Raw genomic sequence first — 55858 nt, forward strand, 5'->3', positions numbered from 1 at the left:
CGCGTCGTGGGCCCTCGGCCGCGGGCTCGGGCGCCGCGGTCTCGGCGCCTGCCGGGGCGGCCGGGGGCTGGGCTGGCACGCAGCCGACCACCAGCAGCGCGAGAAGGAGAAAGAGACTCAACAGGGGGACGATTTTGTGGGTCTTCATAGCTCCTCACTCTCCAGATGGGTTTGGGTGACATACGTCAGGACACGGGTGGCCGTCTCCTGCCCCTGGCGGACGCAATCCGGGATCCCTACGCCCCGGTAGGCGCTGCCGGTGAGGTACATCCCCGGCGGGCATTGGGCTTCCAATTGGGCCACCCGCTCCAAATGGCCGACGTCGTACTGTGGGTTCGCCTGATGCCATCGATAGATGCGCGTGAGCACGGGACGTGCCGTGACGTGCATGATGTCCCGTAGCTCCTCTCGCACGAGATCCAACAGCGCGTCGTCGGGCAGGTCGACCACCTCGGGGTGGCGGGAGCCGCCGACGAAGACGCGCAGCAACACGTGGTCGTCCGGCGCCCGATGGCGGAACTTGGTGGAGGTCCAGGTGCAGGCATTGATGCGCCGGTTCTCGCTCTTGGGGATCACGAAGCCGAAGCCGTCCAGTGGGTGGGAAAATTCCCCTCGGCGATAGGCCAGGGAGATGGTCCCCGTGGACACGTATCGGATGGCCCGGAGCCCTGCCGCCAGCTTCGGAGCCAGCGGTTCAACCAGCGACGCTGCAACGTAGGCCGGTGTGGTCAGCACCACCGCATCGGCCGCCAGCACCTCGCCGCCTGACAGGAGGACACGGTAGGGGGGCGAGGCGTCGGGGTGGTATTCGATCCCCTCCACGGATCGTCCGGTCAGGAGGGTGCCCCCGTCCAGTGTCCGTTCCAGCGCGCCGACCAGTTCGCCTATGCCGTCGCGCAGCGTCAGGAAGGCGCTAGAGGGGCGACTCCCGTTGGCGGAAGGGCTGGGGCGCTGGCGTCGTGCGGCCAGCATCCCCCGGATCAGGCTCCCGTACTTCTCCTCGATGGCCCGAAAGCGAGGGAACGTGGCCAGGATGCTCTGTCGCTCCGATTCGGCGTTGTGAATGCCGGACATCAGCGGCTCGGCGATCTTGTCCAGCGCCTCGGCGCCCAGCCGTCGCCGGATGAAGTCGGCCAGGGTCTCATCCTCTCCATCGCGCTTGGGGGGGATGAACAGGTCCATCGCCATGCGGAGTTTGCCCAGCGGTGAGATGAGTGGGGACAGGGCGAAGGGCATGAATCGGGTCGGCACGATCAGCATCACGCCGTCCGGGAGGGGGACCAGGCGCCCTTTGTGTAGCACGAAGACTTTGCGCTGGTCGTCGTTGGTGCCGATCAGCCGATCGCCCAGCCCGATCTCCCGTGCGAGCTGGGTCGCCCATGGCTTCTGGGCGAGGAAGCTGTCCGGCCCGCCCTCGATCACGAAGCCGTCCACGTGCTCCGTTCGGATCTTGCCGCCGAGGCGGCCTTCTCGCTCTATCAGCGTGTAGGACACGGGGCGGCCGGCGTTCGCCGCCTCTTTTTGGAGATAGTAGGCGGTGCTTAATCCGGTGATGCCACCGCCGATGATCACGATGTGGGGGATATCGGACATCGTTCCATTTCCTCTAATCGTTGGGATGATTCAGCGCCTTCTGGACCAGGTCGGATAGGGCGGCGATGAGCGGAGGGCGACTGTTCAGCATCGGAGTGCGCTTCAGCAGCGCCCCGTGGCTCCGGGCGATCTCCTGGGCCTTGATGTCGATGTCGTATAGGATCTCGACGTGCTCTGAGACGAAGCCGATGGGGGCGACCACCAGGTATCGCCTGCCCGCCTCCGCCAGCTCAACGATGACATCCTCCATCTGGGGACCCAGCCACGAGTTGTGGGTCTTAGGGGCGCTCTGGTAACAGAGCCGCCATCGTTCCTCGGGAAGCGCCAGCCGTTCGGCCAGGAGTTGCGCCGTCTCCCGCAGTTGTGCGTCGTAGGGATCTCCCCGGTTCAGGACGGCGGCCGGCACGCTGTGGGCCGTGAAGATCACCACGGCGTATTCCCGGCCGTGCGTTCCCAGGCTATCCAGGGTTTGGCGCGTGGTTTCGACGAGGCCGTCCAGGTAGTGGCGATGTGTGTGCCAGTGGGGGACGAAGCGCAGGTCCACATCTCCCCCGACAGCGGCGATGGCTTCCTCCAGATGGCGTCGGTAGGCGCCGACGCTTACCGTGCTGTAGTGTGGGGCCAGGCAGATCCCGACGATGCGCCGGATGCCCCGCTCCGTCACCATGTGTTGGACCACGTCCCGGATGAAGGGATGCCAGTGGTGCATGCCGATGAAGACCGGCAGGCCAGTGGCCTCCTGGAGCCGGTGGGCGGTCTGTTCCGTGATCTCTTGCAGGGGGGAGCGGCCCCCGATCCGACGATAGCGCTCCCGCACCTCTTCGACCAGTTCCGGAGGCGTGTGTCGGCCGCCGCGCACCTGGTGCAGGTAGGCCTCGATATCTTCCAAAGAGTCTGGGCTGCCGTACGCCATCAACAGCACGGCGGTGTGAGTATCGTCCGATCGGTTCACGATGACTCCTGATGATTAGGATTCCTGAGCCGTCGTGGATGTGGCGGCTCGCCTGGGCACGTACGTGCAGAAAGGCTCCTCGCCCAGGTGGTCCCCGATCATGCCGTAAGCGCGGGCCCGGCATCCGCTGCAGATCGTCTTGAACTCGCAGATGCCACATTTCCCGCCCAGCAGGTCGGGATCTCGCAGCTCAGCGAACAGAGGCGAGCTCTCCCAGATCTGCTGGAAGGGCTGTTGGCGGATGTTCCCGGCCTCCAGTGGGAGGTAGCCGCAGGGGAACACCTCGCCGCGATGGCTGACGAAGCAGACGCCGGTGCCTGCCAGGCACCCCTTGGTCATGGCGTGCATGGCCGGCGCGCCGCCGGGATGGCCGCGCTTGCCGTCGGCTCCCGCCCGCATCTGGCGATGATGGCTGTCGGGGCGCTGTCGGATGATGCCGCGGCGCCGTTCCTCCGCCTGTCGCTGGCGCACGATGCGGAAGTAATGGGGCGCGCAGGTGGCCTTCAGCTCAAGGCGGCCCGTCGTCTCCAGCTCCGCATCGTACAGCCAGTGGAGCACCCGCTCGTATTGTTCCGCGGAGATCTGTTGCTCCTCGGCGATCTCCACGCCGCACCCGACGGGCACCAGCAGGAACAGGTGGAGGGCGGCCGCGCCCAGGTCCAGGGCCATCTGGAGGGTCTCGGGCATGAGGTGCACGTTATGCTGAGCGACGGTGGTGTTGATCTGGAAGGGCACGCCGACCTCACGCAGATGCTGGATCCCCTTGATGGCCTGGTCATAGGCGCCGGGCCCGCGGAAGGTATCGTGCGTGGGCGCGTCGGGGCCGTCGAAGCTGACGCTGACGCGCCGGATGCCCGCCTCGCGAATGCGGCGCGCCACGGAGGCGTCGATCAGGGTGCCGTTGGTGGCCAGGGCCACGATCAGCCCCGCGTCCGCCGCATGTCGGGCGATATCGAAGATATCCGGGCGGAAGAGCGGCTCCCCGCCGGAGAGGATCAGGATGGGGCGGGCGAAGGCCGCGATCTGATCGATCAGGTCGAAGGCTTCCTCCGTGGTCAGATCCTGAGGCATCAGTTGATCCGCCACGGTGATGCGTCGGCAGTGGATACAGGACAGGTTACAGCCGGCGGTCGTCTCCCAGAAGATCAGTCGGGGAGGTGGGTAAGGTGATGCCGTCACTTCACGCTCCTTATCGGGTTCTGTCGATGCACTTGTCCGCCTGTGGCGGGGGAGAGGATTGGTCTCTCATGATACGCCTGTGCTCCCGCTGAATTCTACAAAATCAACAACCGCATTTCAAAAGAAAGGGCTATTTCGGAACGCGAAGTAGCCCTTTGACGTTTCTCAGGCAGAGAGGACGCGCTCGTCCTCGTAGCCGAGCAGCACGGCTCTCATTAAAATATGGAAGTAGTCCGTGAGTTCCTGATGGAGGCGTAGATGTTCTGCGTCCACGGGGGCCTGCTCCGGGTCCATGGGGACCAGCACGGCCTCGATGGTCCGGCAGCAGAACCAGAACGCCTCGATGGTCTCCGCCGCGTTCAGGTCGTGCTGAGCGCACATGCGCCCCTGCTCGTAGGCGATGGCTGTGGCCTGCTTCAGGACTCCGCCGTTCCCGTTGCGTCGGGCCAGGTATTGCACGGCGTAAGTCAGCAGCTGGCGACCGTAGTGGCGCTGCTTCTGGCGCGCCTCCTCGGAGAGCCGCTGATACCAGGCGGCGGCGCTGATGGATTGTGCGGTGAGCGCCTGGCGCGTGGAGGAGATCGCATGCTCCACAGGCGGGAGGGCAGCCTGTGGGACGAGCCCGGCGGCGATGTTCTGCCGCAGCTCGCGCACATCTTCATAGGTGAAGCGTCTGTGCCCGCCGGGGGTGCGGAAACAGCGGATGATCCCCTGATCCGACCAGTAGCGTAGCGTGGAGGGGGCGACTCCTAAAAGGCGGGCAGCCTGCCCCAGGCTTAACCACTGTGGCGTTTCCATGACCGGATATCATCCTCTTGCGATATGGAAAATCAACAAAATCACCAAACGACTGACATCCTAATGTCTGATCATAGATTTGTCAAATTCGTCACAGCTTGTGGCGGTTCCACGGAAGCACCGCCTTTCCGGCCTGCACCTGCTCTTCTCGGCCCTTTCCGCAGGGATCTGAGCCGAGATCGGGCAGGTCAGAGACGGAAGGAGGGCTTCTTCCGGAGAGGCGCAGCCCCTCCGGGCCTCCCTATGGCGGGAGCAACGGGATCTCTCAGACACGCTCTAAGCGAACGCCGGCAGCGCGCCAAGGAACGACTTCGGGGGGAGCCGCCACACAGGGGGTGGTGTGGAGGGGAGATCCCCTCCACGGAAATCTTACTTTTCCGGCCTGCACCTGCCCTTCTCGGCCCTTTCTGCAGAGGGCTGGGCCGAGGCCGGGCAGGTCGAAGGCGGGGGAAGGACTTCCTCTGGGGGCTGGTGACGTTGCCCCAACCGGATGGGGGGGCTTCCTCGCATTTTGCGGGGGTCTTGGGAGTGTGTTAAACTATTTTGGTCTCTTGGAGCCTGGACAGGTTGAGTGACCCGATGATAAGCGAATGGATTGGAGTGCGTCGAGGAAAGCTGTTGCTGCTTGTGGTGGTGCTGGCGGTGGGGCTGGCCTGGTGGGCCCGGCCGGCCGGCGCCATTCCGCTTGCGCAGCAGGCCGTCATCACCTCGCCGCAGCCGTTTAGCGTGGTCCGCGGCCGCGTGACGATCGAAGGCACGGCGGTCCATCCGAACTTCCTGCGGTACGAGCTGTACTACAGCCCGGAGCCGGTTCGGGATGATTCCTGGGTCTTCATCGGAGAGGCGCACTTCAATCAGGTCGCTAACGGCTTTCTGGGCACGTGGGAGACCGCCGGTCTGCCCGATGGGCTGTACAGTTTGCGGCTGCGCGTGGTGCGCCACGATGCGAATTACGAGGAGTACGTCGTCCGGGGAATCCAGGTGGCGAACAGCCGACCCACGGACACGCCCACGCCGGCCGCCACGCCGACGCCGACGGTGACGCCCACACCGTTGCCTCCCACGCCCACCGTGATCGTCATGGCCCCGGTGCTGAAGACGCCTACGCCGGAGGTGTCCGCCGCGCCCACGCCGGTCGCGGTGGCTCGCGCCTCGCAGCCGGCCCGATCGCAGCGGGGCGAGGTGGCCCCGGAGGCGCTGAGCCTGCGGGGGATGGCGCACGCGTTCTGGGTGGGGGCTCGCTGGTCGCTGATCGTGTTCCTCAGCGTGGGGGCGTTCTTCGGCCTGAAATGGCTCATCGTGCAGACCTGGCGGCAGCTGATGCGGCATCGATAGTTTGGCGCATCGGGATCGGTGACCGGCGGGTGATCCAGGGCTCTGGGGAGCTGCGTCCGTGCCCCCGGCCTTCATGTGGGCGAGCGAATGACCGCTATATAGTGGTCTGTTTTGGGATAAACCCTGTATGTTGTGGTTGATCGTTGTCTGTCCGACCTGGCGAGGGGCTGATCGCGGGCGATTAGCCCCACTTTGCGTTGTGCGGGGTGTGTGTGCGTGGTGGATTTCATCGGGCCTGAGGAATCGAATCACGAGACGCTGAAGATGGTCGTCGGGTTGGGAAACCCGGGGCGGGAGTATGCGCGCCATCGCCACAACGTGGGCTTCCAGTGCCTGGATCTGCTGGCGGAGGCCCACGGGCTGTCCTTCGACCGGCGGCGGCGCAACGCGTTGCTGGCCCTGGGGCGTATCGAATCGCGGCGTGTCGTCCTGGTCAAGCCGACGACGTTCATGAACAACGCAGGGGTTGCCGTGGCGGCCGTCGCCCGGTTCTACAAGATCGCCCCCGGCGATATCCTCGTCGTCTATGATGACCTGGATCTGCCGTTGGGGCGGATCCGCCTGCGGCCCTCCGGCGGGTCGGGGGGGCACAACGGCATGAAGTCGATCATTCAACATCTGGGGACTCAGGATTTCCCCCGGCTGCGGGTGGGCATCGGCCGCCCGCCGGGACGCATGGACCCGGTCGACTATGTGCTGCAGGACTTCTCCCCGGAGCAGGAGGAGATCATGGCGCAGGTGCGGGACCGGGCGGTACAGGCGATCGAGTGCTGGCTGCGAGATGGGATCGTGGAGGCAATGAACACGTTCAACAGCATGGTGATCGATGCACACCCATGATCGTCATGGGATATAGGACGGGGTAGAACCATGGTGGGGCGAGGCTGCCTCCTTCAAATAGATACGATATCTGGGTGGGTGGATAGACGGTTGTTGAGATGAATCTGAGTGGATTGTTGGAGTTTCTGCATCAGGTGAGCCCCTTCGTCGATCTGGTGGAGGGGATTCGCTTGCGTGAGGCGCCGCCAGGCCCCCTCTCCATTCCGGTGGGGGCGCGGGCATACGTGGTCGCGGCGCTGGCTCGCGCTTTGGGGCGTCCGATGATGGTCGTCACCGCCCGCACGGACGTCGCCAGCCTGTATATGGAGCAACTGCGCGTCTGGCTGGAGGACCCGGATGCCGTATTCTGGCTGGCCGACGCGGACGCGCTGCCCTATGAGCGCGTGCCCTGGTCACGGGAGCCGCGGCAGATGCGCATGGCCGCGCTGGTTGCCCTGACGCAGGCGCAACTGCCGACGCTGCGGGCTGCGGGCGGAGGGCCGTCGGCGCCGGTGGTGGTGGCCTCGGCCCGGGCGTTGATGCAGATGACGATCCCGGCTCGCGAGCTGCGCGCCGCGCTGCGTCCGCTGCGGCGCGGCCAGATGGTGAGCATGGGCAAGCTGCTTGAGACCTGGGTGGGTCTGGGATATCAGTCCGCCGCGGTCGTCGACGAGCCGGGCGTGTTCAGCCGCCGTGGCGGCATCATCGATATCTGGCCTCCCAACCTCCCGTGGCCGGTGCGCCTCGAGCTGTTCGGCGACGAGGTGGACAGCCTGCGCTTTTTCGATCCCTCCACGCAGCGCACGCGGGAGCACGTGGAGGCCGTGTTGATCGGCCCGGCTACGGAGGCGTTGCCGCGGTTGGGGCCCATGTCCGAGCAGCGGCTCGCCGAGCTCGATCTGGAGCCGTGCCACCCGCCGGCCCGCATCGAGTACGAGAAGGAGATGGACCAGCTCCGGGCGGGCACAGGCTTCCGGGGCATCGAGTGGTATCTGCCGTATCTCTACTCACAGCCGGCCTCGCCGTTGCATCACCTTCCGAAGGACGCGCTGCTGATCCTGGACGACGCCGCGGAGGTCGCCGCCACCGTGGCGGATCTGGAGGGGCAGGCGGAGCAGCTCCGTGAGGATCTGTTGAAGACGGGCGAGCTTCCGGCGAACGTGAGGCGGCCATACTTCCGCTGGACGGAGCTGTTGCCGCTGGTCGAGGAGCGCTCGCCGATCATCCTGGGATATGGCGGGCTGGATGGTCGCCCTGTGAGCCGCTCATCTCCGCTGGCGCGCGCGTTCGTCCCCGGCCCGCGCTATGGCGGGCGCGTCCGGCAGATCGTCCAGGAGGTGGAGGCGGAGCGCCGCGCCGGAGGGCGATGGGTGCTCGTCACCCGGCAGGCAGCCCGATTGGTGGAGCTCCTGCGCGAGGCCGACGTGCCGGTCTCGATGGAGGAGGAGGTACGGGAGCCCCCTGCCGAGAGCTCGGTCGTGGTCGTTCCCGGCCAGTTGCCCGAGGGGTGGCTGCTGCGTCCGGAGCGTGCCCGACCCGCTGGCGGGAACGGCCGGGGGAGCGATACACGCGCGCCCTTGCTCTCCTTCCTGACGGATGCGGAGCTCTTCGGCTGGAGCAAGCCGCGGCCGCGTCGGCGCTCGCGCATGCGGACCGTCGCCCCGGAGGCGTTCTTCGCCGACGTGCAGCCCGGGGATTACGTGGTGCACATGGAGCACGGCATCGGCATCTTCCGAGGGCTGGTGCGGATGGAGGTGGACGGCACCCCGCGAGAGTACCTTCAGATCGATTACGCCCAGGGCGATCGGCTTTACGTGCCGGTGCATCAGGCGGACCGGTTGAGCCGATATGTGGGCCCGGGGAATGCGCCACCGATCCTGAACCGGCTGGGCACGGCCGATTGGAACATCGTCAAGGAGCGCGCCAAGAAAGCCGTGGCCGACATCGCGGAGGATCTGCTGCGGCTGTACGCCCAGCGAGAGCTGGTGCCCGGCCATGCCTTCGGCGAGGACACCCCCTGGCAGCGGGAGCTGGAGGCCTCCTTCCCTTACGTGGAGACCGAGGATCAGCTCGTGGCCATCGAGGCGGTGAAGCACGATATGGAGAAGCCGCGTCCCATGGATCGGCTGATCTGCGGCGATGTCGGCTATGGCAAGACGGAGGTCGCGCTGCGCGCTGCCTTCAAGGCGGTGATGGATGGGAAGCAGGTGGCCATCCTGGTCCCCACCACGGTGTTGGCCCAGCAGCACTATGAGACGTTCGTGGAGCGCCTGCGCCCCTTCCCGGTGAACGTGGAGATGCTTTCTCGCTTCCGGTCGCGGGCGGAGCAGCGCAGGGTGATCGAGGGCCTGGCGAACGGCACGGTGGACATCGTCATCGGGACCCATCGTCTGCTGTCCAGGGACGTCACGTTTAAGGACCTGGGCCTGGTGATCGTCGATGAGGAGCAGCGCTTTGGCGTGGCGCAGAAGGAGCGGCTCAAGCAGTTGCGGACGGAGGTGGACGTCCTGACGTTGACGGCCACCCCGATCCCCCGCACGCTGCACATGTCGCTGACCGGGGTGCGGGATCTGAGCACCATCGACACGCCGCCGGAGGAGCGGCTGCCCATCCGCACGATGTTGGCGGAGTACGATGAGACGCTGATCCGGCAGGCGATCCTGCGCGAGCTGGATCGAGGAGGGCAGGTCTTCTTCGTGCACAATCGGGTCCAGGGGATCACCCAGATCGCCCGACGGCTGGAGAGGCTGGTGCCGGAGGCGCGGTTCGGGATCGCCCATGGGCAGATGCGGGAGCGGGAGCTGGAGCAGGTGATGCTCCAATTCGCCCGAGGCGAGATCGATGTGCTGGTGTGCACCAGCATCATTCAGAGCGGCCTGGACATCCCCAACGCGAACACGATCATCATCAATCGGGCGGATCAGTTCGGCCTGGCTCAGCTCTATCAGCTTCGCGGCCGGGTGGGGCGTAGCGCCGTGCGGGCGTACGCGTACCTGCTGTACGATCGGGGCAAGCGGTTGAGTCCGGAGGCCCGGCGGCGGCTGGAGACGATCGTGGAGGCCAGCGAGCTGGGAGCGGGCTTCCAGGTGGCCATGCGGGATCTGGAACTGCGCGGCGCAGGTGAGCTGTTGGGCGCCCGACAGCACGGCCACATCGCGGCCGTGGGGTTTGATCTGTATTGTCGTCTGCTGGCGCAGGCGGTGCAGGAGGCGCGGGAGCGCATGGAGCGCGGCGAGGAGGTCCATCCCGAGGAGGTGGAGGAATCGCTGCTGTTGGAGGATCCCATCACGCCCACCGTCTCCCTGGACCTGCCGTTGCCCAGCGCCATCCCGGAGAGCTACGTGCCGGATAGCGGGTTGCGATTGCAGCTGTACCGCCGCATGGCGGGGCTCACGTCCGTCCGCCAGGTCGAGGATATGGAGAAGGAGCTGGTGGACCGTTTCGGCCCGATTCCGCCCGAGGTGGAGAACCTGCTCTATCAGGTTCGGGTGAAGATCCTGGCCGTGCGCGCCGGGGTCCAGGCCATCGCCCGGGAGGAAGGGCATCTGGTGTTGCGCTCGGAGTCGTTGGAGCATGCGGATCGGGATGAGTTGCAGAGGCGGTTGGGGCGTCGCGCCCGGGTGGAGCGGCGCGCTGTGTGGCTCCCGATGCGGGATAGCTGGCAGTCGGATCTGTTGCGCGTGTTGGAGCTGATAGCCATGTGATCCGGCTCGTGTGGAGACGCCGTACGCCGGCCGTTTGCGATTTGACAATACCGAACAATTGGTTTAAACTCGGCCACAAATTGAATACCTGTGTCGCACTCTTATCCAGAGAGGTGGAGGGACCGGCCCTGTGAAGCCTCGGCAACCTGGCTGCTCCCCCTGGTACGATGGGGTACGCAGGAGGGCTCCGGCCAAGGTGCCAATTCCGGCAGAGTTAGTCTGGAAGATGAGAGGTCGCGCAATGACGCCCCCTATCGTCTTCGAGAGGGGGCTTTTTGTATCCTCGCTCCAGGCGAGTTGAGCGGCCCCTCACACGAGGGGCGTTTTCATATGTGCGACCTGGGAGCGAGATCGTATCCGATTGAGAGCGTGTCTGAAAATTTACCGGCAAGGTGTCTGAGGGGCTTCCTCAGCTACCAGCTCCACAGGGGGAGGTGTGGAGGCGACCTCCCTATAGTAGACACAACGGCATTTCTCAGACACGCTCGGAGGGGCGCCGTAGCGTTGCTGCTGTCCCTCTCGTCCCGGTTGGGAGCCGGGGCGGCATGTGGACTGCCCTTTGGTCCCAGGCGGGCGCGAGGGCGATTCGATCAAGACAGGAGAGTAGAAGATTATGTCTCAGAGCCAGGAGAACGAGCGTCGTTTCGGATTTGCGACCCGGCAGCTGCACGCCGGGCAGGAGCCTGATCCCACAACCGGGGCGCGAGCCGTGCCCATCTATCAGACTACGTCGTATGTCTTTCGGGATACGGAGCATGCGGCGCGGTTGTTCGCCCTTCAGGAGCCGGGGAATATCTACACCCGGATCATGAACCCCACTAACGACGTGTTTGAGCGACGCGTGGCCGATCTGGAGGGCGGCGTGGGGGCGTTGGCCGCCGCCTCGGGACATGGCGCGCAGACCATGGCCATCCTCACGCTGTGCCGGGCCGGTGATCACATCGTGTCCGCCTCGACCTTGTACGGGGGCACGTTCAATCAGTTTACCTATACGTTCCCGAGATTAGGCATTGAGGTGACCCTGGTGGACCCATCGGATCCGGAGAATTTCCGGCGGGCGATCCGGGACAACACGAAGATCCTCTACGGCGAGACGTTAGGCAATCCTCGCATCAACGTGTTCCCCTTTGAAGAGGTCGCCGCCATCGCCCGGGAGTATCAGATCCCGCTCATGATCGACAACACCTTTGCCACCCCGTACCTGTGCCGCCCGCTGGAGTGGGGGGCTCACATCGTGGTGCACTCCACCACCAAGTTCATCGGCGGGCATGGCACCACCATCGGCGGCATCATCGTGGACGGCGGCAACTTCGACTGGCGTGGCAGCGGCCGCTTCCCCGATTTCACCGAGCCGGACGGAAGCTATCACGGGCTGGTGTACGCCGATCTGGGCGCCCCGGCCTTCATCATCAAGGCACGTGTGCAGATGCTGCGTGATCTGGGGATCTGCCAGGCTCCGTTCAACTCCTGGCTCTTCCTGCAGGGGCTGGAGACGCTGAGCCTTCGCATGGAGCGACACGTGGCGAACGCTCAGAAGGTGGCCGAGTTCCTGGAGGGGCACCCCAAGGTCGCCTGGGTGACGTATCCGGGCTTGCCCAGTCACCCCGACCACGAGCGGGCGAAGAAGTATCTCCCCAAGGGGCCGGGTGCGGTCCTGGGCTTCGGCATCAAGGGCGGACTGGAGGCCGGGCGGCGGTTCATCGAGAACCTGAAGCTGTTCTCTCACCTGGCCAACATCGGGGATGCCAAGTCCCTGGCGATCCATCCGGCCAGCACCACGCACAGCCAGTTGAGCGAGGAGGAGCAGCGCCGGGCCGGTGTGACTCCTGACTTCATCCGGCTCTCGGTGGGCATTGAAGACATCGAGGATATCCTGTGGGATCTGGATCAGGCGCTCGCCGCCGCTTAGATCCCTTCTATTATTTCACTCCTTACCACGGGAGTTGCTATGACGACGGATTCTGGATCTTCCAACGGGTTTGGCGAGCCGGGCACCATCGGCCTGGTGGAGACGCAGTACTTCACCTTCGCCGAGCCCCCCAATGAGATGATCCTGGAGAACGGCGAACGGCTGGGGCCGATCACGCTGGCGTATGAGACGTATGGCCGTCCCAATGCGGACCGTTCCAACGCCATCCTGATCCTGCACGCGCTCTCCGGCGACGCGCACGCGGCTGGATACCACACGCCGCAGGATCGCAAACCCGGCTGGTGGCACGACACCATCGGCCCCGGCCGCATGTTCGACACCGATCGCTATTGGATCATCTGCTCCAACGTCATCGGGGGATGCAAGGGCAGCACCGGGCCCTCCAGCATCGATCCGAGGACGGGGAAGCCATATGGTCTGCGCTTCCCGGTCGTCACCATCGCTGACATGGTGAACGCCCAGCGGCACCTCATCGATCATCTGGGCATCGACCGGCTGTTGACCGTGGTCGGTGGGTCGATGGGGGGAATGCAGGCGTTGCAGTGGGCCATCAGCTATCCCGACCGGCTGCGCTCCTGCATCCCGCTGGCGGCTACCGCTCGCCTGTCGCCTCAGTCCATCGCCCTGAACGAGGTGGGCCGACAGGCCATCTATCGGGATCCGGACTGGAACCATGGCGATTACTATGATGGGCCGCGGCCGAACCGGGGATTGGCGTTGGCGCGCATGATCGGCCATATCACCTATCTCAGCGACAAGTCCATGCACCGGAAGTTCGGCCGCCGCCTGCAGAACCGGGAGAAGTACGGGTATGACTTCTCCGTCGAGTTCCAGGTGGAGAGCTATCTTCAGTACCATGGCGAGAACTTCATCCGGCGCTTTGATGCCAACAGTTATCTCTATCTGACCAAGGCCATGGACTACTTCGACCTGTCCAACGGCCATGGCAGCCTGGCCAAGGCGTTCCTGCCGGCCGTTGGCCTGCGCTTCCTGGTGGTCTCCTTCACCTCGGACTGGTTGTTTCCCCCTTATCAGTCCCGGGAGATCGTCAGCGCGCTGAAGGCGGTGGGCGCCGACGTGACCTACTGCAATGTGGACTCCGACTATGGGCACGATGCCTTTCTGTTGGAGGTGGACACGTTGACGGAGCTGGTGGGCGATTTCCTCGCTCGCATCTGTCGGGAGGACGGCCTGGATATCCCGGTCGAGCCCATCCGTGTGTAACCGGCCTGGGATGGGAATCGTGGTGGACAGGCTGCGACCCGACCTGGAGGCGATCGTTGACCTGGTGCCCGCTGGCTCCCGTGTCCTGGACCTGGGCTGTGGCGATGGCGCCCTGCTGCGCTATTTGATCGATCACAAAGGTGTGCATGGGTTTGGCATCGAGCTGTCCGAGGCTGGTGTGCGTGCCTGTGTGGCACGGGGGCTCTCCGTCGTCCAGGGCGATCTGGAAGACGGCCTGGCCGACTATCCCGATGATCTGTTTGATGTGGTGATTCTCAGCCAGACCCTGCCCTATCTGGACGACCCGGCGATGATCCTGCGGGAGATGTTGCGGGTCGGACGGCAGGGGATCGTCAGTTTCCCCAATTGGGGGCACTGGCGATGCCGGCTGACCTTGTTGCTGACCGGGCGCATGCCGGAGGCGCCAGCGCTCCCCCACCCTTGGTTCATGTCGCCTCGCGCGCGCCCGCTTACCGTACGTGACTTCGGTGATTTCTGCCGGGAGCAGAACGTCCGCGTCGCGAAGCAGGTGTATCTTGCCGATGGCAAGAGGATCTCGCCTCGGCGCAGGTGGAAGAACCTGCTTGCGACCGTGGCGATCATGGTCCTGGAGCGGTCCACCCGGTAGACATGTCCGGCGGACCGCGGTGAAGCTGATCGAGGAGGTCTCATGCGTGTTCTGAAGTTCGGCGGCACGTCTGTAGGAAATACGGAAGCTTTCTCTCTGGTGGCCGGCATCGTGGAACGGGCGCGAACGGAGGATCCCCAGACGGTGGTGGTGACCTCCGCGATGAGCGGCGTCACCAACGCGCTCATCGCAGCCGCCCGGGCGGCTGCCGAAGGTGATGAGAAGCTCTATCAGGACGTGCGTGCAGAGTTGCTGGTGAAACATCAGGTGGTCGCTGGCCAGCTGATCGAGGATGGGGTTGCCCGGGCCGCGTTGGGACGCCTGTTCGAGGAGCGGCTGGGCACTTTCGAGCGCCTTTGTCAGAGCATTGCAGTGTTGGGCGAGCTGACCGCGCGGGGATTGGATGTGGTCTCCGGCCTGGGCGAGCGGCTGGCGGCCCCTTTGCTGGCGGCCGTGTTGCGGGCCCGGGGGATCCCGGCCGAGGCCGTGGATGCCAGCGAGATCATCGTGACGGACAGCCATTTCGGGAGCGCCAATCCGCTGATGGAGCCCACCCGAGAGCGCACGCGCGCCCGGCTGTTGCCTCTGGTCGAGGGCGGCGTCGTGCCGGTGGTCACGGGGTTCGTGGGGGCCACCGAGAAGGGGGTTGCGACCACGCTGGGCCGTGGCGGGTCCGACTACTCCGCCGCCATCATCGGCGCCTGTCTGGACGCGGACCGGGTGGAGATCTGGACGGACGTGGATGGCGTGCTGACGGCGGATCCTCGCATCGTGCCCGAGGCCCGTACGCTGCCGCAGCTCTCGTATGCGGAGGCGGCCGAGCTGGCCTATTTTGGCGCCAAGGTGTTGCACCCCAAGACCATCCTGCCCGCGATCGAGAAAGATATCCCCATCTATGTGCTGAACACCTTCAACCCCGACCACCCTGGCACGCGCATCGTCCGTGAGGCGGATCCTTCGAATAACGTCGTCAAGGCGATCAGCGCGATCCGAGGGCTGACGCTGGTCACGATCGAGGGGCGTGGCATGATCGGCGTCCCCGGCATCGCCGCGCGCACTTTCCAGGCAGTCGCGAGCGTGGGCGCCAACGTCCTGATGATCTCCCAGTCCTCGTCCGAGCAGAGCATCTGTTTTGTGATCCCTGAGACGGACTCGCCGCGGGTCCTCGACGCGCTGAAGGAGACGATGGCCAAGGAGCTGGAGCGGCGCCATATCGACGCGATCCATGGGCAGGACGGGATCGTCATCGTGGCGGTCGTGGGCTCCGCCATGAAGGGGACCCCGGGGATCGCGGCCCGGGTGTTCGGCGCGCTGGGCGAGGCGGGCATCAACGTGATCGCGATCGCACAGGGGGCCTCGGAGGCCAACATCTCGTTGGTGGTGGCCCAGGGGGATTGCGATGAGGCCGTGCGGCGCATCCACGCGGCCTTCGAACTTGACAAGGGATAGCCGCCCAGGTATTATGGGTACCGGTAATGCCACAGGGCTTGTGATCGGGGGATGAAAAGGGTCATTTACCTGTCGCCCTGGGCAGGATCAGTGACGGCGCCGCTCAAAGGGGAACTGGGAGGCTTTTGTATGAGCCCTGCAGTTCCCCTTTGTCGTGATGGCGGCTGGTGAAAAAGGGAGACGACCTCGGATCGTGATTCGTCATGTGCCTCTGATCGTTTTGGGCGTGGGCGGGGTCGGCCGATCGCTGTTGCGGCAGATCGTGTCCAGCCGTGATCTTCACCGTGGTCGCTTTGGGATCCGTCTGCAGGTGGTCGCCCTGGCCGACAGCGGCGGCGCCGTGGTGGAGCCGCGTGGGCTGGGGGACGAGTCCCTGCGGGCCGTTGAACGACTCAAGGCGCAGGGGGGATCGCTGGCCGAAAGCCCGCAGGGCTATCATGCCTCTGATGCGGCGGCCATCGTGGATGTGGCCGGCACGGACGGCGCCATCGTCGTGGACTGCACGGCCACCGATGCAGTGGTCCCGGCGTTGGATCTGGCGCTGGACCGGGGCTACGGCGTCGTGCTGGCGAACAAGAAGCCGTTGACGGGCCCCTGGGATCAATTCCGGAGGCTGGTCGGCTCGGGCCGGCTGCGATATGAGGCCACCGTGGGGGCCGGCACGCCGGTCATCGCCACGCTGGAAGGGCTCATTCGTGGCGGCGACGAGGTGACGCGCATCCGGGGGGCGTTCTCCGGGACCCTGGGATATCTGATGAGCGAGTTGCAGGCCGGGCGGTCGTTTTCGGACGCCGTGCGCCAGGCGCATCAGATGGGCTACACGGAGCCCGACCCTCGAGATGATCTGAGCGGGATGGACGTGGCTCGCAAGGCGTTGATCCTGGCCCGCATGTTGGGGTGGGAGCTGGAGTTGGCGGACATAGAGGTGGAATCGCTGTTCCCGTCCACCATGGCGGATGGGTCCGTGGATGATTTCCTGGCCGGCCTGAGCGCTCTGGACGGGTCGTTCTCCCGGCGTGTGGCGGAGGCCCGTGAGCGGGATGAGGTCCTGCGCTATGCCGTGGAGATCGCGGACGGGCGGTGCTCGGTGGGCCTGCGTCCCGTTCCGATGGAGAGCCCTCTGGGGCGGCTGCGGGGCAGCGACAATCTGGCCGAATTTCATACCCGGTGGTATGCGCCGAACCCGCTGGTGTTGCAGGGGCGGGGGGCTGGCGTCGATGCCACCGCGGCTGGTGTGCTATCTGATATTGTGGCGTTGGCTCAATATGTGGGAGGTCGTTAGATGGATAAGATTCGCGTAGGCGTGTTGGGGGCTACTGGGGCAGTTGGACAGCGTTTCGTGCAGTTGTTGGAGAGGCATCCCTGGTTTGAGCTCACCGTGCTCGCCGCGTCGGAGCGGTCGGCCGGTAAGCGTTATGCGGACGCCTGCCATTGGATCTTGCAGGGGGATATGCCTGAGGCGGCACGCGATATGGTGTTGGAGTATGGCGCCCCCGGCCTCGAGTGCGAGCTTCTGTTTTCCGCTCTGCCGGGCGGAGCAGCCCGACAGGTGGAGCCCGCCTTTGCCGAGGCCGGCTACATTGTCTGCTCCAACGCGTCGGCGTATCGTATGGAGCCGGATATCCCGCTCCTGATCCCGGAGGTCAATCCGGATCACACCGCGCTGGTGGAGGTTCAGCGGCGTCGTCGGGGATGGCGTGGGTTCATCGTCACCAACCCGAACTGCACGACGACGCATCTGGTCAGCGCGCTGAAGCCGTTGCACGACGCGTTCGGCCTGGAGAAGGTGTTCGTGGTGAGCATGCAGGCCATCTCTGGGGCCGGATACCCCGGCGTCCCTTCCCTGGATATCCTGGATAACGTGATCCCGTACATCGGCGGCGAGGAGGAGAAGGTGGAGACTGAGCCGCTCAAGCTGTTGGGGCGCCTGGCCGGTGATCGTGTGGAGATGGCCTCCTTCCAGGTCAGCGCCCAGTGCAATCGGGTGAACGTGCGTGATGGGCACACGGAGTGCGTCTCGGTGGCCCTGCAACGTCCGGCCGATCGAGAGGAGTTCATCGAGGTGCTGCGCTCGTTCCAGGGCGTGCCGCAGGAGTTGGGGCTGCCCAGCGCGCCGCATCCGGCCATCCTGGTGCGGGAGGAGCCGGACCGGCCGCAGCCCAGGTTGGACCGGATGGCGGGGGACGTGCCCGGCATGGCCACCGTGGTCGGACGCATCCGGCCGTGTCCGTTGCTGGATTGGAAGTTCGTGGTGATGGGGCATAATACCGTCCGTGGCGCTGCTGGCGGCGCCTTATTGAACGCGGAGCTATTGGTCGCCCAGGGGCTGGTGGGCACACAACCAAAGTGGGAGCGAGCGAGGGCGCATGTCTGAGGATCGAAGTGTGAGGACCTATTTGCCAACGGCCGAGTTGGCGGTGCAGGGACGGGGGCGCCTGTCCGATCTATTGGATGACCTGGTCATCTACCGGCGATTGGAGCCGATGGATCGGCGGTTGCCGTCGTTGCAGGAGGCGTGGCAGGAGATGGGGCTGCCGGATAGCCGGCTGCCGCGTAAGCTGGAGCGGACGTATGCTATCGCCGTCGCCTGGCTTTTGCAGCGCGCTCGGGAGCTGGAGACGCCCGGGCGGAAGATCCAGGAGCTGCTCTATCTGGGCGACACGGCCACGCTGGACAGTGCGGCCTTTCGCAATCTGCTCGACGTCTCCGGGTGGCCGGGATGGGCGTTCATCGCCTCTGAGCGGATGGATGAGCCGCCCAAGATCGAGCATCGGGAGGATGGGGTGACGCTGGCCAATCGCTGGGCGGCCATCGCCGAATGGCTCCGCTGGCTGGTGGAGGAGCAGGATGTCCGCCTGGATGCCGGCACAGCCGTGGTGGTGGATATCGACAAGACCGCCCTGGGCGGGCGTGGGCGAAACTCCACCCCCATCGATCAGGCGCGTATGGAGGGGGTCGAGCGGGTCGTGGCGCAGATCCTGGGGGCCCGCTTCGATCGGGACACGTTCCAGGAGGCCTATCAGGAGCTGAATCAATCACGCTATCATCCCTTCACGGCGGACAATCAGGATTACCTGGCTTATACCTGCCTCATCATTGGGGCGGGCCTGTGCACCCTGGAGGAGTTGAAGGATGATATCTCCCGGGGGTGCATGGTCGACTTCGATCAGTTCATCCGGTGGGTGGACGCCAGGCTCTGCCGGACGGACGATATCGGGTTGATCGATATCCACCGGGCGGTGTATGCCCGCTTCCAGGCGGGGGACCCGACGCCGTTCAAGACCTTCCGCCGCCAGGAGTACCTGGCGACGGTGGAGCGCATGGGGCACCTGCCGGATGATGTGCCCGTGGAGCGGCGCTTGCAGGAGGAGATCTGCCTGACCGGCGAGGTCATGGCGGTTCTGCGCTGGCTGAAGGAGCGGGACGTGGTGATGCTGGCGTTGTCCGATAAGCCCGACGAGGCCTCCATACCGACGCCGGATCAGGCGGCTGAGGGGTTCTTGCCCCTTCATCGTGTGCCTACTCATGTGGTAGGCCAGCCCATTGAGGATTGGCTCCCCTGAACCGGAGTTCTTATCTCGTGGTTGGGAGGAACAAACCATGGTCGAGTTGCGCCCGCTACGCGGCTGGCGCTTCGCGATATCGGATGTGGAGCATTTAGCCTCTCGTCTGGCCCCTCCTTATGATGTCATCACGCCGGAGCGGCGGAGAGAGCTGGAGCAACTGCACCCGTACAATATCGTGCACATTGATCTACCGAGGGATACGGAGGAGGAGGATCGATACACCCGGGCGGCCAGGCTGCTGAGGGAGTGGCAACGGGAAGGTGTGCTTGTCCAGGAGCCGAAACCCGTGTTGTATGTGCTCGAGCAGCGCTTTCGGCTCCCCACCGGACAGCGGCTCACGCGCGTGGGCCTGATCGGGCGCCTGCGGTTGGTGCCCTGGGGCGCGGGCGTGTTGCCCCATGAGCGCACGTTCCCGCAGGCCAGGGCGGATCGGCTGGCGTTGCTCGCTGCCACCCGGGCGCACTTCAATCCCATCTTCATGTTGTACAGCGATCCCATGGGGGAGGTCATGGCCCCCCTGTTGGACGCCCGGTCGGAGATCCCCGTCGCCGTGGCGGGAGAGGCCGGCTCGGAGGAGATCGTCCATCGCCTGTGGGCGGTAGATGACCCGGACGCCATCGCGGCCGCATGCTCGGCCATGGCGTCGCGCTCGCTGTACGTGGCGGACGGACACCATCGGTATGAGACGGCGCTGGCGTATCAGCGCCAGCAGGAGGAGCGCAACGGCGCGTCGCCGGATGCTCCTTACAACTACACGTTGATCTACGCGGCCGCGATGGAGGATCCCGGCGTCACCATTCTGCCCACGCATCGCTGTCTTCACGATCTCCCTGATTTCGATGCGGATCGTCTGCTGAAGGCGCTGGAGCGGCACTTCGAGATCACGTACTGCGTGCCCGAGGTCGAGCTGTTGGGGGAGTTGCACAAGGCGTCGGCCCGGGATCGGGCCTTCGGGCTGGTGCTGGCCGGGCGGCCGGGTGGCTATCTCTTGCGCATGCGCCCCAACGCGCTGACGCTGACGACGCTTTTGGCGCGTGATCACCCGGCCGTGGCCGATCTGGACGTGGCGGTGTTGCAATCGCTGGTGCTGAGCCCGATCCTGGGGATCGGCCCGGAGGGCGAGGAGCAGCGCCCGTTCGTCGATTTCGAGCCCCGCGCGCAGTCGGCGATCTCGGGGGTGCGCTCTGGGCGTTACCAGGCGGCCTTCCTGGTCATGCCCACGCGCTTGAGCCAGCTGCGCGCCGTGGCCGACGCGGGCCAGGTGGCCCCTCCCAAGGCCACTTACTTCTTCCCGAAGCTGCCTTCCGGGTTGGTGATTTACGATCTGGAGCATACATGAGGCGATCTGGAGATCGCTGATCTGCTCGCCGTTTCGCATCGCGTCGCTGGGATGCGAATGTGCGTGTCGGGATGCTGCGTAGGTAACACATATTTGGGGGCCTTTGGTGAGACCCCGTGTCTAAGGAGATAATCGTGATGGAGTATCCCACTTCGTCTGCGCAGGCGATCGCCTCTGTGGGATTCCAGCCGTGGACCGAGATGCCGGATCCACGGGAGGTTTTGCGCTCGAGCGATCCCGAGGTGTTTGAGGCGATCGAGAACGAGCGCCGTCGCCAGCTGAATGGCATCGAGTTGATTGCCAGCGAGAACTATGTGAGCCCGGCTGTACTCGCCGCGATGGGGTCGGTGCTGACGAATAAGTACGCCGAAGGGCTCCCTGGCAAGCGTTACTACGGCGGTTGCGAGTTCGTGGATGTCGTCGAGCGGCTGGCGATCGATCGTGCCTGTCGGCTCTTCGGTGCGGAGCACGCCAACGTGCAGCCACATTCCGGGGCCCAGGCCAATATGGCGGCTTACCTGGCGCTGCTGGAGCCGGGCGATACCGTGCTGGCGATGAAGCTGGATCACGGCGGTCATCTGACCCACGGCTTCCGACTGAACGCGTCCGGGCAGCTTTATCACTTCGTGCACTACGGCGTGCATCGGGAGACGGAGCGCATCGATTACGATGAGGTGGCCCGGCTGGCCGAGGAGCATCGCCCCAAGCTCATCGTCGCCGGGGCGAGCGCTTATCCGCGAATCATCGACTTTCCCCGCCTGCGAGAGATCGCCGATTCGGTGGGGGCCCGTTTGATGGTGGACATGGCCCACATCGCCGGGCTGGTGGCGGTGGGGTTGCACCCCTCACCGATCCCGTACGCCGATGTGGTGACCACTACCACCCATAAGACGTTGCGGGGGCCGCGCGGCGGCATGATCCTGTGCACGGCGGAGCTGGCCAAGAGCATCGATCGTGCCGTGTTCCCGGGCATCCAGGGCGGGCCGCTGGAGCACGTCATCGCGGCCAAAGCGGTGGCCTTGGGCGAGGCGCTGCGTCCCGAGTTTCGGGCGTATCAGCAGGCCGTGCTGGATAACATGCAGGCCCTGGCCGATGAGCTGAGGGCGCAAGGGCTGCGCTTGGTCTCCGGCGGCACGGATAATCACCTGGCTTTGGTAGACCTGTCCCCGGTCGATGTAACCGGCAAGCAGGCCGAGTCCACGCTGGATCGGGTGGGCATCCACACCAACAAGAACATGATCCCGTACGATCCACGGCCGCCTCTGGTGGCCAGCGGGCTGCGGGTGGGCTCTCCGGCGTGCACGACTCGGGGGTTCGGCGTCGAGGAGTTCCGTCAGGTCGGGCGGTTGATCGGCGAGGTCGTGCATCATATCGACGATCCGGCGGTCCTCGATCGCGTGGCGGAGGAGGTCCGTTCGCTGGCCCAGCGCTTCCCCGTGCCCGCCTGATCGCGCCGTCACCACCTGCCATTGAGCCCCCTTCTCCCGAGCCCGGGAGAGGGGGGGCTGGGGGATAAGGGCCGTTTTCCCTCGGTTGACGATCAGGGAGATGGCTTGCGTCGGGCGACACGCGGGGCGTTCCCATCTCTCGGTTTCCATCGCTGACTGTTGGAAAAGCCTTGACCATCCCGGCGGCGCGTTTGTCAATTGGGGGAGACCTGAGTATAATAGAGGCGAGATGTGGGCGATTAGCTCAGATGGCTAGAGCGCTACGTTGACATCGTAGAGGTCACTGGTTCAAGTCCAGTATCGCCCACCAGGACAAGCCCGGCGAGATCGTCGGGCCTCATTTATACGGAAAGCGTTGATCGGGACGAGTACACGGGAAGCTGGCGTCAGAGAGGGAAGGTCGTCGGCTGAGAGCCTTCCCCGCAGAGCCCCGTGGAAAACCCCCCGAGAGCGGTTCCCTGAAATCGTGAGAGAGTAGGGGAGCCCGGGTGGCGCCGTTACCCGCCTGAGAGGGATCGCCCCGGTGGCGATCTGAAATTGGGTGGAACCGCGAGGACCCCTCGCCCCAAGGGCGGGGGGTTTTGTTCGTGGAGGAGTTCTTAATCATGGGCTTTCGGTGAGGACGATCGCCGGCGCCCAGTTCCTAAAGGAGATGGGACATGGCTGGGAAGAAGGGGAATCATCGAGAGCAGGATGAGTTCTTGTATAAGCTGCGTCATTCCACCGCACATGTGATGGCTGGCGTCGTGCTGGAGATGTTCCCGGAGGGAAAGATCGCCATCGGCCCTCCCATCGAGAATGGGTTCTACTACGACTTCGATCTGCCGCGTTCGCTCACGCCGGAGGATCTGGTGGAGATCGAGGACCGAATGCGGAAGGTGATCGAGGCCGATTATCCATTTGAGCGGCGCGTGATCTCTCCCGAGGAGGCGCGCGCGTTGTTCCGCGACCAGCCGTATAAGCTGGAGCTGATCGAGGATATCCTGGAGTCGGGCACGGACGAGTATGGCGAGAAGGCGGATGGTAATACGGAACTGACCACCTATCGCCATGATGGCTTTGAGGACCTTTGCCGTGGCCCGCATTTGGAACGCACGGGGCAGATTCCCAAGGATGGGTTCAAGCTGCTGAACGTGGCGGGTGCCTACTGGCGTGGCGACGAGCGGCGCCCCATGCTCCAGCGCATCTACGGCACGGTCTGGCCCAGCAAGGAGGAGCTGGATCGGTACCTGGCCTGGCTGGAGGAGGTGGAGCGACGGGATCACCGCCGGTTGGGCCGGGAGCTGGATCTCTTCTCCATCCACCCGGACCTGGGGGGCGGCCTGGTGCTGTGGCATCCTAAGGGGGGCATGATTCGCAAGGTGGCCGAGGACTTCTGCCGGGCGGAACATGAGAAGGCCGGGTACGACTTCGTGTACTCCCCGCATATCGGGCGCAGCAAGCTATGGCAGACCAGCGGTCACCTCGAGTTCTTCCGAGAGAACATGTACGCGCCCATTGAGATCGATGGGCAGGAGTACTACCTGAAGCCCATGAACTGCCCCTTCCATATCCTGATCTACAAGAGTCAGCTGCGCTCCTATCGGGATCTGCCGCTGCGGTTCGCCGAGTGGGGGACGGTATATCGCTATGAGCGGGGCGGTGTTCTGCACGGCCTGCTGCGCGTGCGAGGCTTCACCCAGGATGATGCCCACATCTTCTGCCGCCCGGACCAGATGCCGGAGGAGATCGACCGGGTGTTGAACTTCTGCCTGCATATCCTGCGCTCCTTCGGGTTCACGGAGTTCAACGCCTATCTTTCCACCCGGCCGGAGAAGGCGGTGGGGGCGCCCGAGCAGTGGCGGGACGCCGAGGCCGCGTTGGAGAGGGCGTTGGAGCAGGCGGGTATCCCGTTCGAGATCGACGAGGGCGGTGGCGCCTTCTATGGGCCCAAGATCGATCTGAAGATCAACGACGCGATCGGCCGTGAATGGCAGCTCAGCACCATCCAGTTCGACTTCAACCTGCCTGAGCGGTTTGACATGACCTTCATCGGGGAGGATGGGAAGGAACACCGGCCGTACATGATCCATCGGGCGCTGCTGGGCTCCATGGAGCGGTTCTTCGGCGTATTGATCGAGCACTACGGCGGCGCCTTCCCCGTGTGGCTGGCGCCGGTCCAGGCCCAGCTGATCCCCATCGCCGACCGCCATGTGGCGTACGCCGATCAGGTCGCGGAGCGGCTGCGAGCTGCGGGGATCCGGGTCCAGGTGAACCGGTCCACGGAGCGGATGCAGGCCAAGATCCGTGATGCCCAGCTGCAGAAGATCCCCTATATGCTGATCGTCGGCGATCGTGAGATGAAGGCCGGTGCGGTGGCCGTGCGCCTCCGCACCGGTGAGGATAAGGGGGCCATGGCGGTGGAGGACTTTCTGGACATGGCACAGCGGGTCATTCAGGAGAAGGCGCTGTTGTAGAGGGGCGCTCGTAAGTCCCTTTTCCACTTCTCATGTTTCCGTGTGATGCTATCGACATTTGACAGTCGAGCCGTTATCTGTTATAGTCTCAATTCGAGAATTGGGGTGCTTTTTCCTTTCGGCATCGGCGATTCATTCAGCTCTGAAACACACGGAAGGGTAGGTACAGATTAGCACCAGAACGACGCGAGTCAATGAGGAAATCCGTGCCCGTGAGGTACGGGTGATCGACGAGAACGGGCAACAGTTGGGCATCATGCCGACGCGAGAGGCCCTCGCGATGGCACAGGAACGTGGCCTGGATCTCGTCGAGGTTGCGCCGAACGCGACGCCGCCCGTCTGCCGCATGCTCGACTTTGGCAAGTATCAGTACGAGCGCGCCAAGCGAGCGCGAGAGGCCAGACGGGCGCAGAAGCGGATCGAGATCAAGGAGATCCGCCTACGGCCGAAGACGGGTGAGCATGACATCGCCTACAAGCTGCGGGATGCTCGCCGGTTCCTTCAGAGCGGCGCGAAGGTGAAAGTCCGGGTGCGATTTCGCGGTCGCGAGATCACCCATTTGGACGTCGGTCGTGAGCTGCTAGATCGCATCGCGGAGGAGTTGTCGGATATCGCCGTGATCGAGCAGCGGCCCAGCTTGGATGGGCGGAGCCTTCTGATGGTCCTGGCGCCTAGTCAGAGTCAGAAGTGACGCTGACGGCGGCCGTGACTGCCAAACGCCAGGGGGCCTGACGCAGGTCCCCTGTTTTTCTGAGGGGGAATGGACATGCCGAAGATCAAGACGCACAAGGCGACAGCGAAGAGGTTTCGACTCTCCGGTAGTGGAAAGCTGCTTCGCATGAAGCAGGGGAAGGGGCACCTGCGCCGCAAGAAGCCGCGGCGGGTCAGGGCCATGTACGATGACACGATCACCGTCGAGCATGCTGGCGTTCGACGCCGCGTCGTCCGACTGGCGCCGTACTTGAAGAAGCATCGATAAAGCACGAATGGGAGCCGAGGGGTAACGATGACGAGAGTGAAGGGTGGCGTGGTGACGCGACGTCGCCACAAGAAGGTGTTGAAGCAGACCAAGGGCCAATTCGGCGCGCGCCATCGGGTGTTCCGTCGTGCAAACGAGGCTTTGCTCCACTCCCTTGAGTATGCCACTCGGGATCGGCGCAATCGCAAGCGGGACTTCCGCCGGTTGTGGATCACGCGGATCAACGCGGCCGCTCGTCAGAACGGGCTGTCCTACAGCCAGTTCATCTATGGATTGCGGCAGGCCAGCGTGGCGTTGGATCGCAAGATCCTGGCGGACTTGGCTGTGCATGACGATCAGGCCTTCGCCAAGGTAGCCGAGGTGGCCAAGGCGGCTTTGTCGTCCTGAGGATGATCACCAGCCTCGCCAACGAGAAGGTGAAATATGTTCGCTCCCTGAAGCGCCGCCGTGTGCGTTATCGGGAGGGGCGTTTCTTTGTCGAAGGCGTGCGCCTGGTCAAAGACGCGTGGGAAGCGGGGATAACCCCCGCTTTCGTCTTTTATGAGCCCGATTTGATGGATCGGCCAGAGGTGCGGACGCTGCTCTCGGCGATGCAGGCGGCCGGCGTGCCGTGTCTGGCGGTGTCGGACCGTGTGCTGAGAGCCGTCAGCGACACGGTGACGCCGCAGGGGATCGTGGCCGTGCTGCCCATGCCGGAGATGCGGCCTCCTGCACGCTCGGACCTGGTGTTGATCCTGGATGGCGTGCGAGATCCCGGAAACCTGGGGGCTATCCTGCGCGTGGCGGCCGGCGCGGGCGTGGGACAGGTGTGGATGGCGCCGGGCACCGCCGACCCGTTCAGCCCGAAGGTCGTGCGGGCGGGGATGGGGGCCCACTTCCGGCTATCGCTGGCCTGGGGGACCTGGGAGCACATCCGGCGTGCCGTGGAGGGATACCGGGTCTGGCTGGCGGACGCCTCCGGCGAGCGGCTGTACGACGAGGTGGACTGGTCCCTGCCCAGCGCCCTGATCATGGGCGGTGAGGCGGCCGGCGCCGGCGAGGAGGCCAGGCGGCTGGCTGTGGGGCGTGTGCGCATCCCGCTGGCCGACGGCGTGGAGTCGTTGAACGTGGCCGTGGCGACTGGCGTGATCCTGTTTGAGGCGGTGCGCCAGCGGCGTCACCGCCGAACGGTTTGACGGGGCCTGGGCCGTGGGTTACAATGACGACTGCGAACGAGGATATACGGGGGGAGATCTGTGCCGCTGATTACGATGACCACCGACTTCGGCTTGAGCGATGGATACGTGGGGATCATGAAGGGGGTCATCCTGGGGATCGTCCCGGATGCCACCATCGTGGATATCACCCACGATATCCAGCCTCACGCCATCTCCCAGGCTGCCTTCGTGATCGCCGCGGCGGCCCCGTATTTTCCCCCGGGCACGGTCCATCTGGTGATCGTGGACCCGGGCGTGGGGAGCGAGCGACGGGCGATCGCCGTGCAGATGAAGAAGACGTTCTTCGTCGCCCCGGATAACGGCGTGTTGACGCATGTGTTGCGTCCCTTCACCGGGGATCCCAACCCGGTGAAGATCGTCCAGTTGACGCGCCGTAAGTACTGGCTGTCCAAGGTGAGCAGCACCTTCCATGGTCGTGACGTCTTTGCTCCGGTGGCGGCCCATCTGGCAGCGGGAGTGCCCCTCAACAAACTGGGCAAGCCCATCGATGATCCGGTGCTCCTCGATCTCCCTCGGCCCCGTCAGCGGGCGGATGGCGTTTTGGAAGGGCATGTCATTTACGTGGACCGTTTTGGCAACCTGGTTACCAATATCCCCGCTGCGTGGCTGGGGGATTCCATGCAATGGCGCGTGGAGGTGGCCGGTCGTGCCGTCGAGCGCATCCACGTCACCTATGCGGACGTGCGACGTGGGCAGCTGCTGGCGCTGATCGGCAGCTCGGGGATGCTGGAGCTCTCCGTGCGGGAGGGGAGCGCGGCGCTCATGTTGGGCGCCGGCGAGGGGGCGCCCGTGACCGTGTGGCCGACCGGCGAGTAGGGAACGGATATGGCGCATTTCGTCATTCACGGTGGATATCCACTCAACGGTGAGGTCGTTCCCAGCGGCAACAAGAACGCCGCTTTGCCCCTGTTAGCGGCGAGCCTGCTGACCGACGAGCCGGTGACCCTGCACAACATCCCCCGGATCGGGGATGTGCTCACCATGCTCCAGTTGCTGGAGATGTTGGGTGTGGAGATCCAGGATGATGGGAGCCACACCATTCGATTGCAGGCCCGGCGGATCACCAGCACGGCCCCGGATGCGGAGCTGTTCAGCCTGATCCGGGGATCCATCACCCTGTTGGGCCCGATGCTGGCCCGGGCGGGTCACGTGGCCCTTCCCATGCCGGGCGGCGATCGGATCGGCCGGCGGCGAATCGACACCCACGTGCTGGCGATGCGGGAGCTGGGCGCCCGATACGCCTACAACGATCGGCTGGAGATGACGGTGGACCGGTTGCGGGGGGCTGATGTCCTGCTGGACGAGGCGAGCGTTACCGCAACGGAGAACGCCATCATGGCCGCCGTCCTGGCCGAGGGGACCACGATCCTGCGCAACGTCGCAAGCGAGCCTCATGTGCAGGACCTGTGTCATTTCCTGAACGGTCTGGGGGCGCGCATTCAAGGGATCGGCAGCAATACGCTGGTCATTGAGGGCGTGTCCTCGCTGCGAGGAGGGGAGTTCACCATCTCCCCGGATTATATCGAGATCGGATCGTTCATCGGGCTGGGCGCCGTCACGGAGGGCACGCTGCGCATTCGAAACGTGGTGCCCGATCAGATCCGCATGATCCTGATGGTCTTCCGGGATCGATTGGGGGTGCGCCTGCATCTGGACGGCTCCGATCTGGTCATCGAGGATAAGCAGGACCTGCGGATCCTGCCCGACCTCGGCGGTGCCGTGCCCAAGATTGATGACGCCCCCTGGCCCGCGTTCCCGGCCGATCTCATCTCCATCGCCCTGGTCGTCGCCACGCAGGCCCGGGGCACCGTTCTCATCCATGAGAAGATGTTCGAGAGCCGGTTGTACTTCGTCGATCGGCTCATTTCCATGGGGGCCCAGATCATCCTGTGCGATCCACATCGGTGCGTGGTTGTGGGGCCGACGCCGCTCCATGGGGCGTCTATGAGCAGCCCGGACATTCGGGCGGGCATGGCGCTGTTGATCGCCGCTCTGTGTGCCCAGGGCGAGAGCGTGATCGGCAACATCAGCCAGATCGATCGCGGATATGAGCATATCGATCACAAGTTGCAGGCGCTGGGAGCTCGCCTGAGCCGGGTGGAGGACTGAAGGCATAAACGTGGAGATGGCTTCATGAGTGATGACCTGTTCGAACCCTCTCCGGCCGTTCTGAGCGGGGACACGGCCGATATCTACTTCATTCGTTCCAAGCGGATCCTGGAGGCGGAGGGGCTCTCCCCGACGGTGACGATGGAGATCTTCTCGACCGGCGCGGGTCTGTTGTGCGGCATGCGTGAGGTGCATGCGCTCCTGCGCCGCGTGCTACCCCGTGAGGCGAAGGTGTGGTCGCTGGACGAGGGCATGTGGGTGGACACGAAGGAGGTCGTCTTGCGGATCACCGGTCCGTACCCCTCCTTCGCCATCTACGAGACGGCCATGCTGGGGATTCTGGCCCACGAGACGGGATGGGCTACGGCGGCTCGGGCGTGTGTGGAGGCGGCGGGCGACATCCCGGTCATCTCCTTTGGGGCCCGGCATGTGCACCCTGACGTGGCCGCCCGCATGGAGTACGCCGCGCTGGTGGGCGGTTGTGCGGGCTGTGCGACCCCGGCCGGCGCCCGGTTGGCCGGCATCGAGCCGTCGGGTACGTTGCCTCATGCCCTGATTCTGTGCTTCGGAGACACGGTGGCGGCGACCGAGGCCTTTGATCGCCACATCGATCCCTCGGTGCGGCGGATCGCGCTGGTGGACACCTTTAAGGATGAGGCGGAGGAGGCCCTGCGGGTGGCGGCCGCCATGGGAGATCGGCTGTGGGGGGTGCGGTTGGACACCCCGGCGGAGCGAGGCCGGGTCACCCCGGACCTGGTGAAGGAGGTGCGGGCCCGCCTGGATCAGGCGGGATACCAGCACGTGCGCATCGTGGTCAGCGGGGGCCTGGACCCCGAACGCATCCGCCTGTTCCGTTCACAACAGGCGCCGGTGGACGCCTTTGGCGTCGGCTCGGCGATCTCCGGGGCGCGCCCCATCGACTTCACGGCGGATATCAAGGAGATCGAGGGGAAGCCGGTGGCCAAGCGCGGCCGTATCCCCGGCATCACGCCCAACCCACGCCTGCAGGAAGTGGACCTGTGGAAGGGATGAAATTCGGCTTCGGGGTCGCTGCCGTGGTGAGACGATGGAGGTGGGACGTAAGCTGGAGGCCGGGGAAAGCGCCCCGGCCTTTCTTTATTCGCGGCAGGGTCTGGGCTGGAGCTGGGGAGATTGGGGCGCAGCCCCCCCAACCGTACTGGGTACGCTATCCGATGCGCCGACTTCGGGCGTGATCGATGGACCTGTGTTACAATGGAGGTGCTATGGAGACGCCAGAGATGACGAACGGGGTTCCGACGCAGCGGTTGCCCTTCATCACCGAGGACTTGCCCGGCATCGGGGGGGAGATCAAGGCGGAGCCCGCCCACTTCGTGGTCGAGGAGATCCCCCTGTACGAGCCGGTGGGCGAGGGTGAGCACGTCTATGTGCGCCTGACCCGTGAGGGGTGGACGACGCGCGCGCTGCAACGGCAACTCATGAAGTTGTTCCACCTGCGCGAGGTGGACGTCGGATGCGCCGGATTGAAGGACAAGCACGCCCGTGTGACGCAGACCTTTTCCATGTTGCTGCGGGACGTGGATGAGGAGACGGTGGCCCAGCGCATCCAGGAGGTGTTGCCGGTTCAGGTGGAGTGGGTGCGTCGGCATCGGAATAAGCTGCGGGCCGGGCATCTGTTGGGGAATCGCTTCCGCATCGTGGTGCTGCACCCGGAGCCGGGCGCGCTCGCCCTGGCCCGGGAGATCGCGGCGGCGCTCCGGGAGCGTGGCCTTCCCAACTACTACGGCGCGCAGCGCTTCGGCGTGAACGGCGACAATGCCCAGCGCGGGCGAGAGGTGCTGTTCGGGCGTGGCCCGCGGGAGCGTTGGCTGCGTCGGCTTCTGCTCTCGGCCTACCAGGCCGCGTTGTTCAACGTCTGGCTGGCGGAGCGTCTCCGGCGAGGTTGGTTCGATCGCCTGTTGACCGGCGATATCGCCAAGAAGATGGACACGGGCGGCCTGTTCCAGGTGGAGGATGAAGAGGCGGAAGAGCCCCGGTTCCGGCGATGGGAGATCACCTATACCGGCCCCATTTACGGCGCTCGCATGCGCTGGGCGTCCGGCCAGCCCGGTGAGCTGGAGCGGGAGATCCTGGAGTCGGCCGGCGTGACCGTGGAGATGTTGCGTCGGGCGAGGCTGGATGGCAGCCGGCGCACCGCCCGATTGCTTCTGAGCGATCTACAGATCGAGCCGCATCCGGATGGGCTGTTGTTCACCTTCTCACTGCCCAAAGGCGGGTATGCCACGACGGTCTTGCGTGAGTTCATGAAAACGGAGACCTTTTTGCCTGAGGAGTGAGCGGGGGACGTTAGGGGGAGAGGATGAGCTGGACGCGTCGATTGCCGTTGTTTCCTCTGCGTACCGTGCTGTTTCCCGGGATGGTGCTCCCCTTGCACGTCTTGGAGGAGCGCCACCGGCGTATGATCGACGATTGCCTGGCTGCGGGTGGGGAACTCGGTGTGGTGTTCACCGCCCGGGGGGAGAGGACTCCGCCGGAGCCCCATGAGATTGGCACGGCCGCCCGGGTGACGCACGTTGAGCGGCCGGATGCGGAGCGCATGGACATCATCACGGTGGGGCAGCAGCGGTTCCGGATTCTGACCTTGCATCACGATCGCCCCTACCTGGTGGGGGAGGTGGAGTTTGTCCCCTTGAGCGGAGGGGACACAGTGGAGGCCGAGCGGCTGGCCGCCCAGGTGCGCCCCCGGATCGGCCGCTACATCGAGCTGCTGGCGCAGGTGGTGGGAATTGACATAAGTGTAACGGATGTTCCAGAGGATCCCGTGCGGCTGGCCTATATGACGGCCATCGCCCTTCAGCTGCCCGAGGAGGACAAGCAGGAGTTGTTGGCGACCCCGGATGTCCGCATGCTGCTGACGCTTGAGGGCCGGATCCTGGGACGGGAGGAGGCGTTGCTGCGGTTCGCTGCGCGCACGCAGAAGGCGCAGGATCGGCTGGTCACGGGGGCGACTCATTACCTGTACAGGAATTAGCTTGCGGATCTCCCTGAAAGCGCGATGGGAGGCCCTCGGCCGGGCGGCTGGGGGCTTTCGCCTTTGTAGGAAGGGAGCTCTGCCGGGCACCATCCCAGCGAGTGGAGCTCTCACGCGCCACCTGCGGCAGCGTGGGGCTGCCGCTAGTGATTCTCGCCTGCAGGGGATAGCAATGGTGCCGTGACTCCGGGGAGAGGGGCCTGGCTTGATCGTGGAAGCACTTGCCAAGCGCGGATATTGCGTGTTACAATGTTGATGCAAGCCATCCAAAAGAGGTTGCTGCGTGATTCGTCCCTTTGTGCTAAGAGACAGTCTCTTGGTACGCCGGTTGCAGAGACGTGGCGTACAACTGGATATGGATCGGGCGTTGATTCACGCTCGGTCGCCTTTGTGGCTTGCGCTCACGACCCCGATCCCGTGGCAGATGAACGGCGTGGCCACGTATGTGCTGCGCTCCCGTCTGCGGGATCGGAAGCTGGAGGGGTTCATCCAGGTTCAGAAGCGGTGGGGGCGTGCCGAGGCGAGCTTGACCTTCCTTGCGCCCGATCTGGGGGCGGAGCACGCGGTGGAGATCTGGCGGAGGTTGTTGCATCATTGCTGTCAGAAGGCCGGAGAGAACGGTGTGCAGCGCCTGTACGCCTCGCTGCCCGATGATGTCGAGGAGTTAGGTGTATTCCGTGATGCCGGCTTCAGCCTGTATGCCCGGGAGGAGATCTTCCGGCTGAAATGGCCCAAGGTCTCCGGCGATCCACAGGCCGGCGGCGTTCGTCCGGCGTACGAGGCGGACGCCTGGCAGTTGAAGCGCCTGTATGCGCAGCACACGCCCCGTCTGGTCCAGCTGGCGGAGGGCGCGTTGGGGGGCGATCACGAGCCGCCGTTCCTGGTTTCGGTAGAGGGGGCCAACGTTCAGGGATATGTGGCGGTTGAGGACCAGGAGATCGTCGGGTTTGTGCAGGTGATGAGCGGTCGGGATGGGCACCTCCTGCGCCTGTGGGGCGACACAATGGACAGCATGCGCATGGCGCGCCTCTTGGGGTGGGGCATCGGGGTTGCCAGTCAGGCGCCGGTGCGCCCGGTGTATTGCGCTGTGCGAGACTACCAGGGCGGATTACAGGCCCTGTTGGAGGAGAATGGATTCGAGTACATCGGACATCGGGCTCGGCTGGTGAAGCACATCGTGCGTGCCGAGCGGGTGCCGGCCGCCAACGCCGTGTCGGCGCTGGAGCCCCGTACGGAGGCCGTCACCACCGTCTCCGGCCTGCAAACGGGCTCGAACGGCGGCGAGCATCCGGCCCCGGCTTACTCAGAGGAGCAACCGGCCGGCATCGCCGTGGCTGAGTCGCATTGATGGATTTCCTGCCAGGGAAACTGCCCACGGCAGCGGGAGGTGAGTTCCTCCGGGTCTTCCCGGGCGTGAGCTCTTTGACAGCAAGATCATATATCTGGGTTTTGCGAGGTGATGATAAGCGGTGAAGCAGCAGAAGATCACGGATGATCTGGACGCCTTGTTGGCCGTGCTCCCGCCTCATATCGAGGCATCCTTGCGCGAGGCCAATCGAGGCGACGAATTGATCGAAGTCGTTATGGATTTAGGGCGTCTCCCGGAGGCGCGTTTCACGGATCGGGAGATCACGTTAAGCGATAAAGAGATCACGGAACAGGATCTGCAGTACGTCGTTGATCGGATCGGTGAGTTTACGGACGATAATCGGGCCGGCATTGAGCGGACGCTGCATCGCATCTCGGCCATTCGCAATCGTAAAGGGCGCATCGTCGGGTTGACATGCCGGGTGGGCCGCGCGGTATACGGCACCATCGACATCGTTCAGGACATCATCGAGTCGGGCAAGAACATCCTCTTGCTGGGGCGGCCGGGCGTCGGGAAGACGACGATGCTCCGCGAGGCGGCGCGCGTGTTGGCCGAGAAGAAGCGCGTCGTGATCGTCGACACGTCCAACGAGATCGGCGGCGACGGCGATATCCCGCATCCGGCGATCGGTCGTGCCCGGCGTATGCAGGTGGCGACCCCCTCGCTTCAGCATGAGGTGATGATCGAGGCCGTCGAGAACCACATGCCTGAGGTCATCATCATCGATGAGATCGGGCGTGAGCTGGAGGCGGCGGCCGCCCGCACCATCGCCGAGAGGGGGGTGCAGCTCATCGGCACCGCTCATGGGAACACGTTGGAGAATCTCCTGATGAACCCCACTCTGTCCGACCTGGTGGGGGGCATCGAGAGCGTGACCTTGAGCGATGAGGAGGCCCGGCGGCGCGGTACGCAGAAGTCCGTGCTGGAGCGGCGAGCCCCGCCCACCTTTGATGTGCTGATCGAGATCCAGGACCGCCAGCATCTGGTCGTGCACCACGATGTGGCGGCCGCCGTGGATGCCCTGTTGCGCGGGCGAGACCTGCAGCCCGAGATCCGCTATCGGGATTCCGAGGGCAAGGTGCATATCGAGAGCGCTCCCAAGCCCGCCGAGCAGCCTCGGGATCGCGGCGTCACGCTTCCCTGGCTCTCCGAGCGGCCCGCGGCCGCCTCCGCTCCGCCGGCGCGCACCGTGCGCATCTATCCATATGGCATCGGCCAGAATCGGCTCCGGCAGGCGGCGGCCAACCTGCACGTTCCCATCGTCATCGCCAGGGATCTGAAGGACGCCGACGTGGTGATGACCCTGAAGAACTACTATCGTAAGCGGCCGCAGCCCATCGCCGAGGCGCAGCGGCGGGGGATCCCGGTGTACGTGCTGCGTTCCAACACGGTGACGCAGATGGAGTCGAGCCTGGCGGACATCTTCCAGATCCCCGCCAAGCCGACGGACACGCTGGCGGAGGCCATCGCCGAGGCGCAGGAGGCCATCCGCAAGGTCCTCAACGGCGCCCCGGCCGTGGATCTACGCCCGCAATCGGCGGAGGTGCGACGTCAGCAACATCAACTGGCCCGTGCCGCCAACCTGGTCTCCCACAGCTATGGACGTGAGCCCTTCCGGCACGTCCGCATCTATCGGGAGTGACCGTGGGGATCTTCATCTCCTTTGAGGGGCCGGATGGCAGCGGCAAGACGACGCAGATCAACCTGCTGGGGCGGTGGCTGCGCGAGCTCGGCTATGACGTGTTGATCACGCGGGAGCCCGGCGGGACGGAGATCGGCGATCGCATCCGGGCGATCCTGTTGGACCCGTCGCATACGGAGATGTGCCCCGAGGCGGAGGTGCTGTTGTTCTCGGCCGCCCGGGCCCAGATCGTGCGGGAGGTCATTCGCCCTCATCTGGACGGGGGGGGATGGGTGCTGTGCGATCGGTACGCTGACTCCACGTTGGCGTATCAGGGATATGGGCGGGGACTGAACCTGGAGATGCTGCGCGTCATCACGGAGTTCGCCACGGATGGGTTGAAGCCGGATCTCACCGTCTGCCTGGATCTCCCGGTGGAGGAGGGTTTGAGGCGACGGCGTCAGGCCAGGGGCGCGGAGTGGAATCGGCTGGATGCGGAGCAGCTGGCCTTTCATCGTCGTGTGCGCCAGGGGTATCTGGATATGGCGGCCGCCGATCCGGGGCGGTGGCTGGTGCTGGACGCGCGGCAGCCCATCGATGTCTTGCAGCGGGTCATCCGGGAACGGTTGGCGAGGCGCTTTCACATGCCCGCCCGAGCCGTCGATGCGACAGAAGGGAGTGTGGCATCATGAAACTCATTATGGCTATCGTGAACTCGGACGACTCTCGCGGGCTGATCGATCGTTTGCTGCGGCGTGGGTTCAGCGCAACCGTGATCAGCACTACGGGGGGGTTCCTGCGGGAGGGCAACGCGACCATCTTCATCGGCACGGAGGATCACAAGGTGGACGAGTGCCTGCGCATCATCCGGGAGAGTTGCCATACCCGCACCCAGTACGTTACTCCCCTGCCGCCGGTCATGGAGCCCGGAGAGCTGCAGATCCCCACGCCGGTGGAAGTGCAGGTGGGTGGAGCCACGGTCTTCGTCATGAACGTGGAGCGCTTTGAGAAGTTCTAACGTGGGATATGTTACGGGCACCGACCTCGGTGCCCGTCCGCCTGCCTTCTCCACGCTGTTCAGCCGGCCCGCGTGCCTCTAGAGATCATCGTCTACGGAGCCAATGCCGAAGTCCGATCCACTATCCCAATCGCCTCCACCCCCGGCCAGGTCCGGCATCTCTTTTTCGATCTCTTCCGGGCTTTCGCCTGCTTCTAGGCGTTCCACGACCTCGTTGAACTCATCGCCCAGATCCTCGCCCAGCTCCTGGCTCATCTTGCGCATCCAGCGCCCGATGGACCGCGGGTCGTTCTCATCCAGATCGCCCAGGAAGTCGGGATCGGCCAGATCCTCCAGACGGCTCTCCTCGGAGCGCAACGTGTTCACCCGGGAGACCAGACGGGTGAGATCCCGGCTTCCGCAGCGGGGGCACTTGGGATTCCCGCGCTCCGCCTCCGAGAAGCTGCGCCATAGCAAACTGACCCGGCGGCCACAGTGGTGGCAGCGGTATTCATAGATCGGCATGGCGACCTCCCGAACGCATGAGGATGGGATAGCTGGATGGTTCAGATCATGGGATAGTGCGGTGTGAGCGCTTGGGATTATACCGAACGGGAGGACGCACGGCAAACGGAGGGTGTACCAATAGAATCGCGAGGAAGGAAGATATGACCGTCGCCGAATCGCCTGAAGAGAGCATTGATGCGCTGTATGCCAAGTTCGCCGCCCCGCGCCCGGTCCTGGTGGTGGTCTCCGGGCCCTCCGGCGTGGGCAAGGATGCCACCTTGAAGCGGATGAAGGAGCGCGGGTACCCGTTCTACTTCGTCGTCACGGCGACGACCCGGCCGCGGCGCCCCGGCGAGGTGGATGGTGTGGATTATCACTTCGTGTCCATGGCCGAGTTTGCATCCATGATCGAGCGGGATGAGTTGCTGGAATATGCCATCGTGTACGGCGATTATAAGGGGATTCCCAAGCAGCACGTGCGAGATGCGCTGGCCAGCGGCCAGGATGTGGTCATGCGCCTCGACGTGCAGGGGGCGGCCACCATTCGCAGCCTGGTGCCGCAGGCGGTGACGATCTTCCTCATGCCGGAGTCGGAGGAGGAATTGGTCGCACGCTTGCAGCAGCGAAAGGCGGATCCCCCGGATAAGCTGAAGATCCGGATCGCGACGGCCCGGAAGGAGATGTTGCGGGTACATGAGTTCGATTACGTGGTGATCAACCGCGAGGGGCAGTTGGACGAGACGGTGGATCAGGTGGTGGCGATTATCCAGGCGGAGAAGCATCGGGTGGATTGGGAGCCGGTGGTCCTATGAGCACGCTTTCCACAGGTGAGCAGAGCCGGCCCGCCGAAGCGCGCCCCGTGGCGAGCCCCGTTGTCCTCCCCCTGAGTCGCCCGCTGTGGAGCCCCATTCTCCTGGCCGTGAATGTGATCATCTGGCTGGTCATGATGGTCATCAGCGCCCGGCAGGCCGGCGGTCTACTGTCGGTGGGGCTGGACGTGAGCAGCCAGGTGCTGGTTATGTTCGGCGCCAAGGTGAACGCGCTCATCGCCACGGGGCAGTATTGGCGGCTGTTTACCGCCAACTTCCTGCACGTCAGCCTGTTTCACCTGCTGTTTAACAGCTATGCGTTGTGGCAGCTGGGCAACGAGGTCGAACGGATCTACGGCCGATGGCGGTTCCTGGCGATCTATCTCCTGTCCGGGCTGTACGGGGCCGTGGCCAGCTATGCGTTGGGCTCGTACCTCTCGGCCGGGGCCTCCGGGGCCATCTTCGGCCTGGTGGGAACGCTGGTGGCCTATCTCCTCTTCCACCGGGAGCTCTTTGGGAAGCGCGGCCGGGCATATCTGAACAACATGCTCTTCATCGTGGCGGTGAACCTGTTCATCGGGGTCAGCACGCCCGGCATCGACAACTGGGGGCACATCGGTGGGCTGGTGGCCGGGTTCCTGCTGGGGCTGGCGTTGGCGCCGATCTACCGGCTGCCCGCCGACCGGTGGTATCAGGAAGGTCCCGTCACCCTGGTAGATGTGGGATCGGCGCGCCGGCGCTTCCTGGCGATCGGCCTCGCCGTGATCCTGTTGATCGCCTTGGTGGCGGCCATCACGGCCTGGCAGCGGAACACGGCGACCGTGATGGTGCTGCGCGCGGAGCAGGCGATCGAGGCGAATGACTGGGAGGCCGCCGAGCAGATGCTCCAGCGCATCGTTCAACAGGAGCCGGACCAAGCGGAGGCGCATTTCTATCTGGGAGTCGTGCAGGCTCATCAGGGACGGATCTCGGAGGCGGCGCGTCACTGGGAGCGGGCGGCCGCCCTCGATCCCACCGAGCCCAACACCGCCTGGAACCTGGCGCTGGCTTATCGAACGCTGGGGCAGCGTGAGAAGGCGATCGAACAGCTGCAGCGATATCTGTCCCTGGTGGACAACGGGCCGGAGGCCGAGCGGGCTCGGGAGCTACTCACTCAGCTGCAGCAGGGCTCCTGAACATCGTGGGCAGGTAGGTCCGCCGCGCGGCCACCGTGATCTGGGCTGGCGGGGACCACGCCCCGACCCGTCCGGCCAGATCGCGTGCCCGCACGCGAAACTCGTACGTGGTCCGGGGAAGCCCGGCGAACTGCTCCGTCCTCTCCGTGGTGCTCACCAGCCAGTCTTGCCATGTCTCGGCGCCTTCCTGGCGTACCTGCACGTCGTAGCTGGCGATGCCCGAGGCGTCATCCGCCCCCCGCCAATGCACCGGGAAGCGGGCCTCCGTCGTTCGGTGGGGCAGCAGCAGCGCGGCTCGGGGCGGCTCCAGATCGATGGACAGGGCGAGCGTCTTGCGCGTCTCCAGGCCGGCGATGTCCAGAGCCCGCACCTGGAGCGAGAGGATCCCGGGCTGGTCCACGACGATCGGCGTGGACCACTCCTGCCATGGCTGATCGTCCAATCGCCAGGTGACCGCACGGACCCCGGAGGCGGCGTCGGTGACGTTCAGGGTCACCGTGACCGGCCCCATGAACCAGCCATTATCGCCGATCTCCCCGTCGATCTGCAGCGTGACGGTGGGTGGGCGGGTGTCCACTTTTACCGGCAGCGGCGGGGATTCCCCCGTTCGGCCGTGCACGTCCTCCGCCCGGAATTGCACCCATAGCCCCTCACCCTCCCGCGGGTACATGGGGCGACAGGTCAGCGTCACGGGGGTGATCGCCCCGGCGGCGGCGTCTGCGGTGGCGGTCATCCACGCTCCCCACGTGATCCCCTGGTCCTCCGAGGCGCGGCAGGCGGACCCGGCGGGCTCGAAACCGCCGCGCGCTCGCACCGTGATGCGGACGTTGGGGCTCGTCGTGTCGGTGATCCAGTAGTTGGGGCCCGTCCCCTCCCATGAGCCCGGCCCTGGCATCTCCTCGAAGGATAGGCTCACCGGCCGTGGGTCGGAGGCGTTGCCGGCCCGATCGGATGCGACCACGGTCAGGCGTCCGGCGCGCGCCCCATCCGGCAGTGGCCATTCGCCCTGAGGGGGCTCCAGCGTGGGGTATCCGATCACCAGGACCCGGTCCAACGCCAGATCAGAGGCGCCGGTGAAGCGCACGAGGAACCGCAGCCCGTCCGGAGACGGCTGGTCGTACCAGAAGTCCACGGGTACGTCCTGGTATCGATCTGGCTCCTGGAGATGGATCCCCCGGACCTCGGCGAGCCCCAGGAGCCGGGCGCCCGCGTTGGCGGTGACCTCCAGCTGTGCGACCGTGGCGGGGGTGAGGGGCGCCCCGCTTCGCAGGCGGAATAGCGCCCGGTAAATGCGCCCTACGGGCAGCGATCTGATCGGAGGACTGGTCCACACGCCGTTCCTGGCGCCGGCCGCCACCCACCGGGCCCGTCCGGCGCTGGCCTCGGTGTCAGTGATGGGGCCGCCGGGAGCGCCTTCGAACGTCTCCCCTTCCCAGAGCCAACCGGCGCTGATGCCGATCCCCTGGAATCCGGCCTGTCCTGTGTCACCGCCCTGCAGGCCCAGGGTGATGGTCGGGGGAGGCCCGGTTGGCGGGAGCAGGATGGCTGTCCCCTGGGGACGATCCCGATCGACGCCCAGGCGGAGGGCGTTCTCCCCGGTGATGATGCCGGTTGCGGTCTCCGCGCTGACCGTGATGGTGGTCTCGGCGGCCAGGGAGGCGAGATCGACCGTCGCGTTCCAGCCGTCGGCGGGATCATTGTCCTCCCCGATCATCCGTCCATCCGCCCAGAAGACCACCCGGGTGATGACCTCGGAAGGGGTCGCGTTCGCGCTCAGCCGGACGCCGCTTCCATTGTAAAACCATCCACTCCAGGGGGCGGTCACGCCCAGGAGGACCGGGGCGTGTATCCCGGCGTTCCGGATCTCGACGCCCGTGTAGTAGTGGGCCAGGATCTGGAGCGCGTCCCAGCCGTATTGCGTCGCCCAGCGGTAGGCGCCCCATTGGCTGAGCCCATGGCCGTGGCCGCGCCTGGTGTACCCCAGGCTGACGGGATCGGGCACGGCGCTCAGATAGGGTGGCCCGCCGCTCACCGTCGGGTGGCCGTTATCGGCGCTGTACTGGGCGAGGATCGGGCGGCCCGCGTAGGCCAGGTATTGCCCTCGGGTGGCGGCGACGGCCGCGTCGCTGGCTGGATAGGTGGCGTCGCACATGACCTGGAAGTCGGTCCAATCCGTCACGTCGAAATCCGCCCGCCCGCGCAGCACCTGATACCAGGCGTATGTGCGGGCCGCGATGGCCTGGGCGCGCAGGACGGCCTGGGGCCAGGACGCGGGGACCTCGGCGGGGACCACGCGGCGCACGTATTCCTCGAAGGGGATCTCGTCGACGGACCAGACGGGGCGGTTCCGGCAGTGATTGTCCGGGTGATGGAGGACGCGAATGGTCTCCGGCGGGGTGTAAATCGATGAGGCCGCCAGAGGCCGGCCGGAGGGCTCGGCGGTGGTGTGGGCGGGCAGGCGAGCGATCCGCTGGGCATTTGGCTCTCCCAGCCGGTAGAGCCAGACGGCGTCACCGTTCAGGTACGCGATGGCGCGGCCGTCGGGGGACCAGCGCGGCGCGTGGGCTCCATCGCCGTCGATCCGGCGGATGGGAGTCCCCTCGCCATCGGCCAGCCACAGCTCGGATTGCCCCATCGTCTCACTTCCGGACGGCGCCCGTTCGACGACGAGCCATCGCCCGTCCGGCGAGGGACGCGGTCGCCCCAGGATCCAGCCGGAGCCGCCCAGCGAGCGGGCTAGGCGATCCGGAATCGGGCTGGCATTGGTCGCTGGGAGTGGGGCCGGATCGTCCCGAGGGAGGGTGGCGGACGGGCGCAGAGTGCCATCCAACCGGACGTATAGGTGCCTTTGAGGCGAGGCGAGGATGATGGCGTCGCCGTCGGCTGTCCACCCGAGCAGGGTCACAGGGCCTGCGATCGCCTCCCCTTGTGCGTGGGCGAGGGAGAGGAGCAACAGGGAGAGGGAGAGAGGGATCAGGGTTGCGATCAGCCAGCGGGTCGTGCGTCCCCAATGCATACGCGCCTCCGGCCTTCAATATGCCCGGGATGGGGGCTTCGGTCAAGGGGACCGTGGGGGCAGCGGCGTATCACGTGTCGTGGATGGCGCGTGTCCTCCTCCGCACGATCAGACGCATGCCCTCCCGGCCGATCACCTCGACCTCCTCGCCCTGGTCGATGGGGCCGTCCTCCGCGATCGCCTGCCACAGCTCGCCCTGCAGGAAGACCGTGCCGATCGGATCCAGCTTGCTGCGCGCCTGGGCCCGGTGGCCGATCAGCCCTTCGAAGCCGGTGGTAGGCCGCCGCCGTTGTGCTCCTATGGCCTTGGCCACCACGAAGGCGAAGAAGGCGGAGGTGGCCAGGGAGAGGGTGAGGATCGTGGGCCAGGGGACCTCCACGTCGGGCACGTTGAACAGGATGGCGGCGCCGAGCACAAAGGAGGCAATTCCTGCGACGGTTAGGATGCCGTGGGTGGGAGCTTTGATGTCCAGCAGGAACAGCACGAAGGCGAGCACGATGAAGCCCAGGCCGGTCCAGTTGGCGTCCAGCGCCCCCAGCGCGTAGAAGGCCAGCAGCAGGGCGACGGCGCCCGCGATGCCGGCGACGTATCCGCCCGGGCTTGACAGCTCGAACAGGATGGCGTTCAGCCCCAGGGTAAGCAGGATGGCGGCGATGGCCGGATTGGTGATGGTGTTGAGGAAGTTCTCCAGCGCGCCCAGGGGGATGTGGTGGACCTGCGCGTTGGCCGTGTGAAGGGTCACCTCCCGGCCGTTCACGTCCACCACCCGGCCGTCCAGCTGGCGCAGCAGATCATCTAGGTTGGTGGCGATCACATCGATCACGCCCAGCTCCAGGGCCTCGTCGGCGGTGGCCACGGCGGCCTCCTCCACGGCACGGATCGCCCATTCCGTCGCCCTCTCGCCGCGGCGTTTCGTCATGTTCTCGATGTCGGCGACCAGGTCTTGCGTGATCTTGCGTTGGATCGTCTCGCCCAGGTCCTGGCCCTCGGATCCCACCGGGCTGGCCGCGCCGATGCGCGTGCCGGGGGCCATGGCGGCGATATGGGCTGCCAACGTGATGAAGGTGCCCGCCGAGCCGGCGTGGGCACCCTTGGGGGTCACGTACACGACGATGGGGATGTTCGCGTTGCGCATGCGCCGGGTGATCTTGCCCGTCAGATCGACGGAGCCGCCGGGCGTGTCCAGCTGCAGGATCAGCGCCGTCGCGCCGTCCCGCTCCGCCTGCGCGATGCCGCGCTCGACGTAGCTCACCAGCACCGGCGTGACCGGCCCCTTGAAAGTCAGCACGTCCACATGGGGGACGCCCTGGCCCGCGACGTTTACCGTTGAGAAGAGCCAGAGCAGTAGGGCCAGCCAGTAGCCGATCCCCAGCCGTCGTTCAAGCCGTCTCATGGATCACCTCTATCCGTTCGTATCCGCTCGACATTTCCATTATATGTCATGAGGGGATCAGCGCACAAGTCCCACGGCGTCTCGGCGGTGTATCCAGGGAGCTTGGGTCGGTGACCTCCGGCCCCGCGGGGCAGGTGAGGGGCTGAAAATAGAGTTCCCCGGAGGGGCGATCGTCCATCCGAGCCACCCCAGAGATGCGGGGCCACGTTCCCGTATCGCTTGACTTGATATCAATGCCCTGCCGTTCGGACCGCCCATACTACTACCATACTACTAGATGTTGGGTGGAATTATGAATCGGGTTGCGTATATAGTGGTTTGAAGAAAGGGGGCGAGTCTCGGGGGGACGCATCGCGAGGGCTCAATTTTGCCTTCGCGGGGATTATGACGTATACTTGGACGGAGGAAAGCACTTTACAGGCAGCCGTGCCGAGGCTCTCAAGCCGAGGCGGAAGGGCTCGACCCTGGGATTTCTGCCCATCACCGCCGTGCCCCTGTTGCCTCTTTGGGAGAACGGCCAAGGGATCCGCCGGCGTTGGTCCGTGGGAACGATGACCAACGCCCTTTTGACGCGAGCAGGAGCCGTTTTTGACAAGAAATTCCCCTTATGTTAGAATCGTATATTACGATACAGAACATGTCACAGATTCGCTTTATCCTTGTATAGTCGCGTGAGGACCTTTCCTGCACCATGGACATAACCCATTCGTTTGGAGTGGGTTTTTTTGCGCGCAGAAGGAGTGGGTGGAAAGATGATGAACCGGACGAACGAGAATCTTCTTCCGCAGTATAAGTCGTACGCCAGATTGCCTGACGTATTGGATTTACCCCGGTTGATCGAGGTCCAGCTGGAATCCTTCCGATGGTTCCAGAGTGAGGGATTGCGTGAGCTGTTCGACGAGATCAGTCCGATCGTCAGCTTCAATCGGAACCTGGAGCTGCATTTTGGCGAGTTCTGGTTCGCGGAGCCCAAGTACACGGAGCAGGAGTGTCGTGATCGGGATATGACGTATTCGGCTCCGCTGTGGGTGAAGGCGAAGCTCATCAACAAGGAGACTGGTGAGATCACCGAGCAGGACGTCTTCATGGGCGATTTCCCGCTCATGACGGACGCGGGCACCTTCATCTATAATGGCGCGGAGCGCGTGGTCGTCAGCCAGTTGATCCGATCCCCGGGCGTGTACTTCACGGTGGAGGAGGATCGGACGACCGGCCGCGATCTCTGTTTTGCCAAGCTGATCCCGGCGCGAGGGGCGTGGCTGGAGTTTGAGACCTCCAAGCGCGATGTCCTGTCCGTGAAGGTGGACCGCAAGCGAAAGCTGCCCGTGACGATCCTGCTGCGGGCGATCGGCTTTGGTACGGATGACGAGATCCGGGAGCTTTTCGCCGAAGTCGACAACATGCCGGAGCATCCGTACATCGAGGCCACGCTGGAGCGCGATCCCACCTCCACGCCGGGGATCGGCGAGGAGGCTTCCAAGCAGGGCGTGGAGGCCGCCCTGTTGGAGTTCTACAAGCGGCTTCGACCGGGGGATCCACCGACCCTGGAGAATGCGCGCAACTTCCTGCAAAACCTGCTGTTCACGCCGCGTCGATATGATCTGGGACGTGTGGGACGTTACAAGCTGAATCGTCGCCTGGGGCTGGCCGTGCCGCAGACCCAGCGCACCCTGACCAAGGAGGATCTGGTCAAGGTCGTCGAGGTCATGATCCAGATCAACAACGGCGTGGACTCGGGGGATGATATCGATCACCTGGGCAATCGCCGCGTGAAGACCGTCGGCGAGCTGATCCAGAACCAGCTGCGGATCGGGTTGCTGCGCATGGAGCGCGTGGTGCGCGAGCGCATGTCCATTCGCGATCCGGAGCAGCTGAGCCCGCTGTCCCTCATCAATATCCGGCCGGTGGTGGCAGCCGTGCGCGAGTTCTTCGGCGGCTCTCAGCTCAGCCAGTTCATGGATCAGACCAATCCGCTGGCTGAGTTGACCCACAAGCGGCGCCTCAGCGCGCTGGGGCCGGGCGGGCTGAGGCGTGAGCGCGCCGGCTTCGATGTGCGAGACGTCCACCATAGCCACTACGGCCGCATCTGTCCCATCGAGACCCCGGAAGGTCCCAACATCGGGTTGATCGGCTCGCTGGCTACCTACGCCCGCGTGAACGAGTTCGGCTTCATTGAGACGCCCTATCGCCGTGTGCTCAGCGAGGTTCCCAACGAGCCCTCCCGGCTGGTCAACCGCACTTTGCGTGAGGACGTCGTCGACCCGGACACCGGCGAGGTCGTGGCCGAGGCGGGCACCATCGTGGACGAGGCGCTGGCCGAGCGCATCGCCGCGTTGCGGGACCAGTTGCCCATGATCAAGGTGCGGCCGTTTGCGACCAACGAGATCGTGTACCTCACCGCGGATGAGGAGGAGCGTCACTCCATCGCCCAGGCCAGCACGCCGTTGAACGAGCGGGGCGAGTTCATGAACCCCCGCGTGTCCGTCCGCCGCAGCGATCGGTTCCTCTTCGAGTCGCCGGAGCGGGTGGATTACATGGACGTGTCCCCCAAGCAGATCGTCTCCGTGTCGGCCGCGTTGATCCCCTTCCTGGAGCATGATGACGCCAACCGGGCGTTGATGGGGTCGAACATGCAGCGCCAGGCGGTGCCCCTGCTGCGTCCGGAGGTGCCGCTGGTGGGCACCGGCATGGAGCGCCAGGCCGCGCTGGATTCCGGACAGGTGGTGACGGCCAAGAACCCCGGTGAGGTGGTCAGCGTCACCTCCAGCGAGATCGTGATCCTGGAGGAGGATGGCACCCGCCGGACGTACTCGTTGCGCAAGTTCAACCGCTCGAACCAGTCCACCTGTATCGACGAACGGCCGGCCGTGGTCAAGGGGCAGTGGGTAGAGGCCGGCGATGTGTTGGCCGACTCCAGCTCGACCGAGGCGGGGCGGTTGGCTCTGGGACAGAACGTGTTGTGCGCCTTCATGAGCTGGGAGGGCGGCAATTACGAGGATGCCATCCTGATCTCCGAGCGATTGGTGCGAGAGGATAAATTCTCCTCGATTCACATTGAGAAGCACGAGGTGGAGGCCCGGGATACCAAGTTGGGCCCCGAGGAGATCACCCGGGATATCCCCAACGTGGGGGAGGATGCGCTGCGGAACCTGGACGAGGAGGGGATCATCCGCATCGGCGCGACGGTGGGCCCGGGCGACATCCTGGTCGGGAAGATCACACCCAAGGGCGAGACGGAGCTGAGCCCCGAGGAGAAGCTGCTCCGAGCCATCTTCGGCGAGAAGGCGCGTGAGGTGAAGGATTCCTCCCTGCGCCTGCCGCACGGTGAGCATGGCAAGGTGGTGGACGTCAAGGTGTTCTCCCGGGATGAGTACCGGGATATGCCCGCGGGCGTGGAGAAGATGGTGCGCGTGTCGGTGGCCCAGCGACGTAAGCTCAGCGCGGGCGATAAGATGGCCGGTCGCCATGGCAATAAGGGCGTGATCTCCAAGATCGTGCCCATTGAGGATATGCCCTTCCTGGAGGACGGCACGCCGGTAGATATCATCCTGAACCCGTTGGGCGTGCCCGCCCGTATGAACATCGGTCAGGTGCTGGAGACACATCTGGGGTGGGCGGCCGAGCGCCTGGGCTTCCACGTGATCACGCCGGTGTTTGATGGCGCCAAGGAGGATGAGATCGAGGCCGAGCTGGCGCGGGCCTGGCTGATCGACAAGGCGTGGCAGGAGATCACCGACCGGGCCTGGATGCGTGTGAAGGAGCTGGAGCTGCCCGAGGACTACCTGCGGGACGACGAGGAGGCGCGCATCCTCTATATCCTGGAGTGGCTGTCCGATCGCTCCGAGTATGATTTGGAGCGCATCCGCCAGGATCGAGTGTACGCCCGTCGTGTGGTGTTGCGGGAGTGGCTCCGGGAGCGGGGCTACGATCCCGATGCTGTGCTGTCCTTTGAGGATGATCCCCGGCCGGCCGAGGAGCGGCGGCAGGTGGACGAGCGCGCCCGCCTGGTCTGTTGGCGGGAGTGGTTGCAGCACCACGGCGTGGACGCCTCGCAGGTGCCCGATGAGGAGCTGCGGGAGTTCGCCGAGAAGACCAGCCAGGAGATCGGCTGGCCGCTGCCGACCACGGGCAAGCAGAAGCTGTACGACGGCAAGACGGGCGATCCCTTCGATCAGCCTGTGACCGTGGGGATCATCACGATGATGAAGCTGGCTCACCTGGTGGAGGACAAGGTGCATGCCCGCTCGACGGGCCCCTACAGCCTGGTCACGCAGCAGCCTCTGGGCGGCAAGGCCCAATTCGGCGGCCAGCGCTTTGGCGAGATGGAGGTGTGGGCGCTGGAGGCGTACGGAGCGGCCTACACCCTTCAGGAGATGTTGACCGTGAAGTCGGACGACGTCGCCGGCCGCGTGAAGACGTACGAGGCCATCGTCAAGGGCGAGCCCATCAGCCCGCCGGGCATCCCGGAGTCGTTCCGGGTCCTGGTGAAGGAGCTGCAGTCGCTGGGCCTGGCCGTAGAGGTGATCAACGAGCAGAAAGAGGTGGTCCAGTTCGGTCGGGAGGATGTGGAAGAGCGCCTGCCCAAGTTGGGCTTTAGCCTGAGTGTACCCGGCCCTATGGCGGGATACGAGTGATCTGAGATGCCCCGCCCGGTTATCCAGCCGGGCGGGCGTCGGCGTGTTCACGAGTTCTCTGTGTGGTGGCCGTTGACTTTGGATGGAAGCAGGTGTGCTTTGCATCGCGGTGGGTTTGCTCATCGGGCGTGGATGAGCCTGTATAGGCCGGACGCCCGGGCCGAAGCGATGGAAGCGCAAGGGGGTAGAAACGGTGAAGGTTAACGATTTCAACGCCATTCGGATTTCGCTCGCCTCTCCCGAACAGATTCGGGAGTGGTCTCACGGTGAGGTATTGAAGCCGGAGACCATCAATTACCGGACTTTGCGGCCGGAGCGAGATGGCCTGTTCTGCGAGCGTATTTTTGGGCCGACGAAGGACTGGGAATGCTATTGCGGAAAGTACAAGCGAGTTCGCTATAAGGGGATCGTTTGCGAGAAGTGCGGTGTGGAGGTGGCGCCCTCGCGCGTGCGTCGTGAGCGCATGGGGCACATCAATCTGGCCTCGCCGGTGGCGCATATTTGGTACGTGAAGGGCGTGCCCAGCCGGCTGGGGCTGTTGTTGAACATATCCCCTCGCAACCTGGAGCGCGTGCTCTACTTCGCCCAGTACATCATCACCCGGGTCGACGAGGAGGCTCGCCGGCGCACGTTGCAGCGGCACGAGCGGGAGCTGGCCGTGCGGATCGCTCGCGTGGAGGGCGAGGCCAGCGTGCAGATTGAGCAGATCGAGACCCGCCGGGATGAGCTGTTGGCCGCGCTGGACGAGGAGGAGTCCTCGAAGCTGCGCGAGCTGGAGGAGCGCCTGGCCACGGAGACCGACGAGGTGATGGAGGTCGCCCGTGAGCTGCAGTCCCTGCTAGAGCAGCAGCAGGGACAGGCCCTGGCCGAGGCGATCGTCCTGCCCTGGATGGACGAACCGTTGTTTGACGCCGGGGAGGTGGTGGGGCGTGAACACTTCGACCGGCTGAATGAGTTCGTGCAGCGGAGGTTGAGCGAGATCGAGGACGCCGTTCGGGCGGAGCAGGAGGATGTGCGGCTGCTCATCCAGGCGCGACGCGATCAGGTGCGCCGGGAGGCGGACACCGAGATCGAGACGTTGCGTACCCAGGTCGAGGAGCAGAAGGAGCAGCTGCGGCAGCAACATGAGACGGAGCTGGTGGAGCTGCGCAATCTGCAACCCATGGAGCTCCTGACCGAGACGCGCTATCGGGAGTTATCGGAGCGCTGGGGGAACGTGTTCAAGGCCGGCATGGGGGCGGAGGCCATCCGGGAGATCCTGTGCGATCTGGATCTGGACAAGCTGGCCAAGGAGCTGCGGCAGGAGATCCGCACGACCCGTTCCAAGCAGCGGCGCCGGAAGGCGGCCAAGCGCCTCCGGGTGGTGGAGGCGTTCCGCAAGTCCGGCAACAAGCCGGAGTGGATGATCCTGACCGTGTTGCCGGTCATCCCGCCCGATCTGCGGCCCATGGTCCAGCTGGACGGCGGCCGCTTCGCCACCAGCGATCTCAACGATCTCTACCGACGGGTGATCAACCGCAACAACCGCCTGAAGCGCCTGCTGGATCTGGGCGCTCCGGATGTCATCGTGCGCAATGAGAAGCGCATGTTGCAGGAGGCGGTGGACAGCCTGATTGACAACGGCCGTCGCGGGCGGGCGGTTTCCCGCTCCGGCAAGCGGAAGCTCAAGAGCCTGAGCGACATGCTCAAGGGGAAGCAGGGGCGGTTCCGCCGCAACCTGTTGGGGAAGCGCGTGGACTACTCCGGGCGCTCCGTGATCGTCATCGGCCCGGAGCTGAAGCTTCACCAGTGCGGCCTGCCCAAGAAGATGGCCCTGGAGCTGTTCAAGCCGTTCGTGATGCGCCGCCTGGTGGAGCAGAACTACGCGCACAACATCAAGAGCGCCAAGCGCATGGTGGACCGCGAGGATCCGGCGGTGTGGGATGTCCTGGAGGACGTGACCAAGGAACGTCCGGTCCTGCTGAATCGGGCGCCCACGCTGCACCGCCTGGGCATCCAGGCATTCGAGGTGGTGCTCATCGAGGGGAGCGCCATTCAGATCCACCCGCTGGTCTGCGCGGCCTTCAACGCGGACTTCGATGGCGACCAGATGGCCGTGCACGTGCCCCTGTCGAACAAGGCGGTGGAGGAAGCGCGGCGGTTCATGCTCTCCACCAAGAACCTGCTCAAGCCCGCCTCCGGCGAGCCCATCGTGGGGCCCACCAAGGACATGGTGCTGGGCTGCTACTACATGACGCTGGAGCGGCCGGAGGCCAAGGGGAGCGGCAAGGCCTTCTCCTCCTTCGACGAGGTTCGCCTGGCCTACGAGACGGGCGTCGTGCATATCCAGGCCCCGATCAAGGTCCTGTACCGGAGCTGGCTGGACGACACGGCGCTGGACTATCTGGACCTCAGCGAGCGGGTGAGGGGCGTCCTGGAGCAGGCGGGCATTCAGAACCTGGGGCAGCTCGTGGCCCGTGTGCGGGAGGGCCGTCGGGCGATGCTGTCCCTGGCCGGCTTTGGCCCCGCGGCGTGGGAGGAGGTGATCCGGGCCCTGGAGCGCCGGGGCATCGACCCCGATAGCGTGCAGCTGAGCGGGATCGTGGAGACGACGGTGGGGCGTGTGCTCTTCAACATGTCCCTGCCGCCCGAGCTCCAGTTCGTCAACAAGACGATGGACAAGGGCGCGCTCAACGACCTGGTGGCGGAGTGCTACCAGCGGCTGGGGCCGGAGCGGACCGCTGAGCTGGTGGACGAGATCAAGGAGATCGGCTTCCACTACGCGACCCGTTCGGGCATGACCATCGCCGTCTCCGATATCCACGTGCCGGAGGCCAAGTCGGCGATTTTGGAGGAGACCTCGAAGCTCGTGGAGGAGACGGAGCGGCAGTTCCGTCGCGGCCTCATCACGGAGGAGGAGCAGTACAACAAGGTCGTGGAGCTGTGGACGCGGGCGACCGACGAGATCACCCAGGAGGTGCGCCGCATCTTCGATCCCCGAGAGGGCCTGGGGGCGATGGCGACCAGCGGGGCCACCAAGGGTGGCATCCAGCCGATTCGCCAGCTGGCCGGTATGCGAGGGCTCATGGCGGACCCCTCCGGGCGCATCATCGCGTTGCCGATCCGCTCCAACTTCCGTGAGGGGTTGACGGCCCTGGAGTACTTCCTGAGCACCCACGGCGCGCGCAAGGGTCTGGCCGACACCGCCTTGCGCACGGCCGATGCGGGGTATCTGACCCGCCGCCTGGTGGATGTGGCGCAGGACGTCATGATCACCGAGGAGGACTGCGGGACCACGGCCGGGATCTGGATCGAGCGTGAGCGGACGGATCCCATCGGGGAATCCTTCGGCGATCGGATCATCAGCCGGGTTGCGGCGGCCCCCATCAAGGACCCCGAGACCGGTGAGGTGATCGTGGATCGGGGCGAGATCATCAACGCCCCCGAGGTGGCGCTCATCGAGGCGGCCGGGGTGGATCGGGTGTTCGTGCGCTCGCCGTTCACCTGTGAGACCCACCACGGCCTGTGCCGCATGTGTTACGGCGGTGACCTGGCTCGCGGCGGCCTGGTGAGCCTGGGCGAGGCCGTGGGCATCATCGCCGCCCAGTCCATCGGCGAGCCGGGCACGCAGCTCACCCTGCGGACCTTCCACACGGGTGGTGTGGCCAGCGCCGAGGATATCACCCAGGGTCTCCCTCGAGTTGAGGAGCTGTTCGAGGCGCGCACGCCCAAGGGCGAGGCCGTCATCGCCGAGATCGACGGCGTGGTGGACATCTACTGGGAGGGCGAGCAGCGCAAGATCAAGATCTCGGACACCCGGCTGGTGCGGCGAGAGGTGCATATCCCGGCGGGGTGGACCCTGGCCGTGGACGACGGGGATCGGGTGCAGGAGGACACCGTCCTCGCCCGGGGCCCCGAGGAGGAGGACGCTCCGATCCTGGCCGGTATGGACGGGAACGTCTTCTTTGAGGAGAACCCGGAGGGCGGCTTCGTCGCGGTGATCCGTCGAGAGGATGTAGACGAGTGGGAGCGGGAGATCCCGCCTTCGGCCCGGCTGCGTGTCAGCAAGGGAGATCGCGTGAAGGCGGGCGATCAGCTCACCGAGGGCGCCAAGAACCCTCGCGAGGTGCTGCGCATCCAGGGACGGGATGCCTGCCAGCTCTACCTGCTGGAGGAAGTGCAGAAGGTATATCGCTCCCAGGGTGTGAACATCCATGACAAGTACATCGAGATCATCATCCGCCAGATGCTGCGCAAGGTTCGGGTGCGCCTGCCGGGCGATACCGAGTTCCTGCCGGGCGAGCTGGTGGATCGGTTCACCTTTGAGGCGGTGAACTCGGAAATCATGCGCCGGGGCGGCACCCCCGCACGCGGGGATGCGGTGCTGCTGGGTGTGACGAAGGCGGCCCTGAACACGGAGAGCTTCCTGGCGGCGGCTTCCTTCCAGGAGACGACGCGAGTGCTCACCGAGGCCGCTATCAAGGGCGCCGTGGATGAGCTGCGCGGGCTCAAGGAGAACGTGATCATCGGGAAGCTGATCCCGGTGGGCACCGGCTTTGAGGAGCGGATGCGTCGGCTCAGGGAGGCGGCCGAGCGGGCCGCCGCGCAGGCTCAGCAGGAGAAGGAGGCCGCAACCCTGGTCAGCGAGGGCCTGGAGTTCCTGGGGACCGGCCTGGGGGATGGCCTGTCCCTGGGCGGTGATGGCGGAACCGTGGGCCAGGGCACTACGGACGGCGGCGTCACCTCGGGTGACGGCGATGGGTTGGATCAACAACCGTCGCCTTCGGAGGGTGAGTCCGCATCGTAATGGGCATGCACCGCATCAGGATTTGACCGGGCTATGCCCCTGTGCTAGAATGTTAATTCGTGGGCTCAATGAAAAGATGTCTTCCTCCCCACGGAGAGCGCCGTGGGGCTCGGGTGTGAGGTTTAGAAGCGACTAGGAGGATGTGAGTTGCCAACCATCAATCAGCTGGTTCGCAAGGGGCGTAAGCGTGTCGCCAAGAAGGAGAAGGCGCCGGCTCTGCGTTTCAGCCACAACGCGCTGACCGGTCGCACGGTGCGTACGAAGAAGGGATCGCCCCAGCGCCGAGGCGTATGTACGCAGGTGCGTACTATGACGCCCAAGAAGCCGAACTCCGCGCTGCGCAAGATCGCTCGTGTGCGCCTGACCAACGGCATTGAGGTGACCGCGTACATCCCCGGCGAGGGGCATAACCTGCAGGAGCACTCGGTGGTTCTGGTGCGAGGTGGCCGCGTAAAGGACCTGCCCGGCGTGCGATATCACATCGTGCGCGGCGCCCTGGATGCGGCCGGCGTGGAGAACCGCAGGCGCGGTCGATCGAAGTACGGGACGAAGGCGCCCAAGTGATCACGCCCTCGCTCGCGTAAGCGGGGACGGCCCGGAATTAAAAGCTCACTGGGAGCTGAAATCGTCTTTGTTTCGGATGCAAGATGCAAGACGTACCCGGTCTTGCATCTTGTGTCCTGTCTGGAGGTTGGTACCCGGATTCGCCGTCGGCGAGCCGACGGGATCCGGGGAGAGGGGGAGGTCGATCGGACTCCCCGTTCGTATTGTCAGGATATCTGGGCATACAGGAAGGATGTGAGGGTTCGATATGCCAAGACGCAATCGTCCGCCACGACGTGAGGTACCGCCTGATTGGAAGTACAACAGCGAGCTGGTCGCGCGGCTCATCAACAAGGTGATGCTCGACGGCAAGAAGAGCAAGGCCGAGAAGATCGTGTACGGCAGCCTGGAGCTCGTGGAGCAGCGCCTGAACCGTCCGGCGTTGGAGGTCCTGGAGCAGGCCGTCAACAACGCGATGCCGCTCATCGAGGTCCGCCCGCGACGCGTCGGCGGCGCGACCTACCAGGTGCCCGTTGAGGTGCCCTCCCATCGGCGCCTGAGCCTGGCGCTGCGATGGTTAGTCCGATACGCGCGCCAGCGCCCGGGGAAGTCCATGATCGAGAAGCTGGCTGCCGAGATCATGGACGCCTATCAGGGGCAGGGCGCCACCGTCAAGCAGCGCGAGGACACCCACCGGATGGCCGAGGCCAATCGGGCGTTCGCGCACTACCGCTGGTAATCGATTTTGCGAATCCCAAGGACCCGGCGGAGTCAGGTGAAGCACATGGCCAGAGAGGTTCCCCTTTCCCGGCTGCGCAATATCGGCATTATCGCCCATATTGACGCCGGCAAGACCACGACAACCGAGCGCATCCTTTTCTATACCGGGCGCACTTACCGCATGGGCAATGTGGATGAGGGGACCACGGTCACGGACTGGATGGAACAGGAGCGTGAGCGCGGCATCACCATTACGGCCGCCGCGATCTCATGCGTCTGGAAGGACATCCAGATCAACATCATCGACACGCCGGGGCATATCGATTTTACGGCGGAGGTGCAGCGATCGCTGCGGGTGCTGGACGGCGGGGTCGTCGTCTTCGATGCCGTGAACGGCGTGGAGCCCCAGTCCGAGACGGTATGGCGTCAGGCGAACCGGTACAACGTCCCGCGCATGTGCTTTGTGAACAAGATGGACCGGGTGGGCGCCGATTTCTGGGGCACCGTGGCCATGATCAAGGATCGGCTACACGCGCAGCCCGTGCCCATTCAGGTCCCCATCGGATCGGCCGACTCGTTCCGTGGGATGGTGGACCTGATCGAGGAGAAGGCGTGGGTCTTCTCCGATGAGCTGGGCGCCCGTCCGGAGCAGACGGAGATCCCGGAGGATCTCCAGGATGAGGTCGTGGAGCGGCGAGAACAGATGATCGAGCTCATCGCCGACGCGGACGAGGAGCTGCTCCACAAGTACCTGGAGAGCGAGCCGATCTCGCCGGATGAGATCCGACAGGCTTTGCGTCGGGCGACCATCAGCGGCGCCCTGGTGCCGGTGCTCTGCGGCTCCGCCCTGAAGAACAAAGGGGTGCAGCCGCTGCTCGATGCCATCATCTATTATCTTCCGTCGCCGGCGGACGTCCCTCCCATCCGCGGGGTGAACCCGCGCACGGGAGAGGAGGAGGAGCGAGTCGCAGACGATGAGGGGCCGCTGGCCGCCCTGGTCTTCAAGATCGTCTCGGACCCCTACATGGGCCGTCTGGCGTACTTGCGGGTGTACTCCGGCACTTTGCGCACCGGCGACCAGGTGCTGAATGCGAACAAGGGGCGGAAGGAGCGCATCGGCCGTCTGGTGCGGATGTACGCGGACAAGCGGGAGGACATCGACGTCATCCACGCGGGGGATATCGGGGCGGCCCTGGGGCTTCGTCAGACCTTTACCGGCGAGACGCTCTGCACGGCCCAGGCGCCGATCCTGCTGGAATCGATTCAATTCCCGGAGCCGGTGATCTCCGTGGCGATCGAGCCACGCACGCAGGCGGATCAGGACCGGATGACGGAGGCGCTGCAGCGCCTGGCGGAGGAGGACCCCACGTTCCGGGTGCGTTACGACGAGCAGACCGGACAGACGCTGATCTCCGGCATGGGCGAGCTGCACCTGGAGGTGCTGGTCGACCGCATGCTGCGGGAGTTCCGGGTCAGCGCGAACGTCGGCAGGCCCCAGGTGGCCTATCGGGAGACGATCACGCGCCCGGCCCGGGCGGAGGGGCGCTTCATCCGGCAGACGGGTGGGCGCGGCCAGTATGGGCACGTGTGGCTGGAGGTCGAGCCGCTGCCCTCCGGGAAGGGGTTCGAGTTTGAGAACGCCATCGTTGGCGGCACGATTCCGAGGGAGTTCATCCCGGCCGTGGAGGCCGGAGTGCGCGAGGCGCTGGAGGACGGCGTCCTGGCCGGCTATCCCATTGTGGATATTAAAGTACGCCTGGTGGACGGTTCCTATCACGAGGTGGACTCCTCGGACGTGGCCTTCAAGATCGCCGGATCCATCGCGCTGCGCGAGGCGGTGCGCCGGGGTGGCCCGGTGCTCCTGGAGCCGGTGATGCGGGTGGATGTGGTGGTGCCCGAGCAGTATACGGGGGATGTGATCGGCGATCTGAGCGCCCGGCGGGGGGAGATCCAGGGGTTGGAGCCGCGTGGCCCCGGCATGCAGTTGATCCATGCCCTGGTGCCCCTGGCCGAGATGTTCGGATACGCCACGCGGCTGCGCTCCGCCACCCAGGGGCGTGGCACGTTCACCATGGAATTCGATCATTATGAGCGGGTGGACGCTGCGCTGATGGAGCGCATCATGATGGGGGCTCGTTGAGCGATGTCCCCGAACCTGGCCGGGGTGGGCGGCCGGCTTTCATCGTGACATGCAAGATTTGCCTGATTCAAATGGCGCAGGTATAATGCGAGAGTTGCGCCCATATGTAGGATAAAAGGGCTAGGTATCTATCGCTGGCATACAGGCCGGTGAGGATATAACGCACATCGTCTGTGCGAACTCTGGTGAGGAACGCGGGCATGCCGCGTGAGATTTCAGTCGGCTCCGGGTTCCTCATTTGTGCCCATCGGGCCTGTTTGTCGGCCTTTGTTAGAAATCATCGACCGGATCAAGATCAAACACGCAGGAAAGGAGTGAAACCGATGGCCAAGCCGGTATTTGAGCGGACGAAGCCGCACGTGAATGTGGGGACGATTGGCCATATTGATCATGGGAAGACGACGCTGACGGCG

At 65.1% G+C, this 55858-nt stretch carries 39 protein-coding genes, 1 tRNA gene, 1 riboswitch and 1 other annotated feature; of the genes, 33 read left to right on the plus strand and 7 right to left on the minus strand.

The annotated features are described in order from the left end of the window. Positions 1-144 precede the first annotated feature (144 nt). The 4 genes from hemG to GXP39_13400 form a co-directional block, all read right to left on the minus strand. A complete protein-coding gene (gene hemG / locus GXP39_13385) occupies positions 145-1593 on the minus strand; it encodes a protoporphyrinogen oxidase (GenBank protein NOZ29027.1) in 1449 nt (482 codons plus the stop codon). Positions 1594-1606: 13 nt separating this feature from the next. Beyond that, the gene (locus GXP39_13390) at positions 1607-2545 is read right to left on the minus strand and encodes a ferrochelatase (protein NOZ29028.1); all 939 of its coding nucleotides are present in this window, start codon (positions 2543-2545) and stop codon (positions 1607-1609) included. A gap of 15 nt (positions 2546-2560) precedes the next feature. Next, the gene (locus GXP39_13395; GenBank protein ID NOZ29029.1) at positions 2561-3724 is read right to left on the minus strand and encodes a radical SAM protein; all 1164 of its coding nucleotides are present in this window, start codon (positions 3722-3724) and stop codon (positions 2561-2563) included. 165 nt (positions 3725-3889) lie between these two features. Continuing rightward, positions 3890-4522 carry a MerR family DNA-binding transcriptional regulator gene (locus GXP39_13400; GenBank protein NOZ29030.1) on the minus strand — a complete coding sequence of 211 codons (633 nt, stop codon included), beginning with the start codon at positions 4520-4522 and terminating at the stop codon, positions 3890-3892. A 1593-nt stretch (positions 4523-6115) separates the two neighbouring features. Between GXP39_13400 and GXP39_13405 the strand changes: the two genes are divergently transcribed. From GXP39_13405 to GXP39_13530, 26 genes are all read left to right on the plus strand, one after another. Next, positions 6116-6697: an aminoacyl-tRNA hydrolase gene (locus tag GXP39_13405; GenBank protein ID NOZ29031.1), complete on the plus strand. Its 582-nt coding sequence runs from the start codon at positions 6116-6118 to the stop codon at positions 6695-6697. Between the two features lie 98 nt (positions 6698-6795). Further along, the gene (gene mfd / locus GXP39_13410) at positions 6796-10380 is read left to right on the plus strand and encodes a transcription-repair coupling factor (GenBank protein ID NOZ29032.1); all 3585 of its coding nucleotides are present in this window, start codon (positions 6796-6798) and stop codon (positions 10378-10380) included. A gap of 98 nt (positions 10381-10478) precedes the next feature. Then, a riboswitch (SAM riboswitch) is annotated at positions 10479-10613 on the plus strand. A 380-nt stretch (positions 10614-10993) separates the two neighbouring features. Further along, the gene (locus tag GXP39_13415; protein NOZ29033.1) at positions 10994-12289 is read left to right on the plus strand and encodes an O-acetylhomoserine aminocarboxypropyltransferase/cysteine synthase; all 1296 of its coding nucleotides are present in this window, start codon (positions 10994-10996) and stop codon (positions 12287-12289) included. 39 nt (positions 12290-12328) lie between these two features. Further along, a complete protein-coding gene (locus GXP39_13420; GenBank protein NOZ29034.1) occupies positions 12329-13534 on the plus strand; it encodes a homoserine O-acetyltransferase in 1206 nt (401 codons plus the stop codon). 10 nt (positions 13535-13544) lie between these two features. Further along, on the plus strand, positions 13545-14162 hold the full coding sequence (metW, locus tag GXP39_13425; protein NOZ29035.1) for a methionine biosynthesis protein MetW: 618 nt from the start codon (positions 13545-13547) through the stop codon (positions 14160-14162). A gap of 42 nt (positions 14163-14204) precedes the next feature. Continuing rightward, complete coding sequence (locus tag GXP39_13430; protein ID NOZ29036.1) at positions 14205-15611, plus strand: aspartate kinase; 1407 nt, start codon at positions 14205-14207, stop codon at positions 15609-15611. 193 nt (positions 15612-15804) lie between these two features. Beyond that, the gene (locus GXP39_13435) at positions 15805-16893 is read left to right on the plus strand and encodes a homoserine dehydrogenase (GenBank protein NOZ29037.1); all 1089 of its coding nucleotides are present in this window, start codon (positions 15805-15807) and stop codon (positions 16891-16893) included. After that, on the plus strand, positions 16894-17985 hold the full coding sequence (gene asd / locus GXP39_13440) for an aspartate-semialdehyde dehydrogenase (protein NOZ29038.1): 1092 nt from the start codon (positions 16894-16896) through the stop codon (positions 17983-17985). Positions 17986-17995: 10 nt separating this feature from the next. Beyond that, positions 17996-19174, plus strand: a complete 1179-nt coding sequence (locus GXP39_13445; protein ID NOZ29039.1) for a hypothetical protein — start codon at positions 17996-17998, stop codon at positions 19172-19174. A 37-nt stretch (positions 19175-19211) separates the two neighbouring features. Continuing rightward, positions 19212-20516 carry a DUF1015 domain-containing protein gene (locus GXP39_13450; protein ID NOZ29040.1) on the plus strand — a complete coding sequence of 435 codons (1305 nt, stop codon included), beginning with the start codon at positions 19212-19214 and terminating at the stop codon, positions 20514-20516. A gap of 200 nt (positions 20517-20716) precedes the next feature. Then, positions 20717-21964, plus strand: coding sequence for a serine hydroxymethyltransferase (locus GXP39_13455; protein NOZ29041.1), 1248 nt, complete (start codon positions 20717-20719; stop codon positions 21962-21964). Between the two features lie 233 nt (positions 21965-22197). Then, positions 22198-22274 (plus strand) — tRNA-Val (locus tag GXP39_13460). Positions 22275-22310: 36 nt separating this feature from the next. Then, positions 22311-22535: a binding site (T-box leader), on the plus strand. 88 nt (positions 22536-22623) lie between these two features. After that, the gene (locus GXP39_13465) at positions 22624-24420 is read left to right on the plus strand and encodes a threonine--tRNA ligase (GenBank protein NOZ29042.1); all 1797 of its coding nucleotides are present in this window, start codon (positions 22624-22626) and stop codon (positions 24418-24420) included. A gap of 169 nt (positions 24421-24589) precedes the next feature. After that, positions 24590-25111, plus strand: coding sequence for a translation initiation factor IF-3 (locus GXP39_13470; GenBank protein ID NOZ29043.1), 522 nt, complete (start codon positions 24590-24592; stop codon positions 25109-25111). Positions 25112-25186: 75 nt separating this feature from the next. After that, a complete protein-coding gene (locus GXP39_13475) occupies positions 25187-25399 on the plus strand; it encodes a 50S ribosomal protein L35 (protein NOZ29044.1) in 213 nt (70 codons plus the stop codon). Positions 25400-25426: 27 nt separating this feature from the next. Further along, positions 25427-25786 (plus strand): 50S ribosomal protein L20, encoded by a 360-nt coding sequence (gene rplT, locus GXP39_13480; protein NOZ29045.1) that lies wholly within the window; start codon positions 25427-25429, stop codon positions 25784-25786. Between the two features lie 29 nt (positions 25787-25815). Continuing rightward, complete coding sequence (locus GXP39_13485) at positions 25816-26574, plus strand: RNA methyltransferase (GenBank protein NOZ29046.1); 759 nt, start codon at positions 25816-25818, stop codon at positions 26572-26574. A gap of 75 nt (positions 26575-26649) precedes the next feature. Continuing rightward, positions 26650-27432, plus strand: coding sequence for an SAM-dependent chlorinase/fluorinase (locus tag GXP39_13490; protein NOZ29047.1), 783 nt, complete (start codon positions 26650-26652; stop codon positions 27430-27432). A gap of 9 nt (positions 27433-27441) precedes the next feature. After that, positions 27442-28725 (plus strand): UDP-N-acetylglucosamine 1-carboxyvinyltransferase, encoded by a 1284-nt coding sequence (murA, locus tag GXP39_13495; GenBank protein ID NOZ29048.1) that lies wholly within the window; start codon positions 27442-27444, stop codon positions 28723-28725. Positions 28726-28749: 24 nt separating this feature from the next. Next, the gene (locus tag GXP39_13500; GenBank protein NOZ29049.1) at positions 28750-29757 is read left to right on the plus strand and encodes a nicotinate phosphoribosyltransferase; all 1008 of its coding nucleotides are present in this window, start codon (positions 28750-28752) and stop codon (positions 29755-29757) included. 227 nt (positions 29758-29984) lie between these two features. Beyond that, positions 29985-31040: a tRNA pseudouridine(13) synthase TruD gene (locus GXP39_13505; protein NOZ29050.1), complete on the plus strand. Its 1056-nt coding sequence runs from the start codon at positions 29985-29987 to the stop codon at positions 31038-31040. A gap of 23 nt (positions 31041-31063) precedes the next feature. Next, complete coding sequence (locus GXP39_13510) at positions 31064-31735, plus strand: LON peptidase substrate-binding domain-containing protein (protein ID NOZ29051.1); 672 nt, start codon at positions 31064-31066, stop codon at positions 31733-31735. 316 nt (positions 31736-32051) lie between these two features. After that, positions 32052-33083, plus strand: a complete 1032-nt coding sequence (locus tag GXP39_13515; GenBank protein ID NOZ29052.1) for a hypothetical protein — start codon at positions 32052-32054, stop codon at positions 33081-33083. Positions 33084-33204: 121 nt separating this feature from the next. Continuing rightward, the gene (locus GXP39_13520; protein NOZ29053.1) at positions 33205-34746 is read left to right on the plus strand and encodes an AAA family ATPase; all 1542 of its coding nucleotides are present in this window, start codon (positions 33205-33207) and stop codon (positions 34744-34746) included. Then, the gene (locus GXP39_13525; GenBank protein ID NOZ29054.1) at positions 34743-35417 is read left to right on the plus strand and encodes a dTMP kinase; all 675 of its coding nucleotides are present in this window, start codon (positions 34743-34745) and stop codon (positions 35415-35417) included. The genes GXP39_13520 and GXP39_13525 overlap by 4 nt, the downstream gene beginning before the upstream one ends. Next, on the plus strand, positions 35414-35743 hold the full coding sequence (locus GXP39_13530) for a hypothetical protein (GenBank protein ID NOZ29055.1): 330 nt from the start codon (positions 35414-35416) through the stop codon (positions 35741-35743). The genes GXP39_13525 and GXP39_13530 overlap by 4 nt, the downstream gene beginning before the upstream one ends. Before the next feature lie 78 nt (positions 35744-35821). On the opposite strand, the gene GXP39_13535 is transcribed toward GXP39_13530, so the two are convergent. Further along, entirely contained in the window at positions 35822-36247 is a 426-nt protein-coding gene (locus GXP39_13535; GenBank protein NOZ29056.1) for a zinc ribbon domain-containing protein, read from the minus strand. A gap of 143 nt (positions 36248-36390) precedes the next feature. Here GXP39_13535 and GXP39_13540 point away from each other — a divergent pair, with 143 nt between their 5' ends. After that, positions 36391-37041 carry a guanylate kinase gene (locus tag GXP39_13540; protein NOZ29057.1) on the plus strand — a complete coding sequence of 217 codons (651 nt, stop codon included), beginning with the start codon at positions 36391-36393 and terminating at the stop codon, positions 37039-37041. Beyond that, positions 37038-38213: a rhomboid family intramembrane serine protease gene (locus GXP39_13545; GenBank protein ID NOZ29058.1), complete on the plus strand. Its 1176-nt coding sequence runs from the start codon at positions 37038-37040 to the stop codon at positions 38211-38213. The genes GXP39_13540 and GXP39_13545 overlap by 4 nt, the downstream gene beginning before the upstream one ends. Here GXP39_13545 and GXP39_13550 read toward each other — a convergent pair. Beyond that, entirely contained in the window at positions 38188-41229 is a 3042-nt protein-coding gene (locus GXP39_13550; GenBank protein ID NOZ29059.1) for a SpoIID/LytB domain-containing protein, read from the minus strand. The two genes, GXP39_13545 and GXP39_13550, sit on opposite strands and share 26 nt — an antisense overlap. Positions 41230-41299: 70 nt before the next feature. Then, positions 41300-42622, minus strand: a complete 1323-nt coding sequence (locus GXP39_13555; GenBank protein ID NOZ29060.1) for a nodulation protein NfeD — start codon at positions 42620-42622, stop codon at positions 41300-41302. Positions 42623-43374: 752 nt separating this feature from the next. Between GXP39_13555 and GXP39_13560 the strand changes: the two genes are divergently transcribed. The 5 genes from GXP39_13560 (at position 43375) to fusA (ending at position 55445) form a co-directional block, all read left to right on the plus strand. Further along, entirely contained in the window at positions 43375-47256 is a 3882-nt protein-coding gene (locus tag GXP39_13560) for a DNA-directed RNA polymerase subunit beta (GenBank protein ID NOZ29061.1), read from the plus strand. A 193-nt stretch (positions 47257-47449) separates the two neighbouring features. Next, on the plus strand, positions 47450-52042 hold the full coding sequence (locus GXP39_13565; protein ID NOZ29062.1) for a DNA-directed RNA polymerase subunit beta': 4593 nt from the start codon (positions 47450-47452) through the stop codon (positions 52040-52042). Between the two features lie 147 nt (positions 52043-52189). Then, complete coding sequence (gene rpsL, locus GXP39_13570) at positions 52190-52606, plus strand: 30S ribosomal protein S12 (protein ID NOZ29063.1); 417 nt, start codon at positions 52190-52192, stop codon at positions 52604-52606. A gap of 247 nt (positions 52607-52853) precedes the next feature. Continuing rightward, the gene (rpsG, locus tag GXP39_13575; GenBank protein NOZ29064.1) at positions 52854-53324 is read left to right on the plus strand and encodes a 30S ribosomal protein S7; all 471 of its coding nucleotides are present in this window, start codon (positions 52854-52856) and stop codon (positions 53322-53324) included. A gap of 45 nt (positions 53325-53369) precedes the next feature. Next, a complete protein-coding gene (gene fusA / locus GXP39_13580; GenBank protein ID NOZ29065.1) occupies positions 53370-55445 on the plus strand; it encodes an elongation factor G in 2076 nt (691 codons plus the stop codon). Positions 55446-55858: the final 413 nt, after the last annotated feature.

The organism is Chloroflexota bacterium (assembly GCA_013152435.1).
Classification (GTDB): domain Bacteria; phylum Chloroflexota; class Anaerolineae; order DUEN01; family DUEN01; genus DUEN01.

What these genes read in the sequence shown, in the direction of transcription:
- GXP39_13455 (NOZ29041.1), top strand. Translation starts at nt 20,717, where the DNA reads ATGCCGGATCCACGGGAGGTTTTGCGCTCGAGCGATCCCGAGGTGTTT.
- GXP39_13550 (NOZ29059.1), bottom strand. Translation starts at nt 41,229, where the DNA reads ATGCATTGGGGACGCACGACCCGCTGGCTGATCGCAACCCTGATCCCT.
- GXP39_13450 (NOZ29040.1), top strand. Translation starts at nt 19,212, where the DNA reads ATGGTCGAGTTGCGCCCGCTACGCGGCTGGCGCTTCGCGATATCGGAT.
- fusA (NOZ29065.1), top strand. Translation starts at nt 53,370, where the DNA reads ATGGCCAGAGAGGTTCCCCTTTCCCGGCTGCGCAATATCGGCATTATC.
- GXP39_13560 (NOZ29061.1), top strand. Translation starts at nt 43,375, where the DNA reads ATGATGAACCGGACGAACGAGAATCTTCTTCCGCAGTATAAGTCGTAC.
- GXP39_13420 (NOZ29034.1), top strand. Translation starts at nt 12,329, where the DNA reads ATGACGACGGATTCTGGATCTTCCAACGGGTTTGGCGAGCCGGGCACC.
- GXP39_13500 (NOZ29049.1), top strand. Translation starts at nt 28,750, where the DNA reads ATGAGTGATGACCTGTTCGAACCCTCTCCGGCCGTTCTGAGCGGGGAC.
- GXP39_13465 (NOZ29042.1), top strand. Translation starts at nt 22,624, where the DNA reads ATGGCTGGGAAGAAGGGGAATCATCGAGAGCAGGATGAGTTCTTGTAT.
- murA (NOZ29048.1), top strand. Translation starts at nt 27,442, where the DNA reads ATGGCGCATTTCGTCATTCACGGTGGATATCCACTCAACGGTGAGGTC.
- GXP39_13510 (NOZ29051.1), top strand. Translation starts at nt 31,064, where the DNA reads ATGAGCTGGACGCGTCGATTGCCGTTGTTTCCTCTGCGTACCGTGCTG.
- metW (NOZ29035.1), top strand. Translation starts at nt 13,545, where the DNA reads ATGGGAATCGTGGTGGACAGGCTGCGACCCGACCTGGAGGCGATCGTT.
- GXP39_13400 (NOZ29030.1), bottom strand. Translation starts at nt 4,522, where the DNA reads ATGGAAACGCCACAGTGGTTAAGCCTGGGGCAGGCTGCCCGCCTTTTA.
- GXP39_13555 (NOZ29060.1), bottom strand. Translation starts at nt 42,622, where the DNA reads ATGAGACGGCTTGAACGACGGCTGGGGATCGGCTACTGGCTGGCCCTA.
- rplT (NOZ29045.1), top strand. Translation starts at nt 25,427, where the DNA reads ATGACGAGAGTGAAGGGTGGCGTGGTGACGCGACGTCGCCACAAGAAG.
- GXP39_13490 (NOZ29047.1), top strand. Translation starts at nt 26,650, where the DNA reads ATGACCACCGACTTCGGCTTGAGCGATGGATACGTGGGGATCATGAAG.
- GXP39_13475 (NOZ29044.1), top strand. Translation starts at nt 25,187, where the DNA reads ATGCCGAAGATCAAGACGCACAAGGCGACAGCGAAGAGGTTTCGACTC.
- GXP39_13415 (NOZ29033.1), top strand. Translation starts at nt 10,994, where the DNA reads ATGTCTCAGAGCCAGGAGAACGAGCGTCGTTTCGGATTTGCGACCCGG.
- asd (NOZ29038.1), top strand. Translation starts at nt 16,894, where the DNA reads ATGGATAAGATTCGCGTAGGCGTGTTGGGGGCTACTGGGGCAGTTGGA.
- GXP39_13535 (NOZ29056.1), bottom strand. Translation starts at nt 36,247, where the DNA reads ATGCCGATCTATGAATACCGCTGCCACCACTGTGGCCGCCGGGTCAGT.
- GXP39_13545 (NOZ29058.1), top strand. Translation starts at nt 37,038, where the DNA reads ATGAGCACGCTTTCCACAGGTGAGCAGAGCCGGCCCGCCGAAGCGCGC.
- rpsG (NOZ29064.1), top strand. Translation starts at nt 52,854, where the DNA reads ATGCCAAGACGCAATCGTCCGCCACGACGTGAGGTACCGCCTGATTGG.
- hemG (NOZ29027.1), bottom strand. Translation starts at nt 1,593, where the DNA reads ATGTCCGATATCCCCCACATCGTGATCATCGGCGGTGGCATCACCGGA.
- mfd (NOZ29032.1), top strand. Translation starts at nt 6,796, where the DNA reads ATGAATCTGAGTGGATTGTTGGAGTTTCTGCATCAGGTGAGCCCCTTC.
- GXP39_13530 (NOZ29055.1), top strand. Translation starts at nt 35,414, where the DNA reads ATGAAACTCATTATGGCTATCGTGAACTCGGACGACTCTCGCGGGCTG.
- GXP39_13505 (NOZ29050.1), top strand. Translation starts at nt 29,985, where the DNA reads ATGACGAACGGGGTTCCGACGCAGCGGTTGCCCTTCATCACCGAGGAC.
- GXP39_13540 (NOZ29057.1), top strand. Translation starts at nt 36,391, where the DNA reads ATGACCGTCGCCGAATCGCCTGAAGAGAGCATTGATGCGCTGTATGCC.
- GXP39_13430 (NOZ29036.1), top strand. Translation starts at nt 14,205, where the DNA reads ATGCGTGTTCTGAAGTTCGGCGGCACGTCTGTAGGAAATACGGAAGCT.